At 36.5% G+C, this 52500-nt stretch carries 49 protein-coding genes, 1 tRNA gene, 1 rRNA gene and 1 riboswitch (1 of these 52 only partly in view); of the genes, 28 read left to right on the forward strand and 23 right to left on the reverse strand.

Annotated features, from left to right (window positions below):
* Positions 1–777: 777 nt before the first annotated feature.
* From M0R38_05575 to M0R38_05595, 5 genes are all read right to left on the reverse strand, one after another.
* The gene (locus M0R38_05575) at positions 778–3213 is read right to left on the reverse strand and encodes a heavy metal translocating P-type ATPase metal-binding domain-containing protein (GenBank protein MCK9481216.1); all 2436 of its coding nucleotides are present in this window, start codon (positions 3211–3213) and stop codon (positions 778–780) included.
* A complete protein-coding gene (locus M0R38_05580; GenBank protein MCK9481217.1) occupies positions 3200–3715 on the reverse strand; it encodes a hypothetical protein in 516 nt (171 codons plus the stop codon). Before M0R38_05580 ends, M0R38_05575 begins: the two co-directional genes overlap by 14 nt.
* Positions 3716–3908: 193 nt before the next feature.
* Positions 3909–4619 carry a Crp/Fnr family transcriptional regulator gene (locus M0R38_05585; GenBank protein MCK9481218.1) on the reverse strand — a complete coding sequence of 237 codons (711 nt, stop codon included), beginning with the start codon at positions 4617–4619 and terminating at the stop codon, positions 3909–3911.
* Positions 4620–4714: 95 nt separating this feature from the next.
* Positions 4715–5470, reverse strand: a complete 756-nt coding sequence (locus M0R38_05590) for a glycosyltransferase (GenBank protein ID MCK9481219.1) — start codon at positions 5468–5470, stop codon at positions 4715–4717.
* Between the two features lie 10 nt (positions 5471–5480).
* Positions 5481–7913 carry a YfhO family protein gene (locus tag M0R38_05595; GenBank protein ID MCK9481220.1) on the reverse strand — a complete coding sequence of 811 codons (2433 nt, stop codon included), beginning with the start codon at positions 7911–7913 and terminating at the stop codon, positions 5481–5483.
* 167 nt (positions 7914–8080) lie between these two features.
* On the opposite strand from M0R38_05595, the gene M0R38_05600 reads away from it, so the two are divergent.
* Positions 8081–8446 (forward strand): CoA-binding protein, encoded by a 366-nt coding sequence (locus tag M0R38_05600; GenBank protein MCK9481221.1) that lies wholly within the window; start codon positions 8081–8083, stop codon positions 8444–8446.
* 14 nt (positions 8447–8460) lie between these two features.
* On the opposite strand, the gene M0R38_05605 is transcribed toward M0R38_05600, so the two are convergent.
* The 6 genes from M0R38_05605 to M0R38_05630 form a co-directional block, all read right to left on the reverse strand.
* Positions 8461–9570: a hypothetical protein gene (locus tag M0R38_05605; protein ID MCK9481222.1), complete on the reverse strand. Its 1110-nt coding sequence runs from the start codon at positions 9568–9570 to the stop codon at positions 8461–8463.
* A 221-nt stretch (positions 9571–9791) separates the two neighbouring features.
* A complete protein-coding gene (locus tag M0R38_05610; GenBank protein ID MCK9481223.1) occupies positions 9792–10544 on the reverse strand; it encodes a superoxide dismutase in 753 nt (250 codons plus the stop codon).
* Positions 10545–10664: 120 nt separating this feature from the next.
* A complete protein-coding gene (locus M0R38_05615) occupies positions 10665–11630 on the reverse strand; it encodes an NAD-dependent epimerase/dehydratase family protein (protein MCK9481224.1) in 966 nt (321 codons plus the stop codon).
* Between the two features lie 109 nt (positions 11631–11739).
* Complete coding sequence (locus M0R38_05620; protein ID MCK9481225.1) at positions 11740–12729, reverse strand: DUF6427 family protein; 990 nt, start codon at positions 12727–12729, stop codon at positions 11740–11742.
* A complete protein-coding gene (locus M0R38_05625) occupies positions 12726–14213 on the reverse strand; it encodes a hypothetical protein (GenBank protein ID MCK9481226.1) in 1488 nt (495 codons plus the stop codon). The genes M0R38_05620 and M0R38_05625 overlap by 4 nt, the downstream gene beginning before the upstream one ends.
* Before the next feature lie 30 nt (positions 14214–14243).
* Entirely contained in the window at positions 14244–16181 is a 1938-nt protein-coding gene (locus M0R38_05630; protein MCK9481227.1) for a T9SS type A sorting domain-containing protein, read from the reverse strand.
* A gap of 124 nt (positions 16182–16305) precedes the next feature.
* Between M0R38_05630 and hflX the strand changes: the two genes are divergently transcribed.
* Positions 16306–17490, forward strand: a complete 1185-nt coding sequence (gene hflX, locus M0R38_05635) for a GTPase HflX (GenBank protein ID MCK9481228.1) — start codon at positions 16306–16308, stop codon at positions 17488–17490.
* Between the two features lie 205 nt (positions 17491–17695).
* The gene (locus M0R38_05640) at positions 17696–18859 is read left to right on the forward strand and encodes a hypothetical protein (GenBank protein ID MCK9481229.1); all 1164 of its coding nucleotides are present in this window, start codon (positions 17696–17698) and stop codon (positions 18857–18859) included.
* Between the two features lie 69 nt (positions 18860–18928).
* Here M0R38_05640 and M0R38_05645 read toward each other — a convergent pair whose 3' ends face one another.
* Positions 18929–19150 (reverse strand): DUF2795 domain-containing protein, encoded by a 222-nt coding sequence (locus tag M0R38_05645; GenBank protein ID MCK9481230.1) that lies wholly within the window; start codon positions 19148–19150, stop codon positions 18929–18931.
* Between the two features lie 163 nt (positions 19151–19313).
* On the opposite strand from M0R38_05645, the gene M0R38_05650 reads away from it, so the two are divergent.
* The 14 genes from M0R38_05650 (at position 19314) to metF (ending at position 34549) form a co-directional block, all read left to right on the forward strand.
* Positions 19314–19628 (forward strand): cell division protein ZapA, encoded by a 315-nt coding sequence (locus M0R38_05650; GenBank protein ID MCK9481231.1) that lies wholly within the window; start codon positions 19314–19316, stop codon positions 19626–19628.
* Between the two features lie 69 nt (positions 19629–19697).
* A complete protein-coding gene (gene rny, locus M0R38_05655; GenBank protein MCK9481232.1) occupies positions 19698–21239 on the forward strand; it encodes a ribonuclease Y in 1542 nt (513 codons plus the stop codon).
* Between the two features lie 19 nt (positions 21240–21258).
* The gene (gene gcvT / locus M0R38_05660) at positions 21259–22353 is read left to right on the forward strand and encodes a glycine cleavage system aminomethyltransferase GcvT (GenBank protein MCK9481233.1); all 1095 of its coding nucleotides are present in this window, start codon (positions 21259–21261) and stop codon (positions 22351–22353) included.
* Between the two features lie 195 nt (positions 22354–22548).
* Entirely contained in the window at positions 22549–23196 is a 648-nt protein-coding gene (locus tag M0R38_05665; protein ID MCK9481234.1) for a DUF47 family protein, read from the forward strand.
* A 6-nt stretch (positions 23197–23202) separates the two neighbouring features.
* Entirely contained in the window at positions 23203–24264 is a 1062-nt protein-coding gene (locus tag M0R38_05670) for an inorganic phosphate transporter (GenBank protein ID MCK9481235.1), read from the forward strand.
* Between the two features lie 65 nt (positions 24265–24329).
* Positions 24330–25463, forward strand: a complete 1134-nt coding sequence (locus tag M0R38_05675) for a glycosyltransferase (GenBank protein MCK9481236.1) — start codon at positions 24330–24332, stop codon at positions 25461–25463.
* Positions 25464–25667: 204 nt separating this feature from the next.
* Positions 25668–26117, forward strand: a complete 450-nt coding sequence (rplM, locus tag M0R38_05680; GenBank protein MCK9481237.1) for a 50S ribosomal protein L13 — start codon at positions 25668–25670, stop codon at positions 26115–26117.
* A gap of 2 nt (positions 26118–26119) precedes the next feature.
* Entirely contained in the window at positions 26120–26506 is a 387-nt protein-coding gene (gene rpsI / locus M0R38_05685; protein ID MCK9481238.1) for a 30S ribosomal protein S9, read from the forward strand.
* A gap of 10 nt (positions 26507–26516) precedes the next feature.
* On the forward strand, positions 26517–27278 hold the full coding sequence (rpsB, locus tag M0R38_05690; GenBank protein MCK9481239.1) for a 30S ribosomal protein S2: 762 nt from the start codon (positions 26517–26519) through the stop codon (positions 27276–27278).
* A 56-nt stretch (positions 27279–27334) separates the two neighbouring features.
* Entirely contained in the window at positions 27335–28171 is an 837-nt protein-coding gene (tsf, locus tag M0R38_05695) for a translation elongation factor Ts (GenBank protein MCK9481240.1), read from the forward strand.
* 73 nt (positions 28172–28244) lie between these two features.
* The gene (gene pyrH / locus M0R38_05700) at positions 28245–28958 is read left to right on the forward strand and encodes a UMP kinase (GenBank protein MCK9481241.1); all 714 of its coding nucleotides are present in this window, start codon (positions 28245–28247) and stop codon (positions 28956–28958) included.
* A gap of 9 nt (positions 28959–28967) precedes the next feature.
* Positions 28968–29642 carry a uracil-DNA glycosylase gene (ung, locus tag M0R38_05705; GenBank protein ID MCK9481242.1) on the forward strand — a complete coding sequence of 225 codons (675 nt, stop codon included), beginning with the start codon at positions 28968–28970 and terminating at the stop codon, positions 29640–29642.
* Between the two features lie 88 nt (positions 29643–29730).
* A riboswitch (SAM riboswitch) is annotated at positions 29731–29833 on the forward strand.
* Positions 29834–29890: 57 nt separating this feature from the next.
* Positions 29891–33577 carry a methionine synthase gene (gene metH, locus M0R38_05710; GenBank protein MCK9481243.1) on the forward strand — a complete coding sequence of 1229 codons (3687 nt, stop codon included), beginning with the start codon at positions 29891–29893 and terminating at the stop codon, positions 33575–33577.
* Between the two features lie 15 nt (positions 33578–33592).
* Complete coding sequence (metF, locus tag M0R38_05715; GenBank protein MCK9481244.1) at positions 33593–34549, forward strand: methylenetetrahydrofolate reductase [NAD(P)H]; 957 nt, start codon at positions 33593–33595, stop codon at positions 34547–34549.
* A gap of 36 nt (positions 34550–34585) precedes the next feature.
* Here metF and M0R38_05720 read toward each other — a convergent pair whose 3' ends face one another.
* The 6 genes from M0R38_05720 to ssb form a co-directional block, all read right to left on the reverse strand.
* Entirely contained in the window at positions 34586–35020 is a 435-nt protein-coding gene (locus tag M0R38_05720) for a DoxX family protein (GenBank protein ID MCK9481245.1), read from the reverse strand.
* Positions 35021–35135: 115 nt separating this feature from the next.
* Positions 35136–36107 carry a hypothetical protein gene (locus tag M0R38_05725; protein ID MCK9481246.1) on the reverse strand — a complete coding sequence of 324 codons (972 nt, stop codon included), beginning with the start codon at positions 36105–36107 and terminating at the stop codon, positions 35136–35138.
* Positions 36108–36249: 142 nt separating this feature from the next.
* Positions 36250–37176 carry an aspartate carbamoyltransferase catalytic subunit gene (locus M0R38_05730; GenBank protein ID MCK9481247.1) on the reverse strand — a complete coding sequence of 309 codons (927 nt, stop codon included), beginning with the start codon at positions 37174–37176 and terminating at the stop codon, positions 36250–36252.
* Entirely contained in the window at positions 37173–37721 is a 549-nt protein-coding gene (gene pyrR, locus M0R38_05735) for a bifunctional pyr operon transcriptional regulator/uracil phosphoribosyltransferase PyrR (protein MCK9481248.1), read from the reverse strand. Before pyrR ends, M0R38_05730 begins: the two co-directional genes overlap by 4 nt.
* Positions 37718–38125, reverse strand: coding sequence for an EVE domain-containing protein (locus M0R38_05740; protein ID MCK9481249.1), 408 nt, complete (start codon positions 38123–38125; stop codon positions 37718–37720). Before M0R38_05740 ends, pyrR begins: the two co-directional genes overlap by 4 nt.
* A 161-nt stretch (positions 38126–38286) precedes the next feature.
* Complete coding sequence (gene ssb / locus M0R38_05745) at positions 38287–38691, reverse strand: single-stranded DNA-binding protein (protein ID MCK9481250.1); 405 nt, start codon at positions 38689–38691, stop codon at positions 38287–38289.
* A 182-nt stretch (positions 38692–38873) separates the two neighbouring features.
* Between ssb and M0R38_05750 the strand changes: the two genes are divergently transcribed.
* The 6 genes from M0R38_05750 to M0R38_05775 all read left to right on the forward strand — a co-directional run bounded on the left by M0R38_05750 (position 38874) and on the right by M0R38_05775 (position 42441).
* Positions 38874–39233 (forward strand): hypothetical protein, encoded by a 360-nt coding sequence (locus tag M0R38_05750; GenBank protein ID MCK9481251.1) that lies wholly within the window; start codon positions 38874–38876, stop codon positions 39231–39233.
* 183 nt (positions 39234–39416) lie between these two features.
* Positions 39417–40280 carry a permease-like cell division protein FtsX gene (locus M0R38_05755; protein MCK9481252.1) on the forward strand — a complete coding sequence of 288 codons (864 nt, stop codon included), beginning with the start codon at positions 39417–39419 and terminating at the stop codon, positions 40278–40280.
* Between the two features lie 13 nt (positions 40281–40293).
* Complete coding sequence (locus M0R38_05760; GenBank protein ID MCK9481253.1) at positions 40294–40572, forward strand: DUF3098 domain-containing protein; 279 nt, start codon at positions 40294–40296, stop codon at positions 40570–40572.
* A gap of 14 nt (positions 40573–40586) precedes the next feature.
* Positions 40587–41384, forward strand: coding sequence for an undecaprenyl-diphosphate phosphatase (locus M0R38_05765; GenBank protein ID MCK9481254.1), 798 nt, complete (start codon positions 40587–40589; stop codon positions 41382–41384).
* A 13-nt stretch (positions 41385–41397) separates the two neighbouring features.
* Positions 41398–41985, forward strand: coding sequence for a nicotinamide riboside transporter PnuC (gene pnuC / locus M0R38_05770; GenBank protein MCK9481255.1), 588 nt, complete (start codon positions 41398–41400; stop codon positions 41983–41985).
* Positions 41986–42033: 48 nt separating this feature from the next.
* Positions 42034–42441: a thioredoxin family protein gene (locus tag M0R38_05775; GenBank protein ID MCK9481256.1), complete on the forward strand. Its 408-nt coding sequence runs from the start codon at positions 42034–42036 to the stop codon at positions 42439–42441.
* On the opposite strand, the gene M0R38_05780 is transcribed toward M0R38_05775, so the two are convergent.
* The 4 genes from M0R38_05780 to M0R38_05795 form a co-directional block, all read right to left on the reverse strand.
* Complete coding sequence (locus tag M0R38_05780; protein ID MCK9481257.1) at positions 42436–43413, reverse strand: hypothetical protein; 978 nt, start codon at positions 43411–43413, stop codon at positions 42436–42438. The two genes, M0R38_05775 and M0R38_05780, sit on opposite strands and share 6 nt — an antisense overlap.
* Positions 43410–44339: a GDP-L-fucose synthase gene (locus M0R38_05785; GenBank protein MCK9481258.1), complete on the reverse strand. Its 930-nt coding sequence runs from the start codon at positions 44337–44339 to the stop codon at positions 43410–43412. Before M0R38_05785 ends, M0R38_05780 begins: the two co-directional genes overlap by 4 nt.
* A gap of 80 nt (positions 44340–44419) precedes the next feature.
* Positions 44420–44962 (reverse strand): adenine phosphoribosyltransferase, encoded by a 543-nt coding sequence (locus M0R38_05790; protein MCK9481259.1) that lies wholly within the window; start codon positions 44960–44962, stop codon positions 44420–44422.
* Positions 44963–44982: 20 nt separating this feature from the next.
* On the reverse strand, positions 44983–45753 hold the full coding sequence (locus M0R38_05795) for a 5'-methylthioadenosine/adenosylhomocysteine nucleosidase (GenBank protein MCK9481260.1): 771 nt from the start codon (positions 45751–45753) through the stop codon (positions 44983–44985).
* 117 nt (positions 45754–45870) lie between these two features.
* Here M0R38_05795 and M0R38_05800 point away from each other — a divergent pair, with 117 nt between their 5' ends.
* Both M0R38_05800 and M0R38_05805 read left to right on the forward strand, forming a co-directional pair.
* A complete protein-coding gene (locus M0R38_05800; protein MCK9481261.1) occupies positions 45871–46497 on the forward strand; it encodes an autotransporter outer membrane beta-barrel domain-containing protein in 627 nt (208 codons plus the stop codon).
* Positions 46487–47680 carry a beta-lactamase family protein gene (locus tag M0R38_05805; protein ID MCK9481262.1) on the forward strand — a complete coding sequence of 398 codons (1194 nt, stop codon included), beginning with the start codon at positions 46487–46489 and terminating at the stop codon, positions 47678–47680. Before M0R38_05800 ends, M0R38_05805 begins: the two co-directional genes overlap by 11 nt.
* Positions 47681–47703: 23 nt before the next feature.
* On the opposite strand, the gene M0R38_05810 is transcribed toward M0R38_05805, so the two are convergent.
* Positions 47704–48687, reverse strand: coding sequence for a lipoate--protein ligase (locus M0R38_05810; GenBank protein MCK9481263.1), 984 nt, complete (start codon positions 48685–48687; stop codon positions 47704–47706).
* A gap of 167 nt (positions 48688–48854) precedes the next feature.
* Between M0R38_05810 and M0R38_05815 the strand changes: the two genes are divergently transcribed.
* From M0R38_05815 to M0R38_05825, 3 genes are all read left to right on the forward strand, one after another.
* Positions 48855–50108 (forward strand): hypothetical protein, encoded by a 1254-nt coding sequence (locus M0R38_05815; GenBank protein MCK9481264.1) that lies wholly within the window; start codon positions 48855–48857, stop codon positions 50106–50108.
* Between the two features lie 727 nt (positions 50109–50835).
* Positions 50836–52357, forward strand: a 16S ribosomal RNA gene (locus M0R38_05820).
* Between the two features lie 78 nt (positions 52358–52435).
* Positions 52436–52500: transfer RNA gene (locus M0R38_05825), tRNA-Ile, on the forward strand (it continues 9 nt past the right edge of the window).

Raw genomic sequence — 52500 nt, forward strand, 5'->3', positions numbered from 1 at the left:
AAATGTTATAAACTATTTTATCTCTTGCTTTCTCGTCAAGCTTATCAAGAAACTCTTTTGCCTCTTCCAAAAACTCAACTCGAAATTTGTAATCTGTCATCCGTTTTAAATTATAAGCAAATTTACATGTTTCTTATTTAGGAAACAAATTTTTTCGTTAAATCTTAATTGTGTTCTTCAATTTCGGGGTTCGATGTTTTGGGAAACGGTTGAAAATGCTGACGCACAACTCATAAATATGCGCAATAATACAATGTTTATTTCAAATATCAACATACTAAGCAAACGGGAATATTCTCTTGATAAACAGGCAATCAGATTAAAACCAATATTACGCATTTTGCATATTATCTTTTCAAAAAGATTGCGTAAGTTTGTATTTTGCGCTGATGCACACCGGGCATCCTGCGTGATAGAAAATTGATTTTGTCATTTTAAATTAATTTAAGTTGTTTTTTGGCATTTTTGCTGGTGTGAACATAGTAAGGAATCCTAACTAAGCAAATTATTTTTTTAAGAAATCTTAATAGAAATTTTTTAAACAGTAGGTAATCTGCAATATATGATTGTCGAATGTGATGAGGAAATTGGCTCTTTGGCAACACTTGGGGAATATATCGTCCTAAAAAAAGTTTACAGGTTAATACTTAGATCCAAAAATAAATTTAAAAATCAAATTTAGTCCTAGAATGACTTTACTTTTCTTGTCCATTTCTAAACGTTTTGGTATAAACCTATTGTAGGACAAGGAAGTATTTAAAGGACAGTCAGAAGCCATTATTTTTTGAATAAACGTACTGCCCAATAATTGCTGGTTAAAAATGTTATTAGCACGATGGTTAAGGTACTTGAAGGCATTAATATCGCACAAACAAGAGGCGATAAAAGTCCTTGTACGGCAAAGTAAATCCCGATAAGATTATAGGTTACAGAGAATGTAAAACATGAGCGAATAATGAACTTATTCTTTTGAGCAAGCGCAATCAATTTGTCAAAATGAGCCAATTGTTTTGCAGATAGGATGGCATCTGCAGCGGGACTGAAATTGTTAATGTTTTCTGCTAAACTGATTCCTACATCACTCTGTTTGAGAGCGACTGCATCATTTAACCCATCGCCAATCATGGCAACAATATTTCCGTTGCGCTGAGCATTTTTTATAAAATTTAATTTGTCATCGGGCTTTTGTTCAAAACGGATATCAGCATTTGTTCCGAAAAGTTGTTCAAAAGTGGCTTTTTGATTGGGTTTGTCTCCTGAAATAAGCGCGAATTTGACTTTGTTTTTGAGGTTCTGAAGCATTTCGGTCATGCCTTTTCTCAAACCCTGTTTAAGCAAAAAATAGCCTCTGTATTGTTTATCAATAAACAGATAGAGCACCGTGCCGGTGTTGTCTTGCGGGAGTGGTTCTGCAAAGTAGGGCATGGTGCCGATTTTTAAAAAGTGACCTTCAACCAAACCTTCTGCGCCCAAGCCGGCAACCTCGTTAAATTGATGTACTTCATGCAGGGGCGTGTCTCCCAATAAATTTCTAATGGGATATTTAATTGATTGCAAACTTGGCTTTGTCAGACTGTTTACCAAGATTTTCTCCAAGTCGCTTAATTCTTTGCCTATGAATGTAGCGGTGATATTGTCATTGGAAGTTAGAGTGCCGGTTTTGTCAAACACCAAGTAATCTATTTTGGCAAGTTTTTCAATGACATAAGCATTCCTCAGATAGAGTCCGTGTTTTCCCAATAATCGTATCAGGTAGCCATTTGTGAATGTATAAGTCAGCAACAGGCCACAAGGACAAGCGATAATCAAAACGGCTGTAACGGCAGTCCAAATCAGCGAAGTGTCATTAAAATACCAGTACACCGCAGCCGCCAGTGCAACGGCAAGCACGACCCATGTAAAATTACGCCCTAACTTATGTACAAAACTGTTTTTGTTTTCGTCAATTTCTTTGGAATCGGCACCTGCATTTTTATTCCATAAACCGGTAAGATAGCTTTGGGCAACGGGTTTTGAAGTTACAACTTCAATAGCACCCCCCAATTGTCTTCCTCCGGCATAAACCAGTTCTCCAATTTCTTTTGCAACAGGTATGGATTCACCGGTTACAAAACTATAATCAATTTCAGCCCGTCCTTTAGACACTATGCCGTCTGCCGGCAACAATTCGTTGCTGTGTACCAATAGAACATCTCCGGTTTGAATTTCAGGTAAGGGCTTGGGGGTTTCTTTGCCCTCTTTGAGCACTGTGGCAGAAATAGGAAAATAATCCGTGTAATCTCTGTTAAATGATAGTTGTCCGTATGTTTTGTCTTGGATTGCTCTGCCAATCAGCATAAAAAATACTATACCCGTCATGGAATCAAAATAGCCGGACGTGTGATATACAAACACATCTACAATGCTCCTCACAAAAGTTACCAAAATTGCTAACGCAACCGGAATATCAATGTTGAGGTGCTTGTGTTTTATCCCTTTCCATGCTGAATTAAAATAGATTTGAGCACTATAGAAAAATACAGGGATGGCTAATGCGAAACTCAAATACCTGAAGATTATTGCCAGATAAGCCTCTTGCTGTAAATCATTTGAGAAATATTCAGGCACACTCAACAGCATGATATTGCCAAATGCGAAGCCTGCAATGCCTAATCTGTATATGAGTGATTTGTCAATAGGATTTTTTTTCTTTTCTAATTGTTGCAAGCTGATATGTGGCTCATAGCCAATATCTTCAAGCGTTTCCACAACTTTTCTGAGATTCGTTTCTTGCTCGTTGAAAACAATTGAAACCTCTTTTTTCAAGAATTGCACATCTGTTCTGATAATGCCTTTGTGCAGTAAATGTAAGTTTTCCAATAAATAAAGACAAGAGCTGCAATGGATAACAGGGATATAAAACGTAATGTAAGATTTTCCTTCATTGCTGAATTCAATCAAGGATTGTTGCACCTTTTCATCTTCTAAAAAAGCAAACTTGTTCTTTCTAGCTGTGTTTCTGCGGTTGATTCCTGATTGCTCATTCAGAGTATAGTAGTTACAGAGTCCTGCATCGTTCAGTAACTGAAAAACAGTCATACATCCGTAACAACAGAAGTATTTTTCTTCAATATGTAAGGACTTATCCGGACAAACTTCTCCGCAATGATAGCAGTGTAGAGTGTCGCTTGAGGTATGGATTTCCTTGTCAATTCTGACTTTATGCAAACTCATTATCAGACAATTTGTTCTTAATCGCTTGTACGATTCTTTCGCGTACAATATTCGTCCAATCTGCCATTAAAAATTCTAATTGAACAAGATCATTCATCACAATTTGTTCAATGGAAGTTAATTCAGAACCGGTATTAAATCCATGCATATTTTGTTTGATTCTCAATAACAAGGTGAGAATGAGATTTTGATAATGATATAATTTGTCAACTGCCGGCTCGGGTAAGGTGAAATCTTTTTCTAAAATTTTCTTTTTTAAGAAAGGGAGAAATACAAAGGACTCTAAACGCATTAATTTTTCACATTCATTTTTCATTTGTATAAATAGAATGCTCAGTGTGTGTTCATTATCAGCATTTGCAAAAAGATCTTCATTTTCTAAAAAAGCGTTGTTGATTGAATTCATTTTGTTGGCTATGTCCACATGCAATCTTTCTGAGACAAAGTCGCAGGTCTCGATAATTGAAAAGGAAATAAAGTTAATAGCAGGATAGCTTTTCATTTCAAAATGAGTTTCGGCAAACTTAGACTGAAGGCTAATGAATTAAAATGATAAAAGTCAGTTTAGGCAAATCATTTGTGTTTGTTAATCTGATATGATAAGTAAAAGAAAGTAAGCATGTTACAAGATTGAATTAACTTGAAAAGCGTATGCTCATCCGCTTACTAAGAAAAAAATGATGAAATAGAATCGCTTAATAAGCAACGTTGGCAGTTTTAACCAACCTGTCTTTATCCACCACTTTAATTTTCTTTCCCACCATGTCAATCATGCCGTCTTTTTTGAATTCTGAGAGAAGTCTGATAGTAGATTCGGTGGCTGTTCCTACGATATTGGCAATTTCTTCCCTTGACAGTTGAACATTAATTGTAGAGCCGTCTTCTTCCGAGCCATAGGTTTCTCTGAGGAATAACAGAGCTTCTGCAAGTCGTTCACGCACGGGCTTTTGTGCCAATTGAACAATTTTGTTTTCCGCGTTGTGCAACTCAGAACTTAACAAACTCAAGAGAGAGAGTGAGAGGTCAGGATCTTTTTTTAAGACATTAAAAAATGTTTCTTTAGGGATAAAACAAACGATGCTGTCTTCTAAAGTGATAGCGGAAGCAGTGTATCTATTTCCACCAAGTAATGCTTTGTATCCAATAATATCCCCGCTTTTGGCAAGTCTTACAATAGTTTCTTTGCCTTCATCACCAATTTGAGAAAGCTTAATTTTCCCTTCGCTGATACAGAATAATCCGTGTGGATGAGCACCTTCATAGAATAAGTATTGCCCCTTTTTATACATAGAGGTAACTTTGCCATCACTGATTTCACTGATATTGTCCCCGCTGGAGTTACAAAATACGGAGTGACTGCGGTGTCCGCAAATGGTGCAATTTTTTGATTTTAATTTCTCATCCATTGTTTCAAAGGTAAATTAAAATTCGTTTTTATGTACGCAAATATAGGTGTTCAAATTGTATTCGTAAGCGATTTAGTTTATTTTCTCAGTATGTGCTATAAAACTGCTCTGAATACGATTGTAATATGAGCCTTCAATGTTTTCAATAGCCCAAAGTGTTTTTTCATGATACGAAATCTTTCTTTCCAGCTTGCCCATTTCTTTTTAGAGGATAAACCACCCAGTTCAAATCCAGAATGTACCAACCAAGAGTTTTTTGTTTTAATATCTTGTTCCAAAATAGTACATAACCAATCATAATCCGCAGCTATTTTCCAAGTTAAATCAAATTCAGGGCAATACGATTTTTTTACAATTACCGATTGATGATTTACAATCATACCTCCTAACATGGATTGTAAGGTTAAATGCTGAGGCAGTTTGCGAGTAGTGTGTTCACTTCGTGTTCCAATATTGCTCCCATCTGGAAGGGTGAGCATGGTTTCTCCAAAAATTAAATCAGCATTTGCAAAATAGGGATTCAGTAGTTGAACAATATTGTCAGCAAAAACAACATCACCGGCATTTAAAAACCAGAGGAAAGTGCCTTTAGCAGCTTTCAGCCCTTTGTTCATGGCATCATATAACCCGCGGTCTTTTTCTGATACCCAATAATCATTTGCGGAAGTATGTTGTTTTATAAATTCTACAGAACCGTCATTGGATTTTCCGTCAATTACGACCCATTGAATCTGATTGCGAGCTGTTTGTGTATTGATAGAATTTGCAGTCTTTTTAAGACCTTCTAAGTTATTCCATGTAACGGTAATGATACTTAACAATACTTCTTTATTGTCTTCTTGAGCGTCCACCGGCAGAGTTTTATGCTTTTTCGTTTGATGCTTTATATCCTTTTATGATTCCCCAAATTACCCATCCGAATGTCATTAGCAATACAAAGATTGAGGAGTAACGGGTTTCAGCAAAAAACACTTTTGCCGGTTTATAGGTGTAAACCATTTCCAAATTTCCTTTGCCGGGCGGAAGTACCGCACCTCTTAATGTGTAATTTACTTTGTAAATTGGAGTCTCCTTGCCGTTCACAAACAGTTTCCAATGGTTGTAATAAACCTCAGAGAAAACAACAAAACGTTGAAACTCACTATTGTAGCTATATCGCAAGGTGTCAGGATGATAAGAATACAAGCTGATTGACTCTTCGGGGTCTTCAATGGCAATATCTTCCGAAACCTGTAATGTTTGGTTGTTGATATTGATAACCACTTGTTTTGCAGGGTCAATATTTTTCAGACTATCCATCTCTTCTCTGTCAGACATGGTTGTAACAATATCATTCACAAACCAGGCATTGCCCAATGCAGTTTCGCGTTTTTGATACATACGTTGGTTGTTTTCCCTGTTTGCACCCATAATGTATTTGCAGTTCAGCATGTCTAATGCTCTTTCTCTTGTAACTTCAGGTACGATATATTCAGAAATGAGATCTTGGTATCTGCTCAATTTGGCTGCATGATATCCTCCGACTAATTTGTGGAAAGCGGCAGCATCATTGGTGTTAAAGGGGTCTCTTGACATATCCATTACACGGTAGTAAGGGTCTGCATCTTTCATAATATCCAAATCTACTTGGTCGGGTTGTGGTTTTTCAAAACCGGATGTAGGGTATTTAAAATCTGCCCATGTGAGATAACGCATATCTACACCCACAAGGTCTATCACCATCAGTGAACCTATGAGTAATATTGAAGTTTGTTTTTTTAGTTTTTCAGTTGCGTAGAACCAAATGACCGCCAATGCTGCAATTATGAAAAAAAGACTACGTAAGCTGTCTGTTAAAACGTAATGAGACCGTGTTTCTTGAATAGATTTAATTAAACCGTAGTTGTCTCCGAAATACTTGTCATCATTTACACCTGTAGTGCCCACCATGGAAGAACCAAATAACATTAGAAAAACAAGCAGCCCGCCTACAACATAAAAAACAGGTAAAACCGTCTTTTTCAAAAACTCTTTATTTATTTTTTGATTGAACAATTCTTTGAGAGCCAATATTGCCAATGAAATAACGGAAACTTGTGCAATTGACAATGCCATCATAGGTGTTCTGAACTTGTTATAAAAAGGCAAATAGTCAAACAAAAAGTTGTTTAACATGGGTAAATTCTTTCCCCAAGACATCATGAAAGACAACAGTGTTATGACAATTAGCACCCACTTAATATCTGATTTGACTAATCTGAATGACAATACAAACAAGAAAATAATAATAGCTCCAAAGTAAACCGGACCTGAGGTGCTGGGCATGGCTCCGTGATAGAGAGGCCATTTCTGTTCAAGAACTTGCGGGCTATTAAAAGTTTTATAAATAGGAGATTTTTCTGTAACCGTTTCTTGGCTGCTGCCACCATATAAACGAGGAACTAATACAGTAAAAGTTTCGCCAATTCCATAACTCCAGCTAAAAGCGTAATCTCTTTCCAAGCCATCATGCTTCTCACCGGCATTGTGTTCACTTAGGGCAGAACCTCCACGCATGGTATTCTTTGAATATTCTTGTGTGGTAACAAGTCTTTGCAAGTTGGACACAACCCCTAATCCACCTCCTATGACAGGCAACAAAGCCAACAATAGAGCAGCTTTAAAGTTTTTGTTCAGTATGTGTTTTACAAAGTAATAAATCCCAAAACAAAACAGGATAATCAAAGTGTAATAAGTGATTTGATAGTGGAAATAATAAGTCTGTAATGCAAAATTGTAAGTAAAAACAACAAAGCCGGCAATAAATTTTTCTTTTGCAATCAGATATAATCCACCCACCACCGCGGGCATCAATGCCATGACGTACACTTTATTAACGTGTGCCGCTTCTATACTTGAAAAAGTAAATGTCATAAACCCATAAGCTAAAGCACCGAACAGAGCCAGCAGCGGATCTACCCTCAAGCATAAAAGAAAGATATAAAACCCTATAAAACACAACAAGAGATTTTGAAATGGAAAAGCTGTATTTTCTGCAAAAGAGATATAAGACATTGTTTGATAAAAATTGGGTGCCGGACCCAGATAAATTAAGTCAGCCGGCATGCCGCTAAAGATTTGATTTGTCCAACCGAGTGCCTCACCTTCTTTTTCATAATACTGTACAGCCTCTGTGGTGGTTAACTTAGATTGCCTAACGTCTTCCATGTTATTTGTTTTGCCATTAAAAGAGGGCAGAAAATAGATATAAGAGATTGCCAGAAAAACACCGATTGCGATAAAGTGTATCTTATATTTCTCAAAAAATGCTTTCATATTCAGGTTTTTTAAGGGTTCAAATATAAGAGAAGAATAGGTTACCCAAATGAGACTTTCTTTTTTCCGGTTTTTGCAAATAGAACTACTTTACTTTTTAATCATCATCTTGTGTAATCATCAAATTAAAGTTCGATTCTGTTTGTTAAATCACTAACTTTGTTCTTATGAAGAATAAAAAGACTTTGGTATTAGGCGCAAGCGAAAAGGTTGAGCGATATGCAAATAAGGCAGTTAGATTATTGCAGGAATATAGACATGATGTTGTTGCAGTGGGTAACAAAGAAGGGGAAATAAATGGGATAAAAATTTCAAAAGAGTTTCCCTCAAATCAGGATATTCATACAGTAACACTTTATCTTTCCGAACAAAATCAAGTCCCTTATTATGACAAGATAATACAACTGAAACCCCAACAGGTAATATTTAATCCCGGAACAGAAAATCCTGACTTTGAAAAGAAGTTAAATGAAAGCGGAATTGAAACAGAAGAAGCTTGTACGCTAGTTCTGTTGCGAACCAACGCTTTTTAATACAATACCCTTCATTACTGATTACTGTAAAAGACATTGGTAGAGTAACAAGTGTCATCAATTTTGATTCCTTCCCAATCCCCTTTTGCGGGCGTAGAAGCACCGGTATCGCCATTCGTGTCTCCACCCCTGCTGTCATCTTTATAGGAAGTAAAGGAAGCAGAAGCATCCGCAGCGAACTGATTGTTGTTTTGCGCTGTAATCATGCTGTTTTTTGTAAATTTCACAGTAACTTTATGTCCAACAACCAACACATCAGAACCACTTAATGCAAGTGTATCATCAATGACATAAGGCGCATTGAGCGAACTCAATCCGACTGTTTTGCCGTTGAGAGGTTCAACTAACAAGAATATGCCATTATATTGATTTGTTTCAGTGGCTTTGTCCGGATTGTTGAACTGGTTGCTTGTGTTTAAGCTATATTGTGTACTGATAAAAATTGGTTTTGTGTTGTCAAAAAAGTAATTGTCTCTCAAGACACTCACATTATCATCTTTCATTGCAGCACCGCTGAAAGCAGCATTGGAATTGATGGTTCCATTTTTAGCACTTGTATGAGCAAAGGTACAGTGGTCAAACGTAAAATCATGTAAATCCCCCACTCCCGGATTGATATAAATCACGCCATTTCCGTCTCCTCCTCCGTATAAGAATTTACAATAAATGAAAGAAGATCCGTGTTGCGCACCGCGCATAGTGATACGCCCCCAATCGCCTTTTGCCGGTTTGGATGCTTTGTTGTCGCCATTGTTGTCTCCACAGTATGAGTCGTCCTTGAACGAAGTGAAGATGATTGGTTTTGTTTTGGTTCCTTCAGCCGTTACTTTGGCATAAATCTCCATTCCACATTTGTTATTTTCAAATTTGATAATAGTACCGGGTTCTATATCTAAGGTGGCATTTATGTCTATCCAACTTCTAATTACATATACCTTGCCTTCTTTCCATAAGGTGGGTGAATTGATGTCTCTGAAAATTTCTATTGTATCGCAACCGATATTTTTTGAAGAAGGTTTTGTGTTTGTATCTTCTTTCTTGTCTTTTTTACAAGCGAAAAGCATGAAACCTAATGTAGCAACCAAGATTCCTAATAGTAATTTGGTATTGATAAATGTTTTCATAAGTTTTGTTAATAAAGCAGTTAAATACTTTGAGTGTGCGAATGTAAATGAAAATTCAATTATTCGATTTTACACAAAAAATATATCCGGATTGCAATATTGAGGACTTTTGTAAAATAGTTTATCGATAAAACAATAAGTAAGTAGTTATAAATCAAACATATTGGAGCATAAATATAATTCAATTTGTGCTCGTTGCTATTGAGAGAAAAACAGAATTCTTACAAGAATCTTTCTTCTACTTTTTGCCAATCAAGCACTTGCCACCAATTCTTTATGTAATCCGGTCTGCGATTTTGGTAATGCAAGTAATAGGCATGTTCCCAAACATCAATACCAATCAAAGGATATCCTTTGTATTCGGATACATCCATCAATGGGTTGTCTTGATTTGGTGTAGAGCAAACTTCAAGTTTACCATTGTTTGAAATTAGCCATGCCCAACCGGAGCCAAAACGTGTTTTCGCTTTTTCCTCAAAGGTAGCCATAAATTTTTCAAAACTTCCAAAATCCTTGTCAATGGCTATTGCTAATTTACCACTGGGACGTGTTTGTGGATTTGGCGACATAATACTCCAAAAGAGTTCATGGTTATAGTGCCCGCCTCCGTTGTTTCTCATTTTTGTAGAGTATTTAGATATGTTTCTTAAAATTTCTTCCAATCCTACGTTGCCGGCAACTTTTTCATCCTTAATCGCTTCTTGTAGGTTTTTTGAATATCCGGCAGCATGCTTTGTATAATGGATTTCCATGGTTTGAGCATCTATATATGGCTCAAGTGCATTATATGAATATGGCAAAGGAGTTTGTCCAAATTCGTTTTGCAGAGAATTAATTTCTAATAAGGTGTCATCTGCACTTACTTCCAATGCAGCAGAACCAATCAAAGTGCCGGCTAAGCCTAATCCTACTATTGCTTTGCCTCCGTTTGTAATAAATTCTCTACGTGTGATTCCTTGTTTTAATTGTTTCATAATTTCTAAATAACTTTTTGAAAGGTCAAAAGTAATCAATCATGATTAACAAGTACATATTAATCCATAAGGATAGGTATTTTTTACACTATTTACTGTAAAACAAGGACTTGGTACGAGCTAAATAGTTTTAACACCATATTGTGTTGCAAGGTTTCGTAGCATATCTTCTGACATGCTGTTCAAATCAAAATCCGGATTCCATCCCCAATCTGTTCTTGCTCTTGAGTCATCAATAATTCTGGGCCAAGAATCAGCAATGGCTTGGCGTTGGTCAGGTTTGTATGAAGTTGTGAAATCAGGGATAAATTTTTGTATCGCAGCAGTAATTTCTTCTGGTGAGAAGCTCATGCCGGCAAGATTATAGCTGGAACGGATATGAATCTTGTCAGCGGGGGCATCCATTAAGCCGAGCGTTGCTTTTAGAGCATCGGGCATATAGAGCATAGGAAGGGTTGTTTTTTCACTTAAAAAACACTCATGATGCTTGGTTTGCAATGCATCGTGATAAATACTAACAGCATAGTCAGTAGTGCCTCCACCCGGAGCAGATTTATAGCCTATTAGTCCAGGATATCGCAAGCTTCTTACATCCAATCCATATCTTCTAAAATAATATTCGCAGTAACGCTCGCCCGCGAGTTTGCTGATTCCATAAACAGTGGTAGGATCCATCACGCAGTATTGAGGTGTATTGTCTCGCGGGGTGTTTGGACCAAAGACAGCAATCGAAGAGGGCCAGTATATTTTAGCTGTTTTGTACTCTAAAGCAGCGTCAAAAACATTAAATAATCCATCCATATTCAGCTCCCAACCAAGTTTGGGTTTCTGTTCAGCAGTTGCACTTAATAAAGCTGCGAGATGATAAACCTGTGTTGGTTTATGTTTTGCGAAAACATTCGCAAGCGCATTTTTATCTAATACATTTAATAATTCAAAAGGTCCCGATTCAAACACCGGGCTGTCGGATTGTCGTATATCGGAGGCTATGACATTGCTGTCTCCATAAATTTTTCTAAGCTCTTCGGTCAATTCTGTTCCTAATTGTCCGCACGCTCCTATTAATAATATTTTTTCTGTGCTCATTGAGTGGGCGAATTTACTTTGTTGTCTTAAATTTTGAAAGGTGTATGTTGTCTTTTTCAATACTTTGTTTTTCAATTTTTGGCTTCATGTTTTTCATTCAGTTTCAAAGCTAAATGAGTCCTATCCATAAAAACTTGAATTGGAAAACAAATACAATAACTAAGAGAAGTATATGCATAAGTTTTCTGTACCATTTGAGTTGATTGTCAACAGTATAATAATGCGCGAGTATAATGCTCAATGGTAACGCACATAACAGACTCTCTTGTAATGGATTTTCGTTTCCTGTAAATGTCAGTAACAAAGCAATGGCAAGATAGAAATAAATTAAGATGATGATTCGTCTGGTTTTAATTGTGTTACGCCAGTAATTGCTTACTATCCTGATAGACGCTAATACCGCTATTAATGTAATGTATGGAAAGGGGGAGTATAATATTTGAAAAAGTATATTCTTGGTGTCAAAAGAAGGAAAGTTCAAATATTCCGGGAAAAACACATCGTTTAATAAATAGTTGAGCACAAATGCAATAAAGATAGGTAAAGCAAAACCAAGTAAAGCTGCCATGATTTCTTTAAACTTAATTGCCCTAAAAAACATGATTCCTATCAACATAAAAACCAACATTACAATGAATGACAAGTTTAACAGAACACAAAATCCCGTTAAAATCCCAGTCAAAAAGATATTATCAAAAGGATAAGGCACTTTGTAGAGTTCGAACAATTTTTGCATGGAAATAATCATCAAAAATGTAACAAGGATGGGAGAACCTAACAGATAATATTCCGGATAAATTGAAGCTATCAAGCAAAAGAAATATGCGCCTAAGAAATTTCTTCTAAACAAGATTTCATGTTGAACCATCATATTGTTGAGGAAAAGAGCAGATAAATAAACAATGCCGGTGCTCAGCAAGAAAGCCACATATTGATTTTGATTTAAAATTGAAAAGATGAAATCTGTATAATTTTGTGCCGTTGGCTGCCATGCTATATCACCCAAATAACCAATCAGAAAGAACACTCTCACACAGATTAAAAAGCCTAAGAGTGCCAAGGGGTTGATTGCCTTTATGTCTGAAAAAAACTTAATCAAGGATTTTGATATGTTATTTTAATGAGAGAATATTCGCGTTCTTTCAGCACCGGCACTACCAATCGATTGTAGCCTATTTGTCTGCCTTCTGTCGGCACAATAAAGGTGTATAGCTCCTCTGCCGGCAACAAGATTTCACTTGTAATATCGCCTTCTTTGGTAATTTTATATTCCAATACATCTCTGGATTTGCTCATCCGATCATTGTAAATGATTGATATATAGTCTGGCATTACGCCTATTAATATTGAACTGAAATATCCGTAATCATCTTGAGAACTCTGTTTCTTATGAATCACTTTGTTCCAACAAATTGAGCCTGCCGTGTCAATACACATAATGATGATTTCATCATAGTTGTAGAGTTTTCGCGAAATAGAAATAGGAGCTCCATTGATCCAGATTTGCTCATAATAAGTGTCGGGAAAATATCGCTCAGCAATCACAATGCTTTTGTTGTCAGTAGTTCTGACGACTTTCTTTATGTAGAAATTATTTAACAAATTTCCTCTTTCCAAGTTCTTTTGTCCAACTACATCACTGACAAAATCTATGGGAATATCCGTAAATGAATTATAGGTGATAGCACCTTTTTCGATATCTATTCCAATTTGAAAAACTCCTTTTTGAAATTGGTTGTGTTCGTAACCAAAGAAACCGGTCAAGAAAACCATTTTCAATGTGTCGTCTTGCACAAAATCAGCTTCTCTCACACGATAGCTTGTTTCTGTGATTGGAATATGGACAAGGGCTGATTGATTTAGATTGCAATACACCAATTCAGTTACCAATTTACCGCTTCCGGCTTTGCTGTCATTGATGTGATGGTTTAAGACAAAATAAAAATTATGGGAATTGTCAATAAATATAGAACCGATATCTTCCTCATTAAAATCAAAGGCAAGGGTGAACTTTTTTGATTCAATTAAGTCTAATGCTGCATTATATACCTTATAAAAAATTTCCTTGCCATTACCGCCTTGTTTGTCAATAAAACCCAAAACTCCCATAAAATTGTTGTCAGCTGACCCTTTTAATTTGAAAAAATAATCTTGAGAGCGCGAGACAACGTCCAAAGTCAATAAGGGCAATGTTTTAGAAAATTCATTAAGGTTTTCATCAATCAAATAGCCTGTTACCGATTGTGCTCCCGACTTTCGTTGGGTTGGAAGCATGGCAAAGAAAACATCATTCTCAAAAATATGTAAGCGTGCTAATCTTTGCCCGCGAATACGGATACTTTTTTTGTTTTTGAAGAATAAGTTGTGGTTATATTGTTCTATGGCAAAACTTGTAATTTCTTGTTTTCGGCTTGAATGACTCAGCATGTAAATGCCTGAAGTGTTTTCTCCTATAGTTTTAAAATAATAGTTGTTTGAATTTGAACGGGGATCTTCTCCCCATGTAACTTCTTGCGCCTTGATAGCACAAGGAAGTACAAAGGAGGCATAGAGCAAAACGATATGAAACAAGCCCTTTTTCATTTTATCGTTAATCTGTGCACAAAGGTTATGCTATTTTGTGATTACAACTAATTTTTCAAAACCTATCGCTTTGTCATTTACAAAATATCTTACAATATAGTTCCCGATAGCATAGTCAGTGGTTGAAAACGTAAATCTGTATTCCCCCGGAAATAATACGTCTTTGAATAGTTCTTTTATCATTTTGCCATTCATATCAAAAATCTTAACACTGTATTCACCCGCATCTGTAGCCACAAAATTAAAGGTAACACTTTGTGCCGGTTCAACTGTGGGATTAGGAAAGAGTTTTGTTTCACCAAATGTAGGCTCTTTGGCATCTTGGCTCACAATTTTTGCATTCCAGTTTTTCCAATGCCGAGGGACTGCAGAATTGGGTGTATATGCTCCGTAAGAGCCCATAATCCATATTTCGGGACGTTCTGCATTGTGTTTCTTGCTTATGCCCGAATAATCACCCCAGCGTGTTTGATTGTTTTGAGAGTATATATTTACAAAACTTTCACCTGTTTTCACTTCAACCGGTGCACTAAACTGCATCTCTTTGTTACATGTCAAAACTCCAATGTCAGGATATTTGACAGCACTCGAAGAGGTAAATATGATTAAGGCTGTGGGATTTGTCTTATCGTTTGAAAAGGGTGCTATTGCAGCAAATGAAAAATCGGTCCCATTTTCTTTATAATGTCCGGTTTGAACCAACTTTGTTTTGGTATCAATGCGAGCATAATAAATACAGGAAAAGCTCTCGCCTGCCGGTCTTGCATTCCAAACGCAATGAATGATACCTTCCTGAATATAAGCATTTTTCATTCTTGAATCTCCCGAAATGAGTCTAATAGGTGAAGCTCCTGAACCACCTGAATACTGAGAACTTAGATTTTCTTGAATAAAAAATGGAACATTGACTGCGCTTACTTCTAACGAAGGATTCTTATCTAAAGGGGCGGTAATTCGATAGACGAAGATATCAGTTCCACTATATGAGTTGGTATTCACAAACCACATATCTTCTGCTTCATCTTGAGCAAAGCCACTGTAAGCAGGCACCATAGTAAAGGGCAAGTCGCCTTTGCTGTTTTCTAATTTACCACTCGAACGAGTTGCTCCTCCCCAAACTTTAGTTCCAATATTGTTTGTACCGGCATAACCTCCTTGTTTGTCAATTTGGAATATGACTATATTGCTGTAGTTGCGATCATTTGTGAATAAATTGCCCGTGATGAATAATTCATTTTTGTTGATACCTATATTAGGGTAGTCAAACCACAAATCATTGCCAAACGGATTCCCACTTAACTTATAAAAATGCCAACCGTCCAAATCAGGACGATTTGATTTGGAGAAACATACCAGTACTTTAGAGGTTGTGGATGTAGAGCCATGCAAAACCACCAATATGAAACGGTCATTATCAGGGTCGTAAAACACACGCGGATCATAAATAATACCCGTTAAACTGTTGTCGCCAAAATATGTCCTGTTCATCACCCTGTACAATAAATTATTTCCCAGAGTGTCTGAGATTAATATGTTGGTATTAATAACACTGACTATGATTCCATTGTTCGAAATGGCTATATGATTATCCATGGGTGTGGAACCCGAAAAAGGATTGGATTCGTAGCCAAACGCGACTTTTAAACTATCCACAAGCGTGTTTTGCCTTCTGTTGTTTCTCTGCGCAATGGCTTGTGATATACTGTCTTTTTTTGCAATATGTTCCCAGTCAGGACCGGTTTTAGAAATGCTTGGATTTACTCTTCTAACAGATACATGTTGAGGGTCAAACGGATAAATACCTGCGGTTCCTACTTTCTCTGTCAATAGATTCGTAGCGCCTGCATCCAACTTTTTGAATGGTTGTAAGGTGCTAATGGTATCTTGTGCAAATAGTAAAGAGCGAAAAGTCAGAAATATCAGTAGAAGTGCTAAACCTTGTAATTTTGTAAAAGCAGAAATTCTCATATCTATCGGGGCAGCAAATTTAATAGGAAACTAACGGAGTTGAGTGTAGTTCTACCAACAAGTAACAATAATTCGTTAAACCAATTTTATTTTTACGACTTTTGCAATTCGAAAATTCAATCTGTTGAAGTCAAAAACCTTTTCTACTGCTGTTGTTCAAGAGAAAGCAATCCTTGTGGGCGTATCCTATAAAGTCCCGATTGGTGTTGGCGAAAAAGTGAAATACAGCGATAACTACTTAGATGAGCTTGAATCATTGGTGTTAACAGCAGGTGCAGCCACCGTTGGACGTGTGATGCAAAGATTGGAATATCCAGACCCCAGAACTTTTATAGGTAAAGGTAAACTGGAAGAATTAATCAACCTAAAGGAAATCCACCAGCCTGACATGATTGTCTTTGATGAAGAACTGTCTCCGTCTCAAATTCGTAATCTTGGAGAGGAACTTAAAGATGTAAAAATCATTGACCGAAGCGCGTTAATACTTGATATTTTTGCTAAAAATGCTAAAACTGCACAAGCAAAAATGCAGGTTGATTTAGCCCAATGTAAATATCTCCTTCCTCGACTCACAAGAATGTGGACTCACTTACAAAAACAAAAAGGTGGAGTGGGAATGAGAGGTCCCGGAGAGAAAGAGATTGAAACTGACAGAAGGGTAATTAGGGATAACATTACCCGTCTTACTGACAAATTAAAGGAAATTGAAAAGCAAGGTATTGTCCAAAGGAAGAATAGAGGCGCTATGAAACGATTTGCATTGGTGGGATATACTAATGCGGGCAAATCTACCATTATGAATTTGTTGGCCGGAGAAAAACTTCTTGCAGAGGACAAGCTTTTTGCAACGCTTGATGCAACGGTGCGCAAAGTCTATCTGCCTAATCCGGATGAAACTAAACAGGGTGTTACTTTCTTGTTATCAGATACAGTTGGTTTTATTCGCAAACTGCCCACGCTATTGATTGAGAGTTTCAAATCTACCTTGGCAGAGGCGATTGAGGCAGATGTATTGATTCATGTTGCTGATTTTTCACACCCTCAACTGGAAGAGCACATCCAAATTGTTAAAAATACGCTCCATGAAATTGGCATGGGAAACAAGCCCGTTATTTTAGTATTTAACAAAGTTGATAAATACCTTGAGGATTATGAACTTTCAAGAGACAAAAATTTTGACCCGCCCATGGACTTAGATAAACTAAAGAAGGCGTGGATTGCAAAAGAAAACACCCCCGTAGTGCTAATTTCGGCTACCCAAAAAGAAAATATTGACGAGCTGAAAAATAGAATCTTCGCTTATTTATAGTCTCTATTTCACAACCAAATATTGGCTTGTATAGTTTTCTAAACAACCAAGACAAATTTAATATTCAGATAATCAACAAGTTACAAACCTGTGATTGTTTTTGTCCTTGTGTTGTATATAATGTTGGCAAAACCATTGACATTACAACACTTTTCGAGTGTAAATATCTCTCTATTTTCGCTTCCTGAAAAATTTTATTTCAGACTTGCAAACGGAAGCATTCATTCATCAAGAGTTCAACAAACAATTTGCCTATCTAAAACAATTGTATGAGAACTTGCCCCTTTCTGAAAAAGAAAAATCAAAATGGGTTGAACTCCGTAGAGGCAAGAAAATCCTTTCTCTGATTGCATTGCATAACCCAGGTTTAAGAGATAGTCTTCAACAATATACCATTAATACTAACCGTGAAGAAACAATCCCTGTTAGTAGGGAAAGCCAGACTTTTGAAACATTATTGGGTAATCTGAATAATTTCATTAACCAAAATAAGCACTCTGATTTTGTAGAGTTTCTGAATTTGGGCAAGAGAAGCAGTGTCGCAACGACCCTGAATTTGTTTAGCATAGCAAATGAAGAACAGTGTAATACTCAACTTGGAACTGATGATGTAACTTTTATCCAAGAAATAGAGAATAAAACAAAGGAACCAATAGCAATTGCAGACAAAACATGGTTATCCTTTCTTGTATTTAAACAATTGATTGCAAACAAAACGGGTATTAATAAATATGGATGTTTATTTGCAGAATTCATTCTAAAGAATGAAGAGAAAAATTTGCTCAATTTCCCTTTATTAGTATGGGAATCATTTAATAAGGTAAAGTCAAGCAAAGAGAAGTCTTTTGCAGGTAAAAGGTTTGGAAGCATTAGTTTTAATGACATCACCCAAGATATTTTTTTGGAAACTGCTGTAAGATTGATAGAGGGCAATATTCACAATCTTCTCAATTATTTTAGAACAAAAATCAAGATTGAAAGTCAAGATGTTGAATCCAAGATTAGGATTAATTTTATGATTGATAGGGCGTTTCAATTACCTGAAAAAATCTATCAGAATGGATTCTCCAAAACTCATCATTTACTCAAAACCCTCTGTATGAATGGTGGATTAAGAAAAGAAGACGTGAAATCAGAAGGAGGGTTGTTGTTGGCAGAGCTGTTGGAATCCGAATCTTTTTTAGTTCAAACACAAAATACAAAAATGGAATGGGTTGTCAATGTTAGTTATGGAGCAAAACCATGCAGGTTCAGTCAGTTCAATAATATTGACATAATGATACAGAAAGGGCAGGAGCGGGATGTTGAATTTTCCGATAAAGAAGGACTAAATCTAACCGAATTGGCGTTTGAAAGCAGTCGGCTTTAGGCAGGCAATTGTTGCAAACAATATATGTTAATTGAAAAGTAGAATCTGCGAGAAGATACCGTTTAAGAATTATAGTTCATCTTCATTAAAGAAGTAGTCATCTTGGGTGGGGTAATCACTCCAAATTTCTTCAATACTCTCATAAGGCTCGCCATCATCTTCAAGCTCTTGAAGATTTTCTACCACTTCCATAGGTGCCCCTGAACGGATAGCATAATCAATCAATTCATCTTTTGTAGCAGGCCAAGGCGCATCATCTAAATATGAAACTAATTCTAATGTCCAATACATATTTTTATCCTCGTTTTTGGTTTCGCAAAAGTAAGAAAGTAATTCATAAAAAAAAGTTCGTTTTTTTTATCAGATTAACTAGCTACCTCTACTGCTTTTTATTTACATAGAGAATTGTTTTTTTATTACTTTTGCGGACTAAAGAAAAATAGCCAAGAAACAAATGGCGAATAACTTAGGAAACATTAAAATTAAAGTTCAAATTGCCGGTCGTGCCTATCCTCTTACTGTTGATAGCGCGGACGAAGAAATTGTACGCCTGGCAGCAAAACAGATATCAGAAAAAGTAAATAAGTATTCAAAAGAACTTGCTTTTAAAGATGTGCAAGATTCAATTGCAGTAGTAGCTTTGGATTTTGCAATTTTATATTTGAAACAAAATCATTTAACAAAAATCGAAGGTGATATTACTAATGAAATCAAACAAATGATTGAAAAAGTCGCCTCGGAAGTTTCCTTGCTGGAACGTGAATTCTGATTTTTTCTCCTGTTGTTATTCCATTTCGAAAGCTACTTTTCATAACTAAAATTAATTTAAGAAAAGAAAATGGAAGTATTATTTATTGTGGTAGGTGTAGTCGTTGGGTTGGTAGGAGGCTACATCGTTGCACAAAATGTGTTAAAAAAAGCCACACAAAAAGAGTCTGAAAGGATTATTGAAGATGCCAAGAACAAAGGTGAATCAATCAAACAGCAAAGAATTTTAGAGGCAAAAGAAAAGTTTATGCAGCTAAAGTCGGAACACGACAAAGAAATTTCAAGAAGAAACAATGAAATTGCTCAAAATGAAAATCGCCTCAGACAAAAAGAACAATCACTTGACTCAAAAATTGGAAACAACAAACGTAAAGAAGAAGAGTTAGAACGTTCTAAAGCTGAAATGGCAGAACAGATTGAAGCGCTGAAAGTTAAAAATCAAGAAATTGATAAATTAAGAAAAACCCAATTAAATCAACTGGAAACAATTGCCGGATTGAGCATTGAAGAAGCAAAAGCCCAAATGATTGAGGCAGTAAAAGCAGAAGCGCATACCGATGCAATTGTTCAAAGTAGAATCATTGTTGAAGAGGCAAAACTTACTGCTACTAAAGAGGCAAAGAGAATAGTATTGCAGACCATTCAGCGAACCGCTGCTGAACAAGCCATTGAAAACACTATAACTGTTTTTAACCTTGAAAATGACGAGGTAAAAGGTAGAATCATTGGAAGAGAGGGAAGAAATATTCGTGCTTTAGAAGCGGCTACAGGTATTGAAATCATTGTTGATGATACACCGGAAGCAGTAATATTATCAGGTTTTGACCCTATTCGCAGAGAAATTGCCAGATTGGCTTTACATCGCTTGGTTGCAGATGGACGCATGCACCCTGCCAGAATCGAAGAAGTGGTTGAAAAAACACGCAAAGACATTGAGCAGGAAGTGATTGAAATAGGTCAGCGAACTGTAGTAGATTTGGGAATTAGTGGCTTGCATCCTGAACTTGTGCGTATGGTCGGAAGAATGAGATACCGCTCATCTTATGGTCAAAACTTGCTCAAGCACTCCCGCGAAGTAGCTAACTTGTGTGCAACAATGGCTGCCGAAATGGGCTTAAATGTAAAACTTGCAAAAAGAGCAGGACTGCTTCACGATATTGGTAAAGTGCCGGAGGATGATGCAGAGACTCCACACGCGCTTTTAGGAATGAAATTGGCAGAAAAGTTTGGCGAACATCCTGATGTATGTAATGCAATTGGAGCGCACCACGATGAAATTGAAATGACTTGTATGATTGCACCTGTTATTCAGGCGTGTGATGCTATTTCGGGCTCAAGACCGGGTGCCAGAAGAGAAGATACAGAATCTTATATCAAACGTTTGAAAGACCTCGAAAATCTTGCGGTTAGCTTTGATGGTGTTGAAAAAGCATTTGCAATTCAAGCAGGTAGAGAACTGCGCGTAATGGTAGAAAGCGAAAAAGTGAGCGATGCACGAGCAGACGAGCTTTCATTTGAGATAAGTCAAAAAATCATGAAAGAAATGATTTATCCCGGACAAATTAAAATTACAGTTATCAGGGAAAGACGTGCCGTTAATTATGCTAAATAACAATCAATCAAATTAAGATATGACAGAAACAAATGCTCTAAAATCTGTAGCGCTCAACGATGTACACATTGCATTAGGAGCCAAAATGGTCCCATTTGCTGGATATTCAATGCCGCTTCAGTACAGTAATTTAATTCAAGAACACAATGCTGTTCGTAATAGTGTTGGTGTATTCGATGTAAGCCACATGGGAGAATTCATTGTACATGGAGATAATGCTATTAACTTGCTTCAATGGGTTACTTCCAATGATGTTTCTATGTTAGAAGACGGGAAAATCCAATATAGTTGCTTGCCAAATGAACAAGGCGGTATCGTAGATGACTTATTGGTTTATAGAATTAATGCAAAAGTTTTCCTTTTGGTTGTCAATGCTTCTAATATGGAGAAAGACTGGAACTGGATAAAAAGTCATAATAAATTTGGTGCTGAGATGGAAGACATTTCAGATAAAACAAGTTTGTTGGCTATTCAAGGGCCTAATGCTCTCAAAGTAATCCAGAAGTTGACCGAAGTTAATTTATCAGAAATTCCTTATTATAATTTTGTTTATGGAACCGTAGCCGGTATTGAGAATGTTTTGATAAGCTGCACAGGTTATACAGGTGCGGGTGGTTTTGAGCTGTATGTGCAGAACCAAGATGTAAAGAAACTTTGGGATGCTGTCTTTGAAGCAGGGAAAGAGTTTAATATTTTACCTTGTGGTTTAGGTTCAAGAGATACCTTAAGATTGGAAAAAGGGTTCTGCTTGTATGGAAATGATATTAACGATACTACATCGCCAATTGAAGCCGGATTAGGATGGATTACTAAATTCTCTAAAGACTTTATTAATAAAGCATATCATGAAAAGATTAAAACCGAAGGTGTAAGCAAAAAACTTGTGGGTTTTGAGATGATTGACAAAGGCATTCCGCGCCATGATTATCCTGTTAAAAATGTTGCTGGAGAAGTGATTGGAAAGGTTACATCAGGAACCCAATCTCCAAGCCTTAACAAAGCAATAGGGTTGGGTTATGTAAATAAAGAATATACAGGTGTTGATACTGAAATTTACATTGATATCAGAGACAGACTGTTGAAAGCTAAAGTGGTTAAAATCCCTTTTCTATAAGCATCCAATATTTTTGTATTTCTTTTAACATGCTCGAATAATTAGTTCGAGCATGTTTATTTATGGGAAGTTGGTTGTAAAATAAGAACTTAAAAGTAGTTGACCGAAGTTTAGTTCTTTTGGATTAGGACAAAAAACTTTCCCTATTTTATTACTTTTATCTATGTACCTTTGCTCCATTCATTAAAATGATTTATGGGATTTTCGCTGAATAATATTTTTCAATTCTTAGTTCCTAAAGACAAAAAGTTTTTCCCTTTATTCGAGCAAGCAACTGCAAAACTTGTTACCCTTACTTCCAATCTCAATGATGCTGTTAATGCACCCTTAGAAGAACGCGAGATGCATTTCGAACAGATTGTGGAGTTAGATGCAGAGATTGAAAAAATTACACACAAGACATTGTTAGAACTGAGTAAAAACTTTCTTACTCCTTTTGATAGAGAAGACATTCACTCTTTAATAACTTCTATAGATGGAGTAACAGATTTTATGCATGATTCTGCCAGCAGAATGAAAATGTATCAAATAGAAAAAATCACAAAACCGATCAAAAAGTTGACTGAAATTAATCTTGAAGCTACACAGTTAATAGCTGAATGTGTGCATGATTTGAAAGGACACAGGTTTGAAAGGGTAGCAGTCAATTGCAAAAAAATCAACAAATTAGAATCAAAGGCAGATGTTATTTTTGACAAAGCAATTGCAAAGTTGTTTGAAAATGAAACAGATGCAAAAAAAATCATTCAATATAAAGAGGTATTATCTGCCTTAGAATCCGCAACTGATAAATGCAAAAGCGTTTCAAATGTGATGGAAGCAATCAGTGTCAAATATTCATAATTCGAAATGGATCTCACATTACTGATAATCATCATAGTATTAGCATTTATCTTTGATTACATTAATGGGTTTCATGATGCAGCTAATGCAATAGCCACTATCGTTGCAACTCGTGTACTCACACCTTTTCAGGCAGTTCTTTGGGCTGCTTTTTTTAATTTTGTAGCTTATTTCATTTCACTGTATTGGATTGGTGAATTTAAAATTGGAAACACCATTGCAAAAACCATTCACCCCGAATTTATTACACTTGAGGTAATTCTTGCAGGAATTATTGCAGCAATTGTATGGAATTTGATTACTTGGAAATGGGGAATTCCATCTTCTTCTTCACACACACTCATTGGTGGATTTATGGGTTCTGCACTGACCCATGCTTTTTTATCCGGTGGTAATTTGGAAGCTGTGGTTAATCTGGCAAAAGTGATTCCTATCATTTTGTTTATCTTTCTGGCACCTATAATCGGACTGTTTATAGCATATTTTATTGTGGTGGCAATCATGTGGATATGCAGGAAAACCACTCCTTATAAAGCTGAGAGATGGTTTCACGGACTACAACTTGTATCTTCTGCAATGTTTAGTCTTGGACATGGAGCCAATGATGCGCAAAAAGTTATGGGTATAATCGGGGCTGCTGTTATATACTATCATGTTCAAGGAGGGCATACAGAATGGATAAATGCACCTGATCAATTTGGACATTTTGTTGAAGAATGGGGTTGGGTACCGATTGCCAGTTTTCTTATTATTGGACTTGGTACGATGTCAGGAGGATGGAAAATTGTGAAAACAATGGGTTCTAAGATTACCAAAGTATCATCACTCGAAGGGGTAGGAGCAGAGGTAGCAGGTGCGTTAACTCTCTATCTGTCCGAACATTTTGGAATACCTGTTTCTACTACACATGTTATCACAGGGAGCATTATAGGGGTGGGAGTGACCAAAAGAGTGTCAGCAGTTAGGTGGGGTGTTACAATCAAATTGCTCTGGGCGTGGATATTGACAATTCCGATTTCAGCCATTATTGCCGGTGTTGTGTATATAATTACAACTGCTATAATTTGAGAATTAAGCTTTGTTTGGTTTCTTTAATTCATTAATTATCTTTTCTTTGCAAAAGAAATAGAGTCTTGGAAAAATTAGATTCAAAAAAAATCAAAACCGTTTGTCAACTTAGTTCACTGCATTATGCGCTGGATACACGCATTTTTTATAAATATGCAATCGGATTAAGAGATACATATAATGTAATCGTAGTAGGAATTCATCCAAAACGAGAAATAATTAAAAGAGTTGAAATCGTTCCATTTAGAGAGTTTAGCAGCAGACGATGGAGGGTTTTTACTTCGTGGATACTCATGTTCTTTAAGGCAATACGCCTCAAAGCAGATTTATACCATATCCATGACCCTGAATTAATGCCTTGCGCTCTTTTGTTGAAATTGTTTGGGAAAAAAGTAGTGATGGATGTGCATGAAAATTTTGCTGGTGACATCTTTGACAAAGAATGGGTGCGTAATAAAAAAATAACATTTAAAATTTTTGATTTTGTAGAACGTACAATCTGCAAAAAAACACCGGTTGTATTGGCAGAATCCTCATATTTAAAACGCTATCAAGAATTTGCACCGGATATTACCGTAATCCAAAATTATGTAGAGCCTGAATTTTTCGAACAATTTATTTATAAAGACAAAAATCCATTACACCTATATTATATAGGTATTATTTTAGAAAGTAGATGTATCACAGAAATCATGGATGCAATGTATGTATTACATCAACAAAACTTGCCGGTGCATTTTCATTGCGTAGGTCGGTTGTATTCTAGAATCGAACAAGCAATACATTCGCATCAGGCGTATTCTGCATTAAAAGAATATTTACATTTCTATGGACGCATGAATTTAGAAGAAGGGTATAAAGTATCCATGCAGTGTGGTATTGGCTTATGTCTAATCAAGCCAATGAAAAATTCCATAGAGTCAAAGCCAACCAAGCTTTTTGAATATATGGCATGCGGTATTCCAATAATAACCAGTAATTTTCCTTTATATGTTCAATTAGTTGATGATACACAAACAGGGATTACTGTGAATCCGATTTCAGTTCAAGAGATTGCAAATGCTATAAAAACACTAATTCAAGATAGCACATTGGTAGAAAAATTTGGACATAATGGTCTCATTGTTTCAAAAGAGAAATTTAATTGGGCGGTTGAACACGCAAAATTACTTTCACTTTATGCAAGGATTTTGAATTAAATCATTTTCCGGAGAGCGGTATATGTTCATGTAAGATGTGAAGTTCCCAATACAATGATTTATAACTGCATGAAACCTATATATTTTCAATACTTCAGAGAATATTCACAGGGGTTAAAAGGTTAATCAAAATAAATTTCAAACTTCATTTGTTTAGTATAAATAGTGTTTCTATATTTGCAACCCCAAAAAAATAGGTTAGACGTGAATACCCTGAGCTACAAAACAATATCGGCAAATTCAGCAACAGTAAACAAAAGATGGTTTATTGTAGATGCAGAAGGCCAGAATCTGGGCAGATTATCATCTCAGATTGCAAGTGTTCTAAGAGGCAAGAACAAACCCGATTTCACTCCTCATGTAGATTGTGGAGATTATGTAATAGTTATCAATGCAGAGAAGGTTCAGATACCAGACAGCAGATTGACTAAAAAAGAATATATCACACACTCAGGTTATCCGGGAGGACAACGCAGGGTAACCCCACAGCAGCTTTTAAATAAGAAGCCTTTTGCTTTGGTAGAAGAAGCTGTGAGAGGAATGTTGCCCAAAAATAGACTTGGAAGACAAATGTTTCACAACATGTTTGTATATGTAGGTAGTGAACATCCACACCAAGCACAAAAACCACAAGAATTAAAATTTGATATTTAATAATGGAAGCAATCAACACCATAGGCAGAAGAAAATCCTCTATTGCAAGGATTTATTTTAAACCCGGTAAAGGAAAGGTTCAGATTAACAGCAAAGAATTAAAAGAGTATTTTCCTGTTGCTACACACCAAAATCTTGTAACACTACCACTTTCTCTACTCAACGCAAACAATACTTATGATATCGAAGTAAATGTTTCAGGCGGTGGTATTACAGGTCAAGCAGATGCTATTAAACTTGCTATCGCAAGGGCATTGTGTGAAGTAGATCCTGAAAATCGTCCGGTTCTCAAACAACACAAACTCCTTACAAGAGACCCTCGTATGGTAGAAAGAAAGAAATTTGGTCAAAAGAAAGCTAGAAAACGCTTCCAGTTCTCTAAACGTTAAGATTATTAAAATGTCAGAAATAAGCACAAAAGAATTATTAGATGCAGGTTGTCATTTTGGACACCTGACCCATAAATGGAGCCCTAAAATGGCACCATACATTTTTATGGAAAAAGATGGTATCCATCTTATAGACCTAAACAAGACCCTTGTTAAAATTGAAGAAGCAAAACAAGTAGTTAAAAGTCTTGTGAAGTCCGGTAGAAAAGTATTGTTTGTTGCTACTAAAAAACAAGCAAAAGAAATTGTTGAACAGGCTGCAAAATCTGTTGATATGCCTTTCGTTACAGAAAGATGGTTAGGTGGTATGCTTACCAACTTCGCTACTGTGAAGAAGTCTATCAAGAAAATGCAGACAATTGAAAAGAACATGAAAGACGGCACTTTTGAAGCATTAGCTAAAAAAGAAAGATTAGTGTTGTCCAGAGAGCACGAAAAACTGTCTAAGTTCTTCAGTGGTATTGAAAATATGCACAAGCTGCCTGCTTTGATTTTTATTGTTGATGTGAAAAAAGAACATATCGCAGTTGCAGAAGCATTGAAACTGAATATTCCTACTATCGGTTTGGTTGATACTAACTCAGACCCTACTAAGATTGACTATGTTATTCCTGCTAATGATGATTCTGCTAATTCAATCCAATTGATCGTGAATCAAATTACTGATACAATTAAAGAAGCATTGCAAGAATACAAAGTAGATAAAGAAGAAGAAGGTGCAAAGAAAAAAGCTGAAAAAGATTCAGCTCAAGAACTCGAAGCAGAAGCATAATTGCCAAGCCAACAGTCAGTATTTTTATATTTCAATTTTATAGTATTAATTTATTTATGACAACGATTAGTGCATCTGATGTAAATAAACTCAGACAAGTAACAGGAGCAGGTATGATGGACTGCAAAAAAGCCCTTGTTGAAGCAGGTGGTGATTTTGATAACGCTATTGAACTCCTAAGAAAAAAAGGACAAAAGATTTCATTAAACAGAGCAGATAGACAAGCACATGAAGGTGCAGTGATTGCGCTGACCTCAGCTGATAATAAATCAGGTGTGATAGTTGAACTTAATTGTGAAACGGATTTTGTTGCAAAAAATCAAGACTTCGTTTCATTTGCTAATGAGATTGCAAACCTTGCACTTACCCAAAAACCCGCTGATATTGCTGCATTAAAAGCTTTAAAAATTGGAAGCCTTACTGTAGAACAAAGAATTATGGATGAGATGGGTAAGACAGGTGAAAAACTTGATATTTCTTCTTACGAAAAATTAGAAGGTGAAAATATTGTTCCCTATATCCACGCAGGCAATAGAATTGGCGTGTTGGTTTCTTTAAATAATACACCTTCATCAGCAAATCAAGTTGCGGGCAAGGACGTAGCAATGCAAATTGCAGCTATGAACCCTATTGCCCTTGATGAAAACTCTGTACCGGATGATGTAAAACAACGCGAAATCAATGTTGGAAAAGAGCAAGCTATTCAAGAAGGGAAGCCTGCTGAAATGGCTGAAAAAATTGCCTTAGGTAGATTGACTAAGTTTTACAAAGAATACACTCTTGTAAACCAAGAATTTGTTAAGGACAGTTCCAAGAATATTAAGAAAATGTTAGCAGACACAGAACAGAACCTTGCTGTTGTTGGGTTTAAGCGTGTCGGATTAGGTGCATAAATATTTTTATAAAACTTGAAAAGCTCCCAAAGGAGCTTTTTTTTTGCCTACACTTTCATTCACATTTTAAAACATGACAAAATTCAATAGAATTCTACTTAAACTCAGCGGAGAATCGCTAATGGGAAAAGAAAAGTTTGGAATTGATCCAACAATCCTTGAACAATATGCCAATGAAGTAAAATCCGTTGTGGACTTAGGTGTTGAAGTTGCCATTGTGATTGGTGGTGGTAACATTTTTAGAGGAGTGCAGGGTGTTCAAAAAGGACTTGCTGACAGAGCACATGCAGATTATATGGGAATGTTGGCAACAGTTATTAATGCTATGGCGCTGCAAGGTGCTTTAGAAAGAATAGGGTTGTCAACCAGATTACAATCTGCAATTAAAATGGAACAGATTTGTGAACCTTTTATACGCAGAAAAGCAATTAGACACTTAGAAAAAGGACGTGTAGTAATATTTGGCGCAGGCACGGGTAATCCATATTTTACAACTGATTCTGCTGCTTCATTAAGAGCAGTTGAAATTGAAGCAGATGTGATTCTCAAAGGTACAAGAGTGGATGGAGTCTATACGGCTGACCCTGAGAAAGATGCCACAGCTACAAAGTTTGATAATATTAGTTTTGCGGAAGTATATAGCAAAGGATTGAATATTATGGACTTGACTGCAATTACACTTTGCAAGGAAAATAACCTTCCAATCTTGGTGTTTGATATGAATAAACCCGGCAATCTGCTGCGCTTGATGAAAGGGGAAAGTGTGGGAACCCTCGTGTCTCAATAATGTCATACCATGTCAGTGATTCAACTGCATGAGTCGTGGCTATCAATGCTGCAATCTGAGTTTGATGCAGATTATATGCATAATCTCAAGTACTTTTTGAAACAAGAAAAAGAATCAGGAAAGGTAGTATATCCACCCGGCAAGCAGATTTTTGAAGCATTAAATGTAACACCATTAGATACGGTGAAAGTGTTGATTTTGGGTCAAGATCCTTATCATGGAGCGGGACAGGCGCATGGACTCAGTTTTTCTGTGCCTGATGGAATAAAAATACCACCTTCTTTACATAATATTTTTAAAGAACTTGGCAATGATTTATACATTAGTTACCCGCGTTCGGGAAACCTCTTACCTTGGGCGAAGCAAGGAGTGTTGCTTCTGAATGCAACATTGACAGTGAGGGCATCTGATGCAGGCTCACATCAAAAAAAAGGATGGGAACAGTTTACTGACAAAATTATCAGTTTGGTGAATGAAAAAAGAGAACATGTTGTCTTTATGCTTTGGGGCAAATTTGCTCAAGATAAAATTACATTAATTGATAGCCAAAAACATTTGATTTTAGCATCCGCACACCCTTCTCCGTTTTCTGCAGAACGTGGTTTCTTTGGTAATAAACATTTTTCCAAAACGAATGAATTTCTTCAAAACAAAGGAATCACGCCTATTGATTGGAAACTCTAATTAATCACTCAAATAATATTTGTCGAAATATGGGAGTATTAATTTAATCGCATATTTTTGCTGTCCCAAACGCTCATATATATACGAAATGTTATCAAGAAAGGTGGAGGGACTGGACCCTGTGAAACCTTGGCAACCTCTTTTTTAAGAACGGTGCTACATTCTACTCAATCTGTTGAGAGAGATAACCCATATTGTTGAGTTTCCCAATACTCTTCTTTATAACATTTCAGAATGAAAAAATTGAAATGGATACAAAAAAGAAGATTGCCGAATTATTAAAACAAAGAATATTAATTCTTGATGGTGCCATGGGTACCATGATTCAACGCTATAAGTTGTCAGAAGAAGACTATCGCGGAGAACGGTTTAAGGACTATCCTCACTCATTGAAGGGCAATAATGATTTGTTGTCCTTAACACAACCGCATATTATTAAAACGATTCATACACAATACTTAGAAGCAGGTTCAGATATTATTGAAACCAATACCTTTTCTTCTACAACTGTGGCTATGGCTGATTTTCGTATGGAAGATTTGGTATATGAACTAAATTATTGTTCCGCCAAATTAGCTCGAGAAGCGTGTGATGAAATGATGCAGAAAACACCTAACAAGCCTCGTTTTGTTGCCGGTTCTATCGGACCTACAAATCGAACGGCTTCTTTGTCGCCAAATGTAAATGACCCGGGATTCAGGGCAATTACTTTTGAAGAATTGCGAACAGCATATAAACAGCAAGCAGTAGCATTGTTGGATGGCGGTGTAGATTTATTGTTGGTTGAAACTGTTTTTGATACTTTAAATGCAAAGGCGGCTTTGTTTGCAATAGACGAAATACAACAGGAGCGAAATCTTGAAATTCCTATCATGGTGAGCGGTACGATTACGGATGCTTCTGGCAGAACATTATCCGGCCAAACAGCAGAGGCTTTTCTTATTTCTTTTTCACATTTAGACTTATTAAGCGTAGGATTTAATTGTGCATTGGGTGCAAAACAACTTACGCCATATTTAGATGCCATTTCCAAAAAGACTTCATTTTATACTTCTGTTTACCCTAATGCAGGATTACCAAATGCTTTTGGACAATATGATGACACCCCTGCCTTGATGCTTGAACAAGTCAAAGAGTATTTAGAAAAGGGTTTGGTAAATATTCTTGGAGGTTGTTGTGGTACCACACCGGAACATATTAGGGCATTTGCAGATTACGTTGCAACAGAACCTTATGCGATTCGCAACCCTGACGAACTGTATGCAGAAAGAAAACAAATGAAACCACTTTGTTTGTCCGGCTTAGAACCATTAGTCATTACCTCAGAATCTAATTTTATTAATGTAGGAGAAAGGACGAATGTAGCCGGTTCTAAACGTTTTCTCAGGTTGATAAAGGAAGAAAATTACACAGAAGCACTCAACATTGCGAGAGAACAAGTGGAGGGAGGAGCACAAATTTTAGATGTCAATATGGATGATGGCTTGCTGGACGGTGTTAATGCAATGACTAAGTTTCTGAACCTGGTTGCTTCCGAGCCTGATATTGCCAAAATACCAATCATGATTGATTCATCAAAATGGGAGATATTAGAAGCGGGTTTGCGCGTTGTGCAAGGAAAATGTGTGGTAAATTCTATTTCTTTGAAAGAAGGTGAGGACAAGTTTATTGAAGAAGCAATAACTATTAAAAGATATGGTGCAGCCATTATTGTGATGGCATTTGATGAAGTCGGACAAGCAGATAACCTACAGAGAAGGATAGAAATTTGCAATCGCTCATATCAGATATTAGTTAATAAGGTTCATTTCCCACCGGAAGATATCATTTTCGATTTAAATATTTTTCCGGTTGCTACCGGTTTAGAAGAACACAGACGCAACGCACTTGATTTTATTGAAGCTACACGATGGGTAAAGAAAAATCTGCCTTATGTTTCAGTCAGTGGAGGTGTTTCTAATGTGTCATTTTCATTTCGAGGGAATGACACAGTTCGAGAGGCAATGCATTCAGTTTTCTTGTATCATGCAATCAAAGCAGGCATGAATATGGGTATTGTCAATCCTTCTTTATTGACTGTTTATGATGAAATTCCCAAAGAATTGTTGACGTTGGTCGAGGATGTTATGCTCAATAGAAGAGAGGATGCTACAGAAAGATTGCTTGAATATTCAGAGAATGTAAAATCGGTCAGAAAAGAAAAAATTGAAGAACAGGAATGGAGAAAAGAAGATTTGCAAAGTCGAATCACACACGCATTAGTAAAAGGGGTTGACAACTATATTATTGAAGATGTAGAAGAAGCAAGGTTGCAATCATCCAAGCCCTTAGATGTTATTGAAATTAATCTGATGACAGGAATGGGTGTGGTAGGTGATTTATTTGGAAGTGGTAAAATGTTTTTACCTCAAGTAGTAAAATCGGCTCGGGTGATGAAGAAGGCTGTAAATTATCTTCAACCTTTTATTGAAGCCGAAAAAGACAACACCAAGCCATCTGCCGGGAAGATTGTTATGGCTACAGTGAAAGGAGATGTACATGATATCGGAAAAAATATTGTTTCTGTTGTGCTGGGTTGCAATAATTATGAGATAGTTGATTTGGGTGTAATGGTTCCTGCTGAAAAGATAATCCAAACTGCAATTGACGAAAATGCTGATGCCATTGGATTGAGTGGTTTGATTACTCCCAGTTTAGATGAGATGGTACATGTAGCGTCAGAATTGGAGAGACAACAACTGCATTTACCTTTGTTAATAGGAGGAGCAACTACCTCCAAAGCCCATACTGCCTTGAAGATTGACCCTGTTTATTCGCGCACTGTTGTGCATGTTAATGATGCATCACGTGCGGTTGGAGTGGTTTCTAATCTTATCAATAATGAAAAGAATGTTGACTATGGAAAAGAAATGAAATTAGAGTATGAGGAGTTTAGGAAACAATTTTTGAACCGTAGGAGTAACAAAGAATTCGTCTCTCTTGAATTTGCAAGAGCAAATAGATACAAACTTAAGTTTGAGCAAGAGAAGATATTCAAACCAAATAAACTTGGCATAACTGTCATTGAGGATCAGGACTTAAATACTTTGTTAGATTTCTTTGATTGGTCTCCCTTTTTTAGAAGTTGGGAGCTTCATGGCAAATTTCCCGATATTTTAAATGATGAAAAGATTGGTAAACAAGCAACAGAAGTTTACCAAGATGCGCAGGCTGTTATCAAAGATATTATTGAAAATAAAAGGTTAAAGGCAAGGGCAATTTTTGGATTGTTCCCGGCTAATTCAATCAATGATGACCTTTATATCAAAGATGAATCAGGGAATAAAATTGCTAAGTTTATTACCTTGCGTCAACAATATAAAAAATCAGACAATCAATACCTTGCATTAGCAGATTTTGTGGCACCTGAGGAATCCGGTATTACAGACTATATGGGCTGTTTTTGTGTGAGTGCCGGATTTGGTACTGAAGAAATAGTTGCCGAATATAAAAACAAGTTGGATGATTACACTGCAATCTTGGTACAGGCGTTAGCAGACCGCTTTGCAGAAGCATTTGCCGAATATTTGCATTTTCAGGTCAGAACAAAATTTTGGGGTTATGTGCCCGAAGAGCAACTAAGCAATGAAGAGATTATTAGCGAGTATTATCAAGGTGTGAGACCTGCACCCGGTTATCCCGCATGTCCCGATCACTTAGATAAGAGAACAATATGGAATTTGATGGGTGTAGAAGAAAAAATAGGAGTAAAATTAACCAAGGGTTTTGCAATGTGGCCCGCAGCCAGTGTCAGCGGCTATTATTTTGCTCATCCTCAAAGTAAATATTTTGGAGTCGGTAAAATCAAACAAGACCAATTTGAGGACTATGTTCAACGTAGAGGTATTTCAGAGGAAGAAGCGGCAAAATGGCTTAATGCAAACTTGGCAGATTAATGTAAGAATTATCAAATGAAAATAACGGATCATATAAAAAATGCTAAAGGGAAAACTCTGTTTTCGGTAGAAGTCGTTCCGCCTACAAAAGGGACAAGCATAGAAGACTTGTACAAAAATATTGACCCTTTGATGGAGTTTAAACCTCCATTCATTGACGTAACCACTTCCAGAGAAGAATATGTTTTTATTGACAGAGGAAACAGTCTGATGGAAAGGAAAATAACCAGAATGAGACCGGGTACTATGGGTATTTGTGCTGCTATACAACACAAGTACAATGTAGATACTGTTCCGCATGTCCTATGTGGGGGTTTTACCAAAGAAGAGACAGAGTACTTGCTCATAGATTGTTTGTACTTAGGGATTGACAATGTGATGGCACTCAGAGGAGATGCTATGAAAGGACAGACACATTTTCAACCAACAGAAGGCGGGCATGTATTTGCAAAGGATTTAGTCATACATATCAATGATTTGTGCGATGGCAAATATTTGAGCGGGGAAGTTACGCATGCTTACGAAAATCGCTTTTGCATTGGTGTTGCAGGTTATCCGGAAAAGCATATTGAAGCCCCTTCGCTTCAGTATGATATCCAAAAACTAAAAGAAAAAGTGGATGCAGGTGCACATTATATTGTTACACAAATGTTTTTTGACAATGCTAAATTCTTTGAATTTGTGCGTGCAGCCAGAGACATAGGGATTCAAGTGCCAATTATTCCCGGAATAAAACCCATTGCTACTAAAACCCATCTTAAAATATTGCCTAAAGTTTTTAAGATTGATTTGCCGGAAGCATTGATTAAAGAGGTTGAAGCGGCCAAAGATAACAATGCAATCAAGCAAATAGGCATTGAATGGGCTATTCAACAATGTAATGAATTGATTAAATTCGGAGTGCCAGTGCTACACTTTTACTCAATGGGCAAAAGTGATAACATAAAGCGTATAGCAGCAACAGTGTTTTAATTGCTTTTGCTATTGTATGCCTCACTGCTGCCGGACCTATTGATTACGCTTGTTAAAGAAGAGATGGTCTAATGAATATTTACCGGATCCTGAGAAAAATAAAGCTACGAAGGTAAATAAGTAAAAGATTCTTGGTTCCATTACTTCAAACGCATCATTGAATGTAAAGGCGTGTAAACCGACTATAACAAGGAAGTTAATAATTAAAACAATGCTTGCGAAGCGTGTACACAGTCCAAAGATTAGTAACAAAGCACAAATAAATTCTGCAAATGCAGCTAAATAAAAAGATGTTGTAGCACCCAATCCGATAGGATCCATGAACTGAATCTCTTGACCGGAAAAAATGGTGGTTATTTTACCCCAACCATGTCCATAAATAAGTGCGAATGCAAAAATGAAGCGGATGAGCAACAGACCTATGTCCTTGCCCGATTTCCACTCTTTTGTTAATGTGTTTAATAAGCTCATGATATTAATGTTGTTGGTTAATGTTACACAAATGTATAACATAAAAAATCATAATAGCTGACATTTTAATTAACCTAACACAATGACAATCTCCTAAACCTATTGGTATATTGGGTTAACGAAGTTTTTCCATTTCTAATACTAGGTCTTTCAGATCTTGTTTCATTAATTTGATAACAGATTCTATTTGATCATACATGTTAGCTCTGTTCTCAAGTTGGTCTGCGGTGTATTTGCCTCCTTCACCAAAGTAAATATCTAAAGAATTTGCTTTTGCTTTTTTAGACAATTGTTTGACTTGCTCAAAACTCATCCAACTTTCTATTATTTGAGTCCGCAATGATTTGTGGTTAGGGATATTAGGATTATGATAGTTTAGATAATACCAAATAGAAGGAGGGCAAATGGTAGAAGTTTTATTGTCATTCCATATATCTCTCAGTATATTGCGTTTATGATGGAATACCACTTTTCTTTCATTTAGTAATAACAAAACACCTAGGGTAGCTTCTGTCAATCCCGTACCGATTCCAATATAATCAGGCCCATCTCCAGAAAGAGAAATAACCCCTGCCGCTACTGCACCTAATGCACCCACTACAATTGCCCCAACTGTCAAACGGGTTTCTGTTTCTTTTTCTTTGCTTTTAATAAATGCAGCAATCTGATTTGCACGTTCTTCTTCACAATCAATTTCAGATGAAACAGCTGAGATTTCCAAAGATGCAAAGTCAATACGCTGATTAACTTTTTGATAAATCTCCAGTAAATCTAATCTGTTTTCAACTGTGGGTGTAATCTTATATTCTTTGATTTTATGAATATAATCCGTGAGCATGTCTGTAATCCCTATGGCATTGGCTATGTTCAAGCTGTTGAAAGTCAATCGTGCTGAAAGTGCTGTGTCTATTTTGATTTCATGAATGGGCTTTGGAATATCATTTAAGGTGTAATGATAGGTGTTTTGTTGGTTGCAATTGCTTCTGTTAAGCTGCGTTTGTAAGTTTTTGTTATTGATTGTTACACATGAACTTAGCAATAGTACATGCAGGAGAATAATAAAAATTCTTATGCTTTGTGATTTCATCAAAAGATAAATATATGCAAATATATAGTTGTAAATATTTGAATAACTAACAATCTCTATGTTTGAGAATTTAGCAAGGTAATTCAGGATGAGAGTGATTGTGCTTCAATAAATAATGAAGCAACATGTTTTTAAATGTTCATCAGGATTTGTCTCCGGCAAGAAGATACAGCACAGCCATACGAATAGCAACACCATTTTCAACTTGATTTAATATGATTGCATTTTTGCTGTCTGCAACTTTAGATGTAATCTCAACCCCTCTGTTAATTGGTCCCGGGTGCATGATAACAAGTTCTTTGTTGCATTTTGCCATGCGTTCTTCTGTTAATCCATACTGCATTGAATATTCGCGGAGACTTGGAAAGTAGGCAATGTCTTGTCGTTCCATCTGAATTCGTAACATGTTAACTGCATCAGCCCACTTCAACACAGCATCAAAATTGTAATCAACTTCAACACCCATAGTTTCGATATGCTTTGGAATCAAGGTGGGCGGTCCACATAGTTTAACTTTTGCGCCTAATTTTTTTAAACAATAAATATTAGAAATTGCTACTCGTGAATGTGTGATATCGCCAACTATCGCAATTTTTTTACCTTTTACATCACCCAATTTTTCTCTGATAGAATAAGCATCAAGCAACGCTTGTGTAGGATGCTCGTGTGTGCCGTCTCCTGCATTAACGATACTGGCATCAATATGTTTTGACAAGAATACACATGCTCCTGGACTGGGATGTCGCATGACTACCATGTCAACCTTCATTGATAAAATATTTTTGACAGTATCGACTAAGGTTTCTCCTTTTGAAACAGAAGAAGAAGAAGAAGAAAAATTGACCACATCTGCACTCAACCTCTTCTCGGCAAGCTCAAATGAAACCCTTGTACGTGTGGAGTTTTCAAAGAAAATATTGGCTATGGTGGTGTCGCGCAGTGTAGGTACTTTTTTGATAGGACGGTTGATGACTTCTTTGAAATTATCTGCTGTTTCAAAAACCAGATTGATGTCATCTGCGCTCAAATCCTTGATGCCAATAAGATGTTTATGATTAAAGGTTTTCATTCTTCTTCAATTGTATTTAAGAGCCAAACATTGATTTTCTTTTCATTCCAATCTACTTGTAGTTTCTGTCCTTTGCCTCTGGTATCTATAACTTTGCCACAATAGTCGGACATGATAGGTGTTTCGCGGTTGAATCTCCGGTCCAACAGTGCTAATAACTCAATTTTAGCTGGTCGTCCGTATGATGTAAGTGCATCCATTGCAGAACGAACAGAGCGACCGGTATAAACTACATCGTCAACCAAGATGATGTTTTTACCTTCTATGTCAAAATTGATTTTGATGGGGTGAGGAATTAACTGTTCATTGCCTCTGCGAAAATCATCGCGGAAAAATGTGTGGTCTAGCTCTCCGTAAAGGATGCTAGGGTTCTTGGTAAATTCTTTTACATATTCTACAAGCAATCTTGCAGGAAATACACCGCGCGGTTGCAATCCAATAATGGCTGAATGAGCAAAATCGTTGTGGTTTTCTATCAATTCCATTGCTAAACGCTTTAGAATGATATGTGCCTCTTTATGATTTAATATGAGCCTCTTGTTCATTTTTCAGATAATTCTAAGATTGTATCAAACTCCTCTCTTGTCAATGCTACCACACTCAATCGCTGCTGTCTTACCAAACCGATATCTTTGAGTTTAGGTTCATTTTTTATTTGTTCGAGAGAAACGGGTTTTTTCAACTTTTCTTGAGGTACAACATCAACACAAACCCACTTTGTGTCTGTTGTTGTGGGGTCTTGATATGCAGTTTTGACCACTTTCGCCATTCCAACTACCTCTTTACCTTCATTGCTGTGATAAAATAAGCATAAGTCGTCAACCCCCATTGAACGCAGGTTGTTGCGAGCTTGGTAATTTCTTACGCCATCCCAGAATGTGCGCCCTTCTTTCACAAACTTGTCCCAAGAATATTTGAATGGTTCAGATTTGATTAACCAAAACTTCATGTGGCAAATTTTGATTATTTTTAGGAGTATGCCAAAAATATTTATCCTGGGTCAATGGCTTGAAAAAGTTGGTAATTTTAGCTTATAACAAAAAAAGGTTTGCAACTGAATGCAAACCTTTTTTTAGGCTAAAAGTAACCCAATTACTGAGGGTCAATCATTTAAAACGGTAACACATCTTTATCATCTATGGCTCCTTCGGGTTGAGAGGGAGCGTTTTCTGCTGAAGGATTCTTTTTGTCTAAAATCAGAAAGTTACTTGCACGGACTTCATAGATGTATTTTTGTTCGCCTTTACTGTCTGTGTAGTTACGACTGGTAAGTTTGCCTTCCAACAAGATATATGAACCTTTGGTAAGATATTTTTCTGCTCTTTCTGCAAGTGTTCCCCACAAAGTGATACTGTGCCAAGTGGTTTCATCTTGCCATTCACCTTCTTTGTTCTTAAATGATTCGGATGTAGCCATACGAATGCGGGCTACTTTTGTTCCACTTTCAAGTGCTTTTACTTCAGGGTTTGCGCCTAAGTGTCCGATTAGCTGTACGTTGTTTTTTAAATTACTCATGACTGTTAAATTTTAAATTGGTTAATAATTTTGTTAAGTTCGTTTGAATTCGTTATTTCGTTTCGATTTCAAGTGCAAAGGTGTAACGGTTCTAAATTCTGATTCGGTATTTAACCATTTAATTCCCGAACTAAGTGTTTGTAACCGTTTGTTGTCGAATAATTAATGTAACAATTACAGCAATGGAAAAAACCTGTTTACAATGCCACAAGCCACTCAGAGGTAGAATTGACAAGAAGTTTTGTGATGACTCCTGTCGCAATAATTACAACAACCGTTTACACAGTGAACAAAACAATGTAATCCGAAAAATTAACAATTACTTAAAAAAGAATCGAGCTATTTTAGCACAACTTCTTCCCGAAAATGAGGATTTCATTAAAGTCAAACGAGACAAATTACTCAACGGAGGATTTAGATTTGAATACCATACCCACACTTATGTTACTCAAAAACAACAAACCTATCTCTATTGTTATGAATACGGCTATTTGCCACTCGAACAAGACATGATGCTGATTGTTAAAAGAAACGAAAGCTAAAAATAACCACAGTTTTTGGTTACACCAACTTTGATAAAGCTGTTGGTGTATAAAGATAATAAGAAGGAGAGTTGAAATATTGTGCAAAGCAGGTATGTTGTGCCCATAATCTATTTTCTACAAACATAGCTATCAAAAAATCTTTTTGTCATTGATTGATTATTACATTATTTTGCCTGCTCATTGGCAAAAGAAAAAAAATATAGAAAACGCACCTCTTTTTTCCCTACTGTGATGAGCATAGGGATTGTGCTTTTTCTTACCGGAATGTTGGGGTTGATTTATCATTTCTCACACCAGATGGATGACTATTTCAGAGAGAATTTTGAATTAAGAATTTTCTTGCAAGATGGCACGGATGAAAAGGATGGTGTTGATTTAAGTATGCAGCTCAAAAAAATGAAGGAGGTTAAGAGCGCAGAGTTCATCAGCAAAGATGAAGCTGCGCAAAAAGAAATAGAGGAACAAGGTATCAATTTTATTGAAAGCCTGGGTTATAATCCACTTCCTCATGCCATTTTTATCAAATTGCACTCTGACTTTACCAATGAAAACCAAGTAAACAAATTTGTAACAAACTTAAAAAAGAACAAAACTGTTGAGAGCGTTAGCTATCCTGAGAATATATTGACTTTGGTTAATGAAAACCTGAAAACGATTGAATTGGCTCTCCTCATCTTTGTGGCGGTATTCTTGCTGGCTGCTTTATTTGTAATAAACAACACAATCAGGTTGAATATTTTTGCACGTAGGTTTTTAATCAAAAGCATGCAATTTGTAGGGGCAACGGATGGCTTCATCATTAAGCCATTTGTCAAAATGTATTTAGTACAGGGTATTGCAGGAGCATTTGTCGCTATTGCATTGAATGCGGCTGTTCTTTATTTGATTCACCGCACCTTTAAAGGGTTAATTCATTTTAATGAACCTCTTCCATTTGTGATTATTGCAAGTGCTTTGATTTTACTCGCAATTATCATTATTTTGCCTGCAACATATTTTGCTTGCAGAAAGTATTTAAGATTGGATATTAACAAACTATATTAATAAAACACGCAACATGAGTAAGAAAGATAAAAAAACTACTATTTCTAAAGCTCCGGTTTCACACAATACAGAACCCATGGTGTTTGGGAAAAAGAATTACATGCTATTAATTGCGAGTGCAGTTATAGTGATAATTGGTTTTTTCTTAATGACCGGTTCCAATGGAGATGTAGTGGATGTGAAGAGCAGACAGCTAACCATAGCACCTATTGTGGTGATGCTTGGGTTTGGACTTGCAATTTATTCAGTCATTGCAAAGTCAAAAGATGACAACGTTGAGTCTGCTGAATAAGTTTTTCACATCAAATGAGTTATGTTGAGGCAATAATCCTTGCCATTATAGAAGGTCTGACCGAATATCTTCCTGTATCATCTACCGGTCATCTGATTATTGGCACTGCCCTTTTAGGTATCGAGCCAAATGAGTTTGTCAAATTGTTTACAATAGCTGTGCAACCTGGTGCCATTCTTTCTGTCTTGGTATTATATTGGAAACAATTTTTTAAGTCTTTCCGCTTTTATATTAATTTACTCATTGCCTTTATTCCTGCTGCTGTATTTGGATTTGTTTTTGATGATGTAATTGATTCGTTATTAGAAAGTCCTTTGACAGTGGGTATTAGCTTATTTGTCGGTGGGGTATTGCTGTTATTTGTGGATAGATGGTTTAAGGAGAATGAGCACAATCCTAATCAAGAAGTAACATACAAAAAGTCACTGACTATCGGTTTGTTTCAAGTATTGTCAATGATTCCGGGTACCAGTAGGTCGGCAGCTACAATTGTGGGCGGGCTTGCTGCTAAATTAAACCGAAAAAATGCTGCTGAATTTTCTTTCTTCTTGGCTGTGCCAACCTTATTAGCTGCAACGGGATATAAATTATTAAAATACATTTTATACGACAGCATGAGTTTGACTTCACATGATTTGGGTGTTTTATTCTTAGGGAATATTGTTTCATTTATTGTTGGATTGGTAGCAATTAAAGGCTTTATAACTTTTTTAACTCGCAAAGGTTTTGTGTGGTTTGGATGGTATAGAATTGTGGTAGGTGCGGTTATCATTATGCTCATTTTGTTTAACTATAATCTTGCTATTCTTTAATATAGCACTTCAAATGAATTTCTTTTCCAACCCTATTGAAGTGGCATCTGTTTGTTGTTCACTTATCTTTATTGCCGGTGTTGCCAACCAAAAGATATGGTCTTGGGGATTTGGAATTATGGGAGCATTTCTTGCCAGTATTCTTTTTTACCAAGAAAAACTGTATTCGGAATCATATTTACAAGCATTGTATGTTTTCTTGGGCTTTTATGGATGGTGGAAATGGATTCGTTTGCAAAAAAAGCAAGAGCAACAATTTGAGAAAACGACTACAATCAGTGAAGTAAGTATTAGCACACATGTCATATTAGTTGGGGCGGGATTAATTCTTACGTTTGTTACAGGTTGGTATTTTAAGAACTATACACAGGCTTCTTTTCCGCATCTGGATGCTTTTACAACCATTTTTGCAATCATTGCAACAATCTTGGAAGCGCGCAAAGTTCTGTCATGTTGGTATTATTGGTTGGTTGTAAATCCAATTTCTATTTACTTGTTTATTGTCAAAGATTTGCATTTTTATACACTGTTGGGAATTGTTTTGTCTTTGATGTCTTTATGGGGGTTGTTATCTTGGTCAAGAGCAGTCAGGCAGCAATAATTGAAGAGTATAACTGGCTATGAAAACCCATATTTTTGCAATGACAAAATGAAATCATTATTCAAAGTGTTTCTTATTGTAATATTCTTTTTTGTTTCATGCAAAAAAGACCCTTTGTTCGACCCGAGTCAAAGCAATATTCCTGATCAAGAAAATTTTGATGTGCTTGAGAAGCAAGTGCAACATGGGGTTTCACTTCTTTTTTTTTATAATGTTTGGGATAAAAACAGTCTGAATATGTTGCCAAAAATTGAAGCTATTGCCAGAAAGCAGGCATTTGATTCTGTATATTTTGCAAAGGTTGATTTTGACAAAAATCCAAGTCTCGCGAGGTTTTTTGTGATTCGTGGCTTCCCTGTTGTGGTTTTATTAAAAGATGGTACAGAAAGAACACGTTACGAAGGGGATAATCATTCACAAGAAAAGATAGAAAAGCGTTTGTTGGAATTGCTATAACCCTATAGAAGTAAGGAACGCATTACTTTTATCCGTATGAAATTTTTGAATGAATTTTTGCGAGAGTTCCCATTCATTTCGGTTCTCAATTATTTCAATTATTTCTTGCACATTCTCAGCAATAAATCCTCCTCCTTCTTGTATCAGCTCGCTCAACCCGGCATTTGGAAACCCAATGACAGGTGTGCCCAACAAGAAACTCTCATGGGCGACTCTAGACCAACCTTCGGGAATTGATGTAAGGGCAATGGTATAAAGAGATGTTGCTACACGGTGTTTAAACTCTTGTTGTGTTTCGCAATAGATGATATCATAACCATAAGCTCCCATGGCTACTATGTCAACCGGAGTAGTGAAGAAACAATAATATCCTCTGTGGCTGAGTCTTGACGCGAGGTCATATATAACCTTGTCTTGTTTGGTTGACCACATGCCTAAGTGAATATTCTTTTGCTTGTCTTTTGTTTGATAATGTTTGTATTCATCAAAGTCAAAAAGATTGGGAAGTAGATGAATTCTATGCAACGGCATTTTAGTCAGATTGAGAAAAAATGATTTCCAATAATAGGCAATGGTTACAAGAAAGAAGTTAGAATGCAACTTCATTAAAAGGAAGACTATTTTATAATAAACAGAAAGACCCTTCTTCCTATGAAGTTGATTGATATCCATTGAATGGAATACTACAAACACTTTGTTTCGGGAAAATATATTTCTAAGTAAAATAGGTAGTGCACACCTGCCGGGTACTATAATTAAATCTCCTTTTGCAATGCGGAATAAGTGAAAAAACCATTTCAGGGTTTGCCACCAACCGGAATGATAATGTTCGCTACGCTCGATTTTAGCATCAATTGTGTGTCCCTTATTTGCAAAATGTTTTTGTAATTGGTTGAACCAGAAAATTTCATAAAAATATCCGCCCGTATTTTTGGGTCCATCACTCAGGTATGTAATACGAAATGATTTCAATCGATTTTACTCAAAAAATCTTTATATGCAATTGCAATTCCATCCTCTAAGACGGTCTTTGGTTGCCAACCTAATGAAAAAAGTTTTTCAACATCCATGAGTTTACGAGGAGTTCCATCGGGTTTGCTTGTGTCAAATCTCAATTCTCCCTCATATCCTATTATGCGTTGAACTAATTGAGCAAGCTCCCCGATTGATAAATCTTCTCCACATCCTATATTGACAAAACCTCTTTCATTGTAATGTTGCATAAGGAATACCGCTGCATCAGCCAAATCATCTGCAAATAGAAATTCTCTTTTAGGAGTTCCTGTACCCCAAATTTCAACAAAAGGAGCTTTTGCCATTTTTGCTTCGTGAAATTTTCTAATGAGTGCCGGCAATACATGGCTGTTTTGTGGATGATAATTGTCGTTCAACCCATACAGATTGGTGGGCATTACACTGATAAAGTTACAACCATATTGGTCTCTATATGCTTCACACATCTTAATACCTGCAATCTTTGCAATGGCATAAGGTTCATTGGTCGGCTCTAATAAACCGGTTAGCAAACTTTCCTCTCGCAGAGGTTGTGCTGCCATCTTGGGATATATACATGATGAGCCAAAGAACATAAGTTTCTTCACCCCATTTACATAGGACTGGTGTATGATGTTATTCTGTATTTGAAGATTCTCATAAATAAAATCAGCCCGATAGGTATTGTTAGCAACAATTCCTCCCACTTTGGCAGCAGCTAAAAATACATATTCCGGTTTTTCTGTTGAAAAAAATGAGGCTACTGCTTGCTGATTTCTCAAATCTAATTCAGCAGAAGTTTTAAAAACAAAATTGTAAAATCCTGATTTTTCTAATTGCCTTTTGACCGCAGACCCCACCATTCCTCTGTGTCCTGCTATGTATATCTTTGAATTTTGCTCCATTGCAGTCGCAAAGATATTTCTTTAATTGGATTGTAAAATTAACAGGATTGAGCGGACTTGCTTATGACTTGAGTCGTTAATTATTGGAACCTACTTAATGACAGGATGTTTTGACTATATGGGAGTAATTTTTCGCGTCCGTTCAACAAGTCTAATTCAATTATAAATGAAAATCCTGTTATTAAGCCGCCCTCTGCTTTTACTAATTCGGCAGTTGCCACAGCAGTTCCTCCAGTTGCCAGCAAGTCATCATGTATCAAAACATTCCAATCCGGTTTTATAACATTCTTGTGTATTTCGAGAGTAGAAGTTCCATATTCTAATTCGTATGTAAATGCTCGTGTTGCAGCAGGGAGTTTGCCGGCTTTTCGAATTGGAATGAGAGGTATCCCGAGTTTTTGAGCAAGCAACATCCCTATGAAATATCCCCGACTTTCAATTGCACATATTGCATCAATTTTGAGGTTATTGTTTCTAAATGACATTAAGGTCTCTTCTGCAATTTCATTACATAAAGAAGCGTCCAACAGAATGGGTGTAATATCTTTGAATTTGATTCCCGGCTTAGGAAAATCATCTATGTTGCGTATGCTGTTTGCTAATCGATTGCGAAAGTTCTCCATAAGTGATTTAAAATTTGTTGTTATTGATTTTGATGTGAAAAATAGAGTTTGACAATCTCAAGTGAATATTTGCTTGAAATATGTTGGATAAAAGATGGAAAATCAAGTGCAGAGGATTCATCAGCAACATCAGAAATGGTCCGAATGATTGTAAAAGGAATTTGATGTTCAAAACACACTTGGGCAACAGCCGCACCTTCCATTTCAACACATAATACAGAGGGCAAAGCACTTCTTAAAGCTGCTTTATCCTCATTGCTTGAAAAAAATTTATCTCCACTGGCAATGTCTCCAATATGCAATCTAGGTTGATGAATTCCAAATTGACTTAATTCTTTGGGTGTTATGACTTTTTCGAGGTGATTTTTTTGTAAAAGTTCTTTGATAATCATGGAAGCATACTGTATTTGTATTTCATTACCTTCAAAATATCGTACACCAAGTAAAGGAATCTCAAATTGTTGCATCAAAGGTCTGCCATCCATGTCGTGTTGAAATAATTTTTGAGCAATTACTATATCTCCAATCGCTAATTTTGAATCAATTGCACCTGCCACGCCTGTAAATAATAACTCTGTTATCCCGAATTTAAGTTTCATTGTAGTAACTGTAGTTGCGGCAGCAACTTTGCCCCACCGTGAAAAAACTACTACTGTCTTTATGTTATTTAATAGACCAACGTGATAAACCCTACCGCCAATTTCATGTTCCTGACGTTCAGTCAGTAATGTAGTAATAATTAGCACTTCTTCAGGCATTGCACCCATGATTCCTATGATTTTCTGCTGCATGGTAGGGAGGAATTTGTTTGTGCAATGATACATATCGATTGTGAGACGAACAACTGTTATGTGTTATTGTTTGATTTGAATAATTGGTTACTTTTACCGCAATTAATGTCATTCATCATGAAAAGATTTTTACTTCATATATTTTTCTTGAGTCTTTTGGTTCAAGGAGGTACGGCTCAGGGAAAGGATTTGTCCTATCCGTTAGAATTTAGCTTGTTTAATAATGGAAATTTTATGCCGGGTGCAGGAGTGCTCGGTATTTGGAGTCCTAAGATACATCCCGGTTTTAGCGTGGGTACAAGATTCTTTTATAGTCAAAAGGAAAATCATGAATTATTTCAAACTGTTAAATTGGGTTATTTCTTTCATCGCCATTCACAACAAGCATTTCAACTCTATTCAGAGTTTGGATATCGCTATAAATTTGCAAGAGATTTTTTTGTGGAACCAAGATTCGGAGCAGGTTATATGCTCTCGATCCCCAATATGCAAATATTTGAGTTTAAAGACGGTGAATATCTTCAAAAGAAATGGAAAGGAAGACACCAACTTATGGGAGGTTTGAATGTGAGTATAGGTTATAGTTTTGACAAAGCAAAACTGCCATTAGAGTTGTTTTTAGGATATCATTTTTGGGTTCAGGCACCATTTGTAAACAAATATGTACCCGTTTTGCCCAATAATTCTGTGCATGTTGGTGCTATTTATTATTTACCTATTAATTCTCAAGTCAATGAAAAATAGAATTTTAATTTTTTCAATAGCAATCTCAGCTTTCTTGATTACCAATATATTGCTTAGCGGTTGCGGAAAGGATAGTATAACCACTACAGGTACTTGTACTTATGTGCAACCGTTACATCCTAAGTCAGTGAAGTTTCAATCAATTATTGATAAATATGTAAGAAAAGGCTTTCCCGGAATTGCATTGTTAATCAAAGACAGTAGTGGTGTTTGGTGTGGAGCTTCAGGCAAAGCTGATATTGCAAAAGGAATTGAAATGGAACCTTGCCATGTTAATAAAGTTGCGAGTTTAACCAAGATTTTTATGGGTGTTTTAGCTTTTAAACTTGCTGAAGAAGGAACAATAGATTTGGATAAATTGATAAGCGATTATTTGAGCGAGAAGGATTTGAAGGATATTGCCAATGCAGACCAGGTTACAGTGAGACAATTGATGAACCATACAACCGGTATTTTTGATGTTATCACCGATAACTCATTCTATCTCTCTGTGCTAAATGACCCTCCTGCTTATAGAGACCAGTATGATATTTTGAAATTTGTAAGAGGACGTAAACCTGCATTTGAAGCAGGAAGTCAAGAAGGTTATAGCAATACAAATACTCTTTTATTAAGTATGGTGATAGATAAGGCTACCGGTCAATCACATGCTAAGCTTCTGAAACAAAAGGTGATAGATGCATTGGGTTTACATGATAGCTATTATTATTATCACGACCCTTTACCAGCAAATAAAGTGGCACAAGGATATTATGACTTATTCAACAATGGAACTTTAGTCAATGTGTCGAGTTACAACACCGGCAGCGGAAATGGATATACAGGGCTTTATACCAATGTTTTTGACCTTTTGACTTTTTCTGAAGCTTTGTTTGAAAAGAGAACCTTGATTTCTGCTAACTCATTAAATCAAATGCTCAACTTTGATAAACCTCTTTCAAATGGCGAAGACCGCTATTTAGGTGCAGGTTGTATGAAAGATTTTGTAATGCGCTCCAATGTAGATGAATATGCCTATGGACACAGGGGGCGTGATTTAGGATACAGTGCCGATATGTTTTATTTTCCTATTAAAGGACAAACATTGATCTTTATAATGAATTACGGCACTGATGGCGACAGCCATTTAAGACCATTCTTTTATGATTTTAGAACCGAAATTGTCGATGCAATGATGGAATAAAGAGCTTTTTCTAATAGATATCATTATTCAAATAATGGCATGATTTCATCAAGTGTTACATTTCCAAAATAATCTTGCAAAGTTATTTTGTTTAGTGTTGCTGCGATACTTTTTCGTTCATGCTTAATACCAATGAGAAATGATTCAAATTCCTCAATTGGCTTGGTAGCAAAGAAATCACCATAAACTTTTGCTTGCTCAATGATTCCTCGTGTAACTTCCAAATGTAATTCAATAAATCCAGCATTAATTTTAATTGCTTGTTTAAAATTGTATTGAGGTGAAGTGCCAAAATTCCAATCCCATATAGAATATTTTGTATTAGCAAGGTGTTGAATGTTTTTTATATCTTGAGCAGTGTATTTATATGTCTGAGAATTGAAATTTCTGCTTTGTATCTCTGCAATCAGCATTTTTTTGAAATCTTCATTAGTAGTGTTTTTAGGTAGATATGGTTGTAAGTTTGTTACACGTGCACGATTTGATTTTACACTCTTATCAACAAACTTCAATGGATTTATTTTGAGAGCCTCTGCCAATGTTTGCATTTGAGAATTAATCAGTATAGTGCCATGTTGAACGGTTTTGTTTTTACGAGCCAATTTGGCATTGCCACTAAACTTTTTTCCTTCAACTGTAAGATCGTTTCTTCCTTCTAGTTTTGCAGGAACACCTAAGCGGTTGAGTAAATCTAAAACAGGTTGTGTAAAAACAGAAAAGTCTTGAAATTCCTTGTGTTTGAATTGTGTGTGAAAAGAAAAGTTCAAGTTACCTAAGTCATGATATACTGCACCTCCACCAGATAACCTCCTTACCACCTTTATACCTTTTTCTTTTACGAAGTCAAGGTTGACTTCAGCCAATGTGTTTTGAAATTTTCCGACAATAATTGAAGGAGCGTTTACATATAACAAGAATATCTCAGTTTCAGGAAAACGGTTTAAAAGATACTCTTCTGAGGCTATATTAAAGTAAGCGTCATATGAAGGAGAATCAATAATCAACATACTCTTCTTAAATTAGAATGCAAACCTACGGATAAACAGAGCTTGTATTCAATATTTGTCTGAGTGAAGCAAAAACCACGATAAAATTTGATGATTTAATTTTAATGTTCGATAGTGTGAAATTTTACTACTTTTACTGCCTTTGATTACATGCAAAAGAATTGATTATGAAAGAAAAAATTGTGCTTAACATTGACAACCCACAAGAATTAGAGAGGTTATATAGAAATAATAAGTCAGCGTTTACCAAAGAGTTTGAAGAAATTTATCCCGATTTTCAGGATCATATTAGCATGCAAATTTGGTATGAAAGATTGTACTTTGAACGCAAGGAGAGTAATGATATTTCTTGGGGTAAAACGCATGATTTATTATTTGTTTTAATTGCGTCATTCTTTTCAGGACTTGTTGCTAAAATACCAAAACTTGTATCCATTGATTCTGAATTTTTCTATGAAAGGAATACTGCCTTTATTGTTCTGCCTTTTTTGATGGGTTATTTTATATTTCAAAACAAACCACCGTTGAAATATGTATTAGTTATATGCTCCACTGTTTTGATATCGCTTCTCTATATAAATATGCTTCCTCACAATGATTCGAGTGATAGTATATTTTTAGCATCTATACATCTTCCTTTGTTCTTATGGTCAGTAACTGGTCTTACATATACGGGTTCTGATTGGAAAAACAATGAAAAAAGATTAGGGTTTCTAAGGTTTAATGGAGACTTAGTAGTTCTGACTACCATAATCTTAATAGGAGGAGGTCTCTTAATGGCTATTACCTTGGGGCTGTTTAATCTAATACATGTTAATATAGAAAAATTCTATATGAATTATGTTGTTGTGTGGGGATTGGCAGCATCACCCATCGTTGCCACCTACCTCATCCGTATGAATCCACAATTAGTGAATAAGGTATCGCCTGTAATTGCAAAAGTCTTTACCCCGCTTGTCTTGATTACTTTGGTGTTTTATATTCTTGCCGTTTTTATTTCCGGTAACAGTCCTTATGACAATAGAGAGTTCTTATTAATATTTAATTTTTTGCTTTTAGGAGTAATGGCAATTATTCTGTTTTCAGTAGCTGCAACATCTAAGGAATCGTATGGAAAGTTAGGATTGATTCCCCTATTATTATTATCTCTTGCAACTATTGTTGTTAATATAATTGCACTCTCTGCGATTGTAATGCGAATTGTTGAATGGGGCTTCTCTCCTAATAAAATTGCTGTACTTGGTGGTAATATTCTTATTTTGACTCATTTATGTCAAGTTACCTTTCAAATCTTTAAATCTTTGCAAAGGTCTAATAGTATTGATATGATTGAGGAATATATTGCAAAATTCCTCCCATTCTATTGCGCTTGGGCGTTAATTGTCAGTTTTTTCTTTCCTTTCATTTTTGGATTTAGATAATATCTGACCAGAATAGTTGTGTGCGTTATTATATTGAGGGTTAAAAGCTTCAGGTGTAATATTATTTTGATTATTGAGGGGAAGAACATAGGTGCTTTTCTTGGGAATTTGGTAGAGAGTTTTACTATTACAACAAATGTACTATTGCGATTTTCTCATCAATTGGATTTATAATCATGAGTTAATTGTTGCTCCTTACCTTTAAATTATGGATATAATTGGTTAATTTACTAGCTTTGTTGCTGTTTAGCAACCGAAAAGCCCTGTCCGAAAGCATTAAATTAACTGCACGCAACAAATTAATATGTTGAATATCAATGTCATGCAAATTATTTTAAAAAAAAGATGAAAATAATTTGCTAATATGAAAAGCGGTAATAATTTTGCCGCCCCGTTCATAACAGAGACTGCTTTAGAATTGAGTTAAGGAAGAAAGTAAAAATATTTTTGCAGAATCCAAAACATTATCTATCTTTGCAGCCCCTAATTCAAAAACTGAGTTCACAAAAATATTCACCGCTTAAAATAATGAGTCAAAAATGTGGATAACTTATTCTTGACAAGTTGAAAAAGCGTTGTACTTTTGCACTCCCTTTTTGATGAGGGAATTTGAAATGAGAAATATTAATTCGTAATGAATATAATATACGTTCTTTGAAGTAATGGAAGAATAGCGGACCTCTTTTAATTTGAGGAAAAATAAAAGTTCAGGATTCAAACAATTTTTACTATGAAGAGTTTGATCCTGGCTCAGGATGAACGCTAGCGGCAGGCCTAATACATGCAAGTCGAACGAGATTCTTTACTTCGGTGAAGATGAGAGTGGCGAAAGGGTGAGTAACACGTGTGTAATTTGCCCATAACTGGAGGATAGCCCAGAGAAATCTGGATTAATACTCCATAATATTATGAAAAGGCATCTTTTTATAATTAAAGCTCAGGCGGTTATGGATAAACATGCGCCCCATTAGTTTGTTGGTGAGGTAACGGCTCACCAAGACTACGATGGGTAGGGGGTTTGAGAGGATGATCCCCCACACTGGTACTGAGACACGGACCAGACTCCTACGGGAGGCAGCAGTAGGGAATATTGGGCAATGGACGAAAGTCTGACCCAGCCATGCCGCGTGCAGGATGAAGGCCCTCTGGGTTGTAAACTGCTTTTATAAGAGAAGAAACCCCTCTTCGTGAAGAGGGCTGACGGTACCTTATGAATAAGGATCGGCTAACTCCGTGCCAGCAGCCGCGGTAATACGGAGGATCCAAGCGTTGTTCGGATTTATTGGGTTTAAAGGGTGCGTAGGCGGATTTTTAAGTCAGCGGTGAAAGCCTGTAGCTTAACTACAGAATTGCCATTGAAACTGAAAATCTTGAGTATAGTTGGGGTGGATGGAATGTTGCATGTAGCGGTGAAATGCTTAGATATGCAATGGAACACCGATAGCGAAGGCAGTTCACTAAACTATTACTGACGCTGAGGCACGAAAGCGTGGGTAGCAAACAGGATTAGATACCCTGGTAGTCCACGCCCTAAACTTTGCATACTAGTTATTGGCGATATACTGTCAGTGACCAAGCGAAAGCGTTAAGTATGCCACCTGGGGAGTACGACCGCAAGGTTGAAACTCAAAGGAATTGACGGGGGCCCGCACAAGCGGTGGAGCATGTGGTTTAATTCGATGATACGCGAGGAACCTTACCTGGGCTTGAAAGTTAGTGCCCGATGCCGAAAGGTGTCTTTTCTTCGGAACACAAAACTAGGTGCTGCATGGCTGTCGTCAGCTCGTGCCGTGAGGTGTTGGGTTAAGTCCCGCAACGAGCGCAACCCCTATCCTTAGTTGCCATCAGGTAATGCTGGGAACTCTAAGGAGACTGCCTACGTAAGTAGTGAGGAAGGTGGGGATGACGTCAAGTCATCATGGCCCTTACGTCCAGGGCTACACACGTGCTACAATGGCTGGTACAGAGGGTCGCTACTTAGTAATAAGATGCTAATCCCAAAAAGCCAGTCTCAGTTCGGATTGAAGTCTGCAACTCGACTTCATGAAGCTGGAATCGCTAGTAATCGCATATCAGCAACGATGCGGTGAATACGTTCCCGGGCCTTGTACACACCGCCCGTCAAGCCATGGAAGTTGGGAGAGCCTGAAGTCGATAACCGCAAGGAGTCGCCTAGGGTTATACCAATGACTGGGGCTAAGTCGTAACAAGGTAGCCGTACCGGAAGGTGCGGCTGGACCACCTCCTTTTTAGAGATATACTGAACTTCTGCTATTCTTCCTCCCACTTCATTTATTTCCAGAAACCCCTCCGGGCTTCTCTTGAACAGTCCCGTAGCTCAGTTGGTTAGAGCACTACACTGATAATGTAGGGGTCAGCAGTTCAAGTCTGC

The organism is Bacteroidia bacterium (assembly GCA_023228875.1).
In the GTDB taxonomy this organism is placed as follows: domain Bacteria; phylum Bacteroidota; class Bacteroidia; order NS11-12g; family UBA955; genus JALOAG01.

What these genes read in the sequence shown, in the direction of transcription:
- M0R38_05575 (MCK9481216.1), bottom strand. Translation starts at nt 3,213, where the DNA reads ATGAGTTTGCATAAAGTCAGAATTGACAAGGAAATCCATACCTCAAGC.
- M0R38_05580 (MCK9481217.1), bottom strand. Translation starts at nt 3,715, where the DNA reads ATGAAAAGCTATCCTGCTATTAACTTTATTTCCTTTTCAATTATCGAG.
- M0R38_05585 (MCK9481218.1), bottom strand. Translation starts at nt 4,619, where the DNA reads ATGGATGAGAAATTAAAATCAAAAAATTGCACCATTTGCGGACACCGC.
- M0R38_05595 (MCK9481220.1), bottom strand. Translation starts at nt 7,913, where the DNA reads ATGAAAGCATTTTTTGAGAAATATAAGATACACTTTATCGCAATCGGT.
- M0R38_05600 (MCK9481221.1), top strand. Translation starts at nt 8,081, where the DNA reads ATGAAGAATAAAAAGACTTTGGTATTAGGCGCAAGCGAAAAGGTTGAG.
- M0R38_05605 (MCK9481222.1), bottom strand. Translation starts at nt 9,570, where the DNA reads ATGAAAACATTTATCAATACCAAATTACTATTAGGAATCTTGGTTGCT.
- M0R38_05610 (MCK9481223.1), bottom strand. Translation starts at nt 10,544, where the DNA reads ATGAAACAATTAAAACAAGGAATCACACGTAGAGAATTTATTACAAAC.
- M0R38_05615 (MCK9481224.1), bottom strand. Translation starts at nt 11,630, where the DNA reads ATGAGCACAGAAAAAATATTATTAATAGGAGCGTGCGGACAATTAGGA.
- M0R38_05625 (MCK9481226.1), bottom strand. Translation starts at nt 14,213, where the DNA reads ATGAAAAAGGGCTTGTTTCATATCGTTTTGCTCTATGCCTCCTTTGTA.
- M0R38_05630 (MCK9481227.1), bottom strand. Translation starts at nt 16,181, where the DNA reads ATGAGAATTTCTGCTTTTACAAAATTACAAGGTTTAGCACTTCTACTG.
- M0R38_05645 (MCK9481230.1), bottom strand. Translation starts at nt 19,150, where the DNA reads ATGTATTGGACATTAGAATTAGTTTCATATTTAGATGATGCGCCTTGG.
- M0R38_05650 (MCK9481231.1), top strand. Translation starts at nt 19,314, where the DNA reads ATGGCGAATAACTTAGGAAACATTAAAATTAAAGTTCAAATTGCCGGT.
- rny (MCK9481232.1), top strand. Translation starts at nt 19,698, where the DNA reads ATGGAAGTATTATTTATTGTGGTAGGTGTAGTCGTTGGGTTGGTAGGA.
- gcvT (MCK9481233.1), top strand. Translation starts at nt 21,259, where the DNA reads ATGACAGAAACAAATGCTCTAAAATCTGTAGCGCTCAACGATGTACAC.
- M0R38_05665 (MCK9481234.1), top strand. Translation starts at nt 22,549, where the DNA reads ATGGGATTTTCGCTGAATAATATTTTTCAATTCTTAGTTCCTAAAGAC.
- M0R38_05670 (MCK9481235.1), top strand. Translation starts at nt 23,203, where the DNA reads ATGGATCTCACATTACTGATAATCATCATAGTATTAGCATTTATCTTT.
- rpsI (MCK9481238.1), top strand. Translation starts at nt 26,120, where the DNA reads ATGGAAGCAATCAACACCATAGGCAGAAGAAAATCCTCTATTGCAAGG.
- rpsB (MCK9481239.1), top strand. Translation starts at nt 26,517, where the DNA reads ATGTCAGAAATAAGCACAAAAGAATTATTAGATGCAGGTTGTCATTTT.
- tsf (MCK9481240.1), top strand. Translation starts at nt 27,335, where the DNA reads ATGACAACGATTAGTGCATCTGATGTAAATAAACTCAGACAAGTAACA.
- pyrH (MCK9481241.1), top strand. Translation starts at nt 28,245, where the DNA reads ATGACAAAATTCAATAGAATTCTACTTAAACTCAGCGGAGAATCGCTA.
- ung (MCK9481242.1), top strand. Translation starts at nt 28,968, where the DNA reads ATGTCAGTGATTCAACTGCATGAGTCGTGGCTATCAATGCTGCAATCT.
- metH (MCK9481243.1), top strand. Translation starts at nt 29,891, where the DNA reads ATGGATACAAAAAAGAAGATTGCCGAATTATTAAAACAAAGAATATTA.
- metF (MCK9481244.1), top strand. Translation starts at nt 33,593, where the DNA reads ATGAAAATAACGGATCATATAAAAAATGCTAAAGGGAAAACTCTGTTT.
- M0R38_05720 (MCK9481245.1), bottom strand. Translation starts at nt 35,020, where the DNA reads ATGAGCTTATTAAACACATTAACAAAAGAGTGGAAATCGGGCAAGGAC.
- M0R38_05725 (MCK9481246.1), bottom strand. Translation starts at nt 36,107, where the DNA reads ATGAAATCACAAAGCATAAGAATTTTTATTATTCTCCTGCATGTACTA.
- M0R38_05730 (MCK9481247.1), bottom strand. Translation starts at nt 37,176, where the DNA reads ATGAAAACCTTTAATCATAAACATCTTATTGGCATCAAGGATTTGAGC.
- pyrR (MCK9481248.1), bottom strand. Translation starts at nt 37,721, where the DNA reads ATGAACAAGAGGCTCATATTAAATCATAAAGAGGCACATATCATTCTA.
- M0R38_05740 (MCK9481249.1), bottom strand. Translation starts at nt 38,125, where the DNA reads ATGAAGTTTTGGTTAATCAAATCTGAACCATTCAAATATTCTTGGGAC.
- ssb (MCK9481250.1), bottom strand. Translation starts at nt 38,691, where the DNA reads ATGAGTAATTTAAAAAACAACGTACAGCTAATCGGACACTTAGGCGCA.
- M0R38_05750 (MCK9481251.1), top strand. Translation starts at nt 38,874, where the DNA reads ATGGAAAAAACCTGTTTACAATGCCACAAGCCACTCAGAGGTAGAATT.
- M0R38_05760 (MCK9481253.1), top strand. Translation starts at nt 40,294, where the DNA reads ATGAGTAAGAAAGATAAAAAAACTACTATTTCTAAAGCTCCGGTTTCA.
- M0R38_05765 (MCK9481254.1), top strand. Translation starts at nt 40,587, where the DNA reads ATGAGTTATGTTGAGGCAATAATCCTTGCCATTATAGAAGGTCTGACC.
- pnuC (MCK9481255.1), top strand. Translation starts at nt 41,398, where the DNA reads ATGAATTTCTTTTCCAACCCTATTGAAGTGGCATCTGTTTGTTGTTCA.
- M0R38_05775 (MCK9481256.1), top strand. Translation starts at nt 42,034, where the DNA reads ATGAAATCATTATTCAAAGTGTTTCTTATTGTAATATTCTTTTTTGTT.
- M0R38_05785 (MCK9481258.1), bottom strand. Translation starts at nt 44,339, where the DNA reads ATGGAGCAAAATTCAAAGATATACATAGCAGGACACAGAGGAATGGTG.
- M0R38_05790 (MCK9481259.1), bottom strand. Translation starts at nt 44,962, where the DNA reads ATGGAGAACTTTCGCAATCGATTAGCAAACAGCATACGCAACATAGAT.
- M0R38_05795 (MCK9481260.1), bottom strand. Translation starts at nt 45,753, where the DNA reads ATGCAGCAGAAAATCATAGGAATCATGGGTGCAATGCCTGAAGAAGTG.
- M0R38_05800 (MCK9481261.1), top strand. Translation starts at nt 45,871, where the DNA reads ATGAAAAGATTTTTACTTCATATATTTTTCTTGAGTCTTTTGGTTCAA.
- M0R38_05805 (MCK9481262.1), top strand. Translation starts at nt 46,487, where the DNA reads ATGAAAAATAGAATTTTAATTTTTTCAATAGCAATCTCAGCTTTCTTG.
- M0R38_05810 (MCK9481263.1), bottom strand. Translation starts at nt 48,687, where the DNA reads ATGTTGATTATTGATTCTCCTTCATATGACGCTTACTTTAATATAGCC.
- M0R38_05815 (MCK9481264.1), top strand. Translation starts at nt 48,855, where the DNA reads ATGAAAGAAAAAATTGTGCTTAACATTGACAACCCACAAGAATTAGAG.